The sequence below is a fragment of the Streptomyces sp. NPDC001532 genome (genome assembly GCF_040298625.1).
GTDB lineage: Bacteria > Actinomycetota > Actinomycetes > Streptomycetales > Streptomycetaceae > Streptomyces.
Window position 1 is genome coordinate 1 of record NZ_JBEPAL010000038.1, and the last position, 56,246, is coordinate 56,246.

Genomic DNA, 56,246 nt, shown 5'->3' on the forward strand with positions numbered 1-56,246 from the left:
CCCGCCGTCGGCGGTGCCCGGCCGCTGCGGCGGCGGGTCCGCGGCGCGACGCTGCGGACCACGCTCGGTGCCGACGCCGACCGGCAGGCCGCCCGTGCGCCGCAGCCGGCCGACGCGGAGGCCGTCCGCGACGCGCTGGAGGAGTTCGAGGCGGCCGTGGAACGCGCCCACCGTGACAGCGCCGGCCCCCGAACCGCACCCGAGTCCCCCGAACCGCACCCCCAGCCCTACCCCCCGGAAGGAGCGGAGAGTTGAGCACGCAGACAGGTGGCACTCCCGCCGGAGACACCGCACCGGACGACCTGCGGGCCGCCGCAGCCGACTTCACCTGGCTGCTGAACCGCTTCGCGACCGAGACCGCCGGTGTCGTGGACGCCATCGCGGTGTCCTCCGACGGACTGCTCATCGCGGTGGCCCAGTTGCGCGAGCGGGCCCACTCGGAACGGCTGGCGGCGATCGTCTCCGGCCTGACCAGCCTGGCCGCCGGCGCCTCCGGCAACTACGGACTGGGCGCGCTCAACAAGGTCATCATCGACCTGGAGGGCGGCCATGTCCTGGTCTCCGCGATCGGCAGCGGCGCCGTGCTCGGCGTGGTCGCCGACAAGGAGGCCAAGCTGGGCAACATCGCGTACGAGATGACGTTGTTCGCCAACCGCGCCGGTGCCGCGCTCAGCCCGCAGCTGGTGCTGGAACTGAAGAACAGCGTCGGCGTCGCGTCGACGGGCTGACCGGTCCTCCGGCCGGTCGAGAGAGGAAGAGACCACCCATGGCGGACGGCTTCCCGCCGGTCCCGGGCCCGGACGAGGAGCCGGTCCCGGTCGCGCACGCCCCCGCCGTACGCCCGTTCCTGGTCACCGCGGGCCGGGTCGCGGGCGCGGGCGAGGCCGCGGCGGAGCGGCCGATTCCGGTGGAGACCCAGGTGATCGCCACCGCGCCGGGGCTCGACGCGCTCGGCCGGCTCTCCTTCGAGCGGCACGACATCGTCGCCGTGTGCGCGCGGCCGCAGTCCATCGCGGAGATCGCGGCCCGGCTGCGGCTGCATCTCAACGTGGTCCGGGTGCTCGCCGAGGATCTGCGGGCGGCCGGGCATCTGGCGGTGCACGTGCCGAACGCGGCCGCCACCCATGACGCGTCCGTCCTGCGCAGGGTTATCGATGGCCTGCGGGCCATCCCCGACTCCCGAGGGGTACTCCGTGACACCGACTGAGCCCGCCGTCCCGCACGGCGCCGCCACGCGGACCTCCGTCCGGCCGCCGCTGCCGGTGAAGATGGTGATCGCGGGTGGTTTCGGGGTGGGCAAGACCACCGCGGTGGGCGCGATCTCCGAGATCGAGCCGCTGACGACGGAGGCCGCGATCACCGAGGTGGCGGCGGGCGTGGACGATCTGACGCACACCCCGCGCAAGACCACGACGACGGTGGCGATGGACTTCGGCTGCCTGACCATCGACCCGACGCTGAAGCTGTACCTGTTCGGCACGCCCGGGCAGGACCGGTTCGGGTTCATGTGGGACGACATCGTCGAGGGCGCGGTCGGCGCGCTCGTCATCGTCGACACCCGCCGTCTCGACGACTGCTACGCGGCGGTCGACTACTTCGAGCACAAGCGGATCCCGTTCGCGGTGGCGGTCAACGCCTTCGACGGGCGGGTCGAGCACGCGCTGGACGAGGTCCGCTGGGCGCTGGACGTCACCGACCGCGTCCCGGTCGTCGTCTTCGACGCCCGGGAGCGCGGTTCGGTCCGGGACGCGCTGCTGGTGGTGCTGGAGCTGGCGCTGGCGCGGACCGAGGGCTGAAGCCCGGACCGGACGCTGCAGCCCGGACCGGACCGGAGGCTGAAGCCCGGACCGGACCGGAGGCTGAGGCCCGGACGTCAGGCGCCGCCGCCGCGCACCCCGCGCGACACCGCGAGGCGGCCGACCGCCCAGAACAGCGCGAGCGTGGCGAGAGCCATCGCGGCGACCAGGGTGGCGCCGCCCACCACCTTCTCGTAGTCGCGCTGGTAGAGGCCGTCGACGATGTACCGGCCGAGACCGCCGAAGCTGACGTACGCGGCGATGGTGGCGGTGGAGACGATCTGGATGGCCGCCGAGCGCAGTCCGCTGAGGATCAGCGGCAGCGCGACCGGGAGTTCGACCCGGAACAGCACCTCCGGCTCACGCATGCCCATGCCCCGGGCGGCGTCCACCGGCGCGGGGTCGACGGAGCGGACCGCCTCGTAGGTGGTGACGAGGATCGGCGGGACGGCGAGCACCACCAGCGGGATCATCACGGGCGCGAGTCCCAGTCCGAGGGTGATGAACATCAGCACCATCAGGCCGAAGCTGGGCAGCGCGCGGGCCGCGGTGGCGATGAGGGCGAGGGCGTTGCCGCCGCGCCCGGTGTGGCCGGTGAGCAGGCCGATCGGCAGTCCGACGGCGGCGGCGACACCGAGCGCCATCAGGGTGTACCGCAGGTGTTCGAGGAGGCGGGTCGGGATGCCGTCGTAGCCGTGCCAGTGGGCGCCGTCGCTGAAGAAGGCGTCGACGAAGTTCAGTACGTTCACCGGGCGGCACCCTTCGGGGACATCCAGGGTGTCACCAGCACCCGCAGGAGGATCAGCACGGCGTCGACGAGGATGGCGAGGACGGCCGTGCCGACGACCGACAGCCACACCAGGCGCGGCTGGTTGTAGATCATGCCGCTGTTCAGCAGGTTGCCGAGGGCTCCCTGGTTGCCGATCAGCATGCCGACGCTGACCAGGGAGATGCTGGACACCGACGCCACCCGCAGCCCGGCGATGATCGCGGGCGCCGCGATCGGCAGCTGGACCTGGAGGTAGCGGCGGACGGGCCCGAAGCCCATGGCGGTGGCGGCGTCCAGGGTCTCGCGCGGCACGGAGCGGACGCCGTCCACGATCGCCGGGACGAACACCACGAGGCTGTAGACGGCCAGCGGGATCATCACGGTGATCTCGCTCATGCCGGTGTAGTCGATGAGGACGACGAAGAAGGCGAGCGACGGGATCGCGTAGAGCACGGTCGTCACCCCCAGCACCGGCGGGTACAGCCAGCGCAGCCGCACGCACAGCTGGGCGACGGGCAGCGCCACCAGCAGCCCGGCGAGCACCGGGACCAGCGCGATGCGCAGATGCAGGGCGACCAGGCCGAGATAGCTGTGCTGGAGGTCGCTGGGCATGTCGAACAGGGCGTTCATCGCGCGACCTTCTCGGCCTGGCCCGCCTTCCCGGTCGTACCCGGCTGCCGCGGGGTCTCGCCGTCCCGGCGGCGTCGCGCGTGGGCGCCGCGGACGGCCTCGCCGATGGTCTGCTGCGAGACGACTCCGGCCGCCCGGCCCTCGCCGTCCACGGCGACCGCCCAGCCGGTGGGTGACAGCACCGCGCAGTCCAGGGCGGCGCGCAGCGAGTCCGCGCCGGCGGTGAACGGCCGCCCGCACGGCAGCAGGCGCTCCGGCCGGATGTCGCCGGCGGTCAGCTCGTCCGGCTCGCCCCAGCCCAGGGGCCGGCCGTCGAGGTCCGTGACGAGGAGGTAGGGGGTGTCGGGGCTGCGGCGGGCGGCGAGCTGTTCGGCGGTGGCGTCGACGGCGACGATCGGCGTGGTCAGCAGTTCCAGCCCGGCGGAGGAGAAGAAGGACAGCCGCCGGATGCCGCGGTCGGCGCCGAGGAAGTCCTCGACGAACGGGTCGGCGGGGTCGGTCAGCAGGTCGGCGGGGGGCGCGAACTGGGCGAGCCGGCCGCCGGTGCGCAGGACGGCGACCATCGTGCCGAGCTTGACGGCCTCGTCGATGTCATGGGTGACGAAGACGATCGTCTTGCCCAACTCGTCCTGCAGGCGCAGCAGTTCGTCCTGGAGGCCCTTGCGGACGACGGGGTCGACGGCGGAGAACGGCTCGTCCATGAGGAGGACCGGCGGGTCGGCGGCCAACGCCCGTGCCACGCCGACGCGTTGCTGCTGACCGCCGGAGAGCTGGTACGGGTAGCGCCGGGCGAGGGAGGCGTCGAGACCGACCCGCTCCATCAGTTCCCGGGCGCGGGCGCGGGCCTTCTCCTTGCGCCAGCCGAGCAGCCGGGGGACGGTGGCGATGTTGTCGACGATCGTGCGGTGCTGGAAGAGCCCGGCGTTCTGGATGACGTAACCCATGGAGCGGCGCAGGTCGTTGACGGGCTGCTGCCGGATGTCGGTGCCGTCGAGGTGGATGGTCCCCTCGCTGGGCTCGACCATGCGGTTGATCATCCGCAGGGTGGTCGTCTTGCCGCAGCCCGACGGTCCCACCAGGACCGTGATCGACCGGTCCGGTATCTCCAGGGACAGCCGGTCGACCGCCACCGTGCCGTCCGGGTACCGCTTGGTGACTGAATCTATCCGTATCAAAACGCCGAACACCCTTCGGGTCTGGCAGTCGCTGGTGCGCTCGCGCCGGGCAGCGGGCCGTTGCGGACCGAGTCTAGACCGCTTGTGTGACTACCGGACCAACACACCACGACCGATTCCCGCAGCCCGCGGGGCCGTTGCGGCGGCGCGGGGCCGTCGCAGCGGCACGGCGGCGCGGCGTTACGGCGGCACGGCGTTACGGCGTTACGGCGGGCGGGGCTCACGCCGCCGCCCGTGCCAGCGGCACCCCCGCGGTGCGCCGCACCCGGCGGTCGGCGCCGACGGCGTACACCTCGCAGCCGTCCTGTGCCGCCGCCCAGGCCACGCCGTCGGGGCCCAGGGCGAAGGCGGCGGTGGCGACGACGTCGGCCTCGGTGAGGGTGGGGGCGAGGACGGTGACGCCGAGGAGGCCGGTCGCGGGGCGGCCGGTGCGGGCGTCGAGGATGTGCTCGCCGCGTTCGTAGCGGCCGGAGGTGGCGACCGCGCCGTCGGTGAGCTCCAGCACCGCGCACACCTGGCCGGCGTGCTCGGGATGCCGTACGCCCACCCGCCAGGGGCCGCCCGCGACGACCACGTCTCCTCCGGCGTTGAGGCAGAAGCGCCGGACCCCGGCGGCCGTCAGCCGGTCCGCGGCGCGCTGCACGGCCCAGCCCTTGACCACCGCGCACGGGTCGAGTCGGCGGCCGGGCGGGCGTACGTCGAAGGCGCCGCCGGTGGCGATCCGGTACCGCTCGCCGATGGCCAGCACCTCGGCGAGGTCCGGACCGACCTCGTCCGGCGCGATCTCGTCCCGGTCCAGGCGGGACACCTCGCTGTCGGCCCGGAACGGGCTGAACCGCGCGTCGGCCTCGCGCAGCCAGGCGAAGACGTCGTCCGCCGCTCCCTCGGGGACATGGGTGTCGTCGATCCGGAGCGAGACGGGGAAGCCCATGACGTGCTCGACGCGCCGCACGGTCACACCCCCCTGGCGTCGAGCGCGGCCTGCAACGACTCCTTGTAGCCCTCGCTGGTGACGGTCGCCCCGGACACCGTGTCGACGTCCGCGCTCTGCGCCCGGAGCGTCTCCTCGATCAGCGTCGGCACCGCCGCCGTCGTCTGCGGATGGTTCGGCTGCTTCAGCATCCGCACCGAGGCGATCCGGTCGCCGTCGACCGTCACCTCGACCTGGACGTCGCCCTTCTCGGTGGCGACGGTCGGACCCGCTACGACATCGGAGCCGGCCGCGCCGGAGGACGTGCCGGGGGGCGCGGTGGAGGAGGTGCCGGAGGGGGCGGGACGCGCGGGGCCGGTCGCCGTCTCGCCGGTGGACGCGGGCTCCTGGGAGGGCGCGTACCGCCAGACGGGGATCAGCCCGGCGACGGTCAGGACCAGGACAGGCAGTGCTCGCTTCACGGTGTTTCCCTCGTTCCCTTCGTTCCGGTCGTTCCGGTCGTTCCGGTCGTTCCGGTCGCGCCCGTCGTTCCCGTCATCACCGCCGCTCCCGCCGCTCCCGCCGCTCCCGCCGCTCCCGGCGTTTCCGCCGCTCCCGCCGTGCCGGTCATCCGGCGAGGCTGAAGCGCTCGAAGTGGATCTGCGGCCCCGGCACGCCCAGCTCGCGCAGGCTGCGCCGGACCGCGGCGGTCATGCCGGGCGGCCCGCAGAGGTAGACGTCCCGGTCGGCGATGTCCGGCACCAGCCGGGTTAGTTCGGCCGGGGCCAGCTTGTCGGGGGTGACGGGGCCGGTGACCAGATACAGCTCGGCGCCCTTGGCCCCGGCCAGCTCGCGCAGTTCGTCGTGGAGCACGGCATCCCGCTCGGTGGCCACCCGGTGGATGACGACGGCATGGCCCTCCAGGTCCTCCAGCAGCGCCCGGATCGGTGTGACGCCGACCCCGCCCGCGATCAGCACGGCGTCGGGACGGGTGCGGTGCAGGGTGGTGAACGCGCCGTAGGGGCCCTCCGCGAACACCCGGGTGCCCACGCGCAGATGACGCAGGGCGGCGCTGCCGTCGCCGGCCGCCTTCACGGTCAGCCGCAGGGACCGGCCGTCGGGCGCGGCGGACAGCGAGAACGGGTTGGCCTGCCACCAGCGGTCCCGGGTCAGGAACCGCCAGATGAAGAACTGGCCCGCGCGGACGGGCAGCCGGTCGAGGTCGCGGCCGGTGATGTGGACGGAGACGACGTCGTCGTTCTCGGGGACGACGGCCGAGACCCGCAACCGGTGACGCAGGTTCCGCCACAGCGGCAGCACCACGCGACCCACGAGCACCGAGCCGAGCGCGGCACCCCACAGGGTCCACCAGTAGGCGGTGGCGGCGGCGGAGGCGACGAAGGTCGTTCCCACGGCGACCTGGTGGGAGAAGGCGAGGACCACCGCGACGTAGGTGTACAGGTGGACGAAGTGCCAGGTCTCGTAGGCCAGCCGGCGCCGGGCGAACCGGGCCGAGACGGTGCCGACCACGAGGATCAGGACGAGCGCGACGACCGAGCGCAGCACGCCCTCGACCGTCTCGGCGAGGTCCACCAGCTGGTTCACCGGGTCCATCCCGGAGGCGTCGGCGTAGCCGAAGGTGATGAACACCGCGTGCGCGAGCAGCGTCCACAGCAGCGAGAAGCCGAGCCGGCGGTGCCACAGGGTCAGCCGGTCCATGCCGATCCGGCGGTCCAGCCAGGGCAGCCGGGCCACCAGCAGCAGCTGGAAGGCCATGAGCAGCGCGCCGTACAGGCCGGCCGCCCGGCCCAGCACGATCAGGGCGTTGGAGGCGAACCCGGCCTGCACGAAGAAGCAGGTGACCACGGCCACGTTGGCGGCGAGCACGGCGTACAGGCCGGTGCGCGCCAGCGCCTTGGGACGTATCGCCGTGGGGGGACGGGGAGGCGACGGGACGATCGTCACGGAGGGCAACTCCTAGCTCGGGGCCTTGAGACACCGAGCTTCGCCGCCCGGAGCTGTCATTTTCCTGTCGTACAACTTTCAAGTGTGTATCGATCGCTCCCGGGGCCGTCCGCGGGCCTGGTGCCGAGGGGTGCGTCACGCACTATGAACGGGTGGAAAAAGTACGACTCCTCGTCGTGGACGACGATCCGCCCATCGCCGACCTCGTCGCCACGGTCGCCCGCTACGAGGGCTGGGAGGCGGTCACCGCGAACACCGGCGAGCAGGCGCTGCGCCGGGCCGCCGAGTTCCACCCCGACATCGTGGTGCTCGACCTGATGCTGCCGGACCTGGACGGGTTCGCCGTCCTGGACCGGCTGCGCGGCACGGGCACGATGGTGCCGGTGGTGTTCCTCACCGCCCGCGACGGGGTCGCCGACCGGGTGGCCGGGCTGACCCGGGGCGGCGACGACTACCTGGTCAAGCCGTTCGCGGTGGAGGAACTGATGGCCCGGCTGCGGACCGTGCTGCGGCGCAGCGCCGGGCCCGGGTTCCAGCGGTCGGTGCTGCGGGTCGGCGATCTGACGATGGACGAGGACACCCGGCAGGTGCGGCGCGCCGGGACCCCGCTGACGCTGACCCCGACCGAGTACGAGGTGCTGCGCTATCTGATGCGCAAGTCGCCGACCGTCCTCACCAAGGCGCAGATCCTCGACCATGTGTGGGAGTACGGCTTCGGCGGCCGTTCCAACGTCGTCGAACTGGTCGTCAGCCGGCTGCGCCGCAAACTCGACGGGGCCGGCGAGGCGGCCCCGGACGCGGGCGCCGCCCCGCTCATCCACACCGTGCGCGGCTTCGGCTATGTGATCCGGCAGGCCGACGCGTGAGGCGAGCCCTCGCCAGGCTGCGCGACACCCGCCGCGGCATGCGGCTCGGCACCCGGCTGGCGCTCGGCCTGGGCGCGCTGTCGCTGGTGGCGTTCGCCGTGGTCGGCACCGCCCTGACCGCCTCCATGCGCAGCTACCTGGAGCGGCAGCTCGTCGACCAGATGCGGCTGGTGCAGACCGTGCAGTCCAAGGACGCCGCCGAGCACGGCACCGTACGGCGCAAGCCGTACTACGGCTGGTACACGGCGGTCTACGACGTGTCGGACGGCGACGCGGTGCTCCGCAGGCCCTCCGACGTGCCCGCCGACACCAGCGCCTTCGCCGGCCTCGCCGAGACGATGGTCCGCGACGGCACCGACCCCGCCACCCGAGTGGCGAGGATCGACGGCGAGGGCACCTTCCAGCTGCGCGGCTGCGAGGTCGAGCCCGGAGTGGTGCTGGTGAGCGCCGCGCCCACCGGCGACATCGACGACACCGTGCGGCAGCTGATCACCGTGCAGGTCGTGGCGTTCGCGCTGGCCCTGCTGGCACTGGTGGTGTTCGGCCGGCGGATGCTGCGGCGCGGGCTGAAGCCGCTCAGCGACATGGCGCGCACCGCGCACGGCATCGCCTCGCACGATCTGTCCGAGTCGGCGGCCCGGCTGCCGCTGCGCGCCCCGCGGGCCGGCGGCGGCCCCGAGGTGGAGGAGCTGCGCACGGCGTTCAACACCATGCTGGAGCACATCGACGACTCCCTGGCGGTGCGCGCGGAGGCCGAGCAGCGGCTGCGCCGGTTCGTGGCCGACGCCTCGCACGAGCTGCGCACCCCGCTGATGTCGGTGCGGGGCTACGCGGACCTGTTCCAGTACGCGGCCGCCAACGAGCCCGAGGAGCGCGCGAGGCATCTGGCGCGACTGCGCGCGGAGGCCGCCCGGATGGGATTCCTGCTGGACGACCTGCTGCTGCTCGCCCGGCTCGACGCGGCCGAGGTCGAGACGCCGCTGCGGCCCCGGGAGGCGGATCTGGTGGAGCTGGTGGAGCAGGCCGCCGACGCGTTCCGCGCGGGCCATCCGGAGCGTCCGCTGACCGTGCGGACCCCGGGCGGGCCGGTGCGGCTGCGGCTCGATCCGCAGCGGATCCGGCAGGTGCTGGACAACCTGCTCACCAACGCGGCCGTGCACACCCCGGCCGGGACCGAGGTGTGCGTGGCGGTCTCGGTCACGGCCGGGGCGGCCGTGGTGCGGGTGACCGACGCCGGGCCCGGCATACCCGCCGCCGACCGGGAGCGGGTCTTCGACCGCTTCTACCGCGTGGACAAGGCCCGCAGCCGCGACCGCGGCGGCAGCGGCCTGGGCCTGTCCGTGGCGCGCTCGCTGGTGCGGGCGCACGGCGGCACGATCGAGGCGGACAGCGAACCGGGCCGGACGGAGTTCACCGTCCGGCTGCCGGTTCAGCCGTAGCTGACGTCCGAGGCGGAGTAGCGGCAGTACGTGCCGTCCGGGCCGCTGCCCAGCGAGGTCGGCTCGGCACCGCTGCTGTTGCCCTGGAACCGCTCGCACACGGTGATCTTCTTGGCCGCGCTGCCGGTGAGGGTCACCCCGGAGATCGTCGCCGTGTCGCCGTAGTTGGTGTTGATGCCGACGAGGACCTTGCCCGGGCTGGTCGCCCGCACGTCGCTGATGACGACGGACCGCTTGTACTGCGTCTTGCAGTTGCCGCAGGAGCGGTACAGCTTGCCGAAGTCCTCGACCTGGAAGTCCCGGACGGTCACCGTGCCGGCGCCGTTGTGCTGGAAGACCTTGTCGTCCGCGCCCTTGGCGCCGCCGCCGGTGACGAGGTACGTCGCCGAGGCCGAGGTGCCCTTGAAGCTGGCGGCGTCCTCGCCGACGTCCTCCCACCACACGTTCTGCAGGGTGCAGGAGCCCAGGCAGTGGACGCCGTCGGCGGCCGGGGTACCCAGCACCACGTTCTTCAGCACGGCCCCGTCGGCGAGTTCGAACAGCGGGCCCTGGCTCTCGTCCTGGCCGTCGCTGCCGAGGTCGCCGGAGCCGTAGTAGCGCTTGAGACCGCCGTCGTAGCTGCCGGAGATCTCAAGGGTGGCGGACACCGCCTGCTGACCCGCCGGGGTGGGCCAGGCACCGAGCGCGGAGGTCGCCGTGGCCGAGGGGCCGGCGCCGGCGGTCGCTGTGGCCGACGCCGACGCGGACGCGGACGGACTGACGCTCGCCGACGCCGACGCGGACGCGGACGGACTGACGCTCGCCGACGCCGACGCCGACGCCGACGGGCTGACGCTCGCCGACGCCGTCGCCGTCGGCTGCGGTGAGGCCGCGGTGGTCGCCTCCAGCGTCCAGCTCTTGCTGCTCGCCTTGTCGCAGGAGTTCTGCTGGACCAGCCCGCCCTTGAGGTTCAGGCACTTGTCGCTGCCCGCGTTGACGAGGTGGTACGCCTCCCCGACCGCGGCCGTGCTCCAGACCTGGGCGTCGCCGCCGTCGCAGGCCTGCTGCTGCACCGGCTTCCCGGCGGACGCCGAGTCGTCCTTGACGCCCGCGCAGAGCGTGCCGCCGGTGACGGTGAACCCGCCGTCGGTGCCGGCCAGTCGCCACACCTGCGCGGCACCGCCGTCACAGGCCGCCGACGCGATCTGGGCGCCGGCCGTGCCGGGCGCGGTCAGACAGGTGCCGTCGGCGGCGTTCACCAGCCGGTAGGTTCCCGCGCCCGGCGCGGACGCCGACGCCGACATCAGCACGCCGGTGACGACCGCTCCGCCGGTCAGTGCCATGGCCAGCACACCGACCAGGACGCTCCTGCGGCGCCCGCTCCGCCTGCGCCGGGACCGGCGCGGGACTGCTCTCTCGCTCACGTGTTCACTCTCGTTCGACAACGACCGGAACCCCCGTTCCAGCCCTCAGTCGCCGCCGCGCGTACGGAGGTTGCCGGGATTCCGGAAAAACCGCGGCGCACTCCCGTGGCCGTGCCGACCGGGCGATACTTGCCCCGCCGACCGCGCCGACCGCGCACCCGAGGGGGTCTAGTGACCGCACCCGTTCCCGCCCCGGACGCCGCCCCGGATCCCGCCTGGCTGCCCGCGGAGGCGTTCCGTGCCCTGGGCTCCCGGCGCGTGCTGGTCCGGGCGACCGGCCCGCTGGCCGACACGGTGTACGGGGAGGTGGCGGCGGCCTGCGCGACGTTCGGCGGGCAGGCGGTCCGCGCGGACGACGGGCGCGCGGAGACCTCGTACGACCTGGTGCTGCGCACCGAGCCCGACGGCCGGGACGAGCTGGGCGCCGAGGGGTACGCACTGGAGCGCCAGGACGCCCGCACCACGGTCACCGCCGCCGACCCGCACGGCCTGCTCCACGGCCTGTTCCACGTCGTACGCCTCGGCCCGGACGCCTTCGCCGGGGACCGGACGCGGCGCACGCACCGCCCGGCTCTCGGCCCGCGCATGCTGAACCACTGGGACAACGTGTCCGTCCACCCGGTGACGGGCCAGGTGGAGCGCGGTTACGCGGGCGGCTCGCTGTTCTGGCGGGACGGCGAGCCGCGCCGCGACCTGGACCGCGTCCGGGCGTACGGGCGGCTGCTCGCGGCCTGCGGGATCAACGCGGTGGCCGTGAACAACGTGAACGTGCACGCCGAGGAGGCCCGGCTGCTCACCGACCGGATCGGCGAGGTCGCCGAGATCGCGGACGAGTTCAGGGCGTACGGGATCCGGACGCATCTGTCGGTGACCTTCGCGGCGCCGGTCGTGCTCGGCGGACTGGACACGGCCGATCCGCTGGACGCGCGGGTGCGCGCGTGGTGGGCCAGGGCGACCGCCGGCGTGCACGCGGCGATACCCGACTTCGGCGGGTACGTGGTGAAGGCCGACTCGGAGGGCCGCCCCGGCCCGTTCGCCTACGGCCGCACCCACGCCGACGGCGCGAACATGCTGGCCGAGGCGCTGGCCCCGTACGGCGGCACCGTCCACTGGCGGGCGTTCGTCTACGACCACCACCAGGACTGGCGGGACCGCTCGACGGACCGGGCGCGGGCCGCGTACGACCATTTCACGCCGCTGGACGGGCAGTTCGCCGGCAACGTGACGCTCCAGGTGAAGCACGGCCCGATGGACTTCCAGGTGCGCGAGCCCGTGTCGCCGCTGATCGGGGCGATGCCGCGGACGCGGCTGGCGGTGGAGGTGCAGGCCACGCAGGAGTACACCGGGCAGCAGCGGCACGTGTGCTGGCTGGGACCGATGTGGAGCGAGGTGCTGCGGTTCCGGCCGGACGGGGCGCGCCGGGTAGGCGACCTGGCCGGCGCTCTGGTCGCCGTCTCCAACGTCGGCGACGACCCGTTCTGGACGGGGCATCCGCTGGCGCAGGCGAACCTGTACACCTTCGGCCGGCTGGCCTGGCGGCCGGACGCGGACCCCGCGGAGATCCTCGACGACTGGATCCGGCTCACCTTCCCGGACGCCCCGCGGCGGCTGGCCGACGGGCTGCGCGGCGTGCTGCGCGGCTCCTGGCTCACGTACGAGAAGTACACCGCCCCGCTCGGCGTCGGCTTCATGGTGCAGCCGGGGCACCACTACGGGCCGAGTGTGGACGGCTACGAGTACAGCCCCTGGGGCACCTACCACTTCGCGGACCGCGACGGCGTCGGCGTCGACCGCAGCGGCTCCACCGGCACCGGCTACGCCGCGCAGTACGCCGAGCCCTGGGCGGAGCGGTACGAGTCCCCGGACACCTGCCCCGACGAGCTGCTGCTGTTCTTCCACCACGTGCCCTACGGCCACGTCCTGCACAGCGGCAGGACGGTGATCCAGCACCTCTACGACACCCACTTCGAGGGAGTCGAGGAGGTGGAGGAGGCCCGCCGGGTCTGGGCCTCGCTGGCGGACCTGGTGGAGCCAGCGCGGCACGCGCGCGTGACGGAACGGTACGAGGAGCAGCTGCGCAGCGCCCGCGAGTGGCGGGACCACCTCAACAGCTACTTCTTCCGCAAGTCCGGTGTCCCGGACGCGCACGGCCGCCGGATCCACTGAGGCCCGCGGCACGAGAACGCACCACGGGCCCAGGGTGAGCGCGTCACCGTCGACCGCCGGCGGACGGTCCGGGCCCGCGCCCGGTCAGCCCTCGTCCGTCGCCAGCCGCAGGGCGATGCTGTTGATGCAGTAGCGCTGGTCCGTGGGTGTCGGGTAGCCCTCGCCCTCGAAGACGTGTCCGAGGTGGGAGCCGCAGCGGGCGCAGCGGACCTCGGTGCGCAGCATGCCGTGGGAGCGGTCCTCGATGAGTTCGACGGCGTCGGTGTCCTTGGGGTCGAAGAAGCTCGGCCAGCCGCAGTGGGACTCGAACTTGGTCTCCGAGGTGAACAGTTCCGCGCCGCAGGCCCGGCAGGAGTAGACGCCCTTGGTCTTGGTGTCGGTGTACTCACCGGTGAACGCGGGCTCGGTCGCGGCCTGGCGCAGCACGGCGTACTCGGCCGGCGTCAGCTCCGCGCGCCACTGCTCGTCCGGCTTCTCGACGTCGTACGACATGAGCTTCAGCCCCTCACTTCGACAGGCTCGACAGGTGGTCCAGGATGCGCGGGCCGAGGTCGGTGACATCGCCGGCGCCCATGGTGAGAACGAGATCGCCGGGGCGGGTCATTCCCGCGATCACGTCCGGCACCTCGGCCTTGTCGTGCACGGCCGTCACGTCGGCGCCCGCCGCGCGGGCCGCGTCGATGATCAGCTCGCTGGTGACGCCGGGGATCGGGTCCTCGCGGGCCGGGTAGATGTCGAGGACCACGGAGGCGTCCGCCAGCGCCAGCGCCTGGCCCATCTCCCGGCCCAGCTCCTGGGTGCGGGAGAACAGGTGCGGCTGGAAGACGACGAGGATGCGGGAGTCGCCGGCCGCCGCGCGCATGGCCTCCAGGTCGGCGGTCATCTCGGTGGGGTGGTGGGCGTAGGAGTCGATCACCTGGACGCCGGCCGCCTCGCCCTTCAGCTGGAGGCGCCGCTTGACGCCGGTGTAGGCGGCCAGCGCCGGGGCCAGCTCGGCCGCGGGGACGCCGAGTGCGGCGCCGGCCGCGAGGGCGGCGACCGCGTTGTGGGCGTAGTGGCGGCCGGGGACGGAGACGGTGAAGGTGAGCTGGGTGCCGTCCAGCTCGACGGTCACCTCGCTCTTGAGGCCCTGCGGGACGACGGACAGCACGCGGACGTCGGCGTCCGGCGACTCGCCGTACGTCACGGTCCGCACGGTGCCCGCGAGGCGGCGGGTCAGTTCGCGCGCGCCCTCGTGGTCCGCCGAGATCACCAGGGTGCCGCCGGGCACGATCTTGCCCGCGAAGATCTCGAAGGACTCGTAGATCTCGTCCATCGAGGCGTAGTTCGCGTGGTGGTCGAGCTCGACGTTGAGGACGATGGCGACCTCGGGGGCGTACTTGTGGAAGCTGCGGTCGCTCTCGTCCGCCTCGGCGACGAAGATCTCGCCGTCGCCGTGCAGGGCGTTGGAGCCGGGCGCGTCCAGGTCGCCGCCGATGGCGTAGGACGGGTCGAGGCCCAGCGCGGACAGGGAGACCGCGAGCATCGAGGTCGTGGTGGTCTTGCCGTGCGTGCCGGCCACCGCGATGGGACGCAGGCCGTCCATCAGCGCGGCCAGCGCGTCGGAGCGGTGCACCACCGGGATGCCCAGCTCGGCGGCGCGGGCCAGCTCGGGGTTGTCGGCGCGGATCGCGGACGAGACGACGACACAGCTGGCATCGTCGGCGAGGTGCTCGGCGGCGTGCCCGATGTGCACGGTGGCGCCCAGCGCGCGCAGCGCCTCGGCGGTCGCGGACTCCTTGGCGTCACTGCCGGCCACCTTGGCCCCGCGCTGGGCGAGGATCTTGGCGATGCCCGACATTCCGGCGCCGCCGATGCCGATGAAGTGCGGTCGGTCCATGGCGGTAGGAAGGCCGGGTGCCATGCGTTCTTCTCCCCAAGCTGCGGTACGAGCTGCGTGGTGCAGGTGCCGTACGTGCGGTACGTCGGTGTCGGTACGTCGGTGCGCGCCCCGGCGGCGGCTGCCGCGGGGCGCCGCCCAAGCCTATGCCTTGCTGTGGGAGAAGAGTTTGAGCACGGGCACGCCGACCCGGTGCCGGGCCCGGGAGGCCCAGTCGCGGTGGAAGAACTCCTCGACGTAGTGCGGGTCGGTCAGGACGATCACCTCGTCCGCCCCGGTCTCCTGGACCAGTGCCTTGAGGGCGTCCAGCGGGTGGTCCTCGATGAGCCGCCCGTCGGCCGTGCTGCCGGCCGCGCGCAGCGCTCTCAGGGACACGTCCAGCGCCTGCTCTCCGGCGGTTCTCGCGTCCGCCCCCTCCGGGGTCTCCTTCTCGCGGGCGGCCTCCTCCAGCTCGCCGAGGGCGAGGTCGTCGATGGCGCGCAGCAGGCGGTCCGCCTGTTCGCCGCGCGGCTGGAGCAGTACGTGGAAGCCGACCGGCTCGTCCCCGTGCAAGGTGGTGACGAACTCCACGTCGGCGGACGTCAGGGCTTTCTCGATCATCAATACGCTTGTGAACACCAGGCGCCCCTTTCCCTTCGAGGGCGGTGGGCCCTCTGTCCTGCGTGGGCCGCTGGCTGGCCCTGCCGAAACCATCCTGCCCCGTGATCGCACGGGTATCGCGAGTCCTAGTGTGCCCAGCCGAAGCCAACCGGAGTGGCGGACTCCACTTGATTCCCCTTAAAACGGAATGACGCATTCCACCGCACTCATGACCGACGGTAGCGGGAGAACAGGAACCCGGCCTCTTCCAGCAGCGACGCCAGGGCGAACTGCTGCGGCACGGCCACGCCCGGCCCGCCGGCGATCCGCTGCGCGTCGCCCGCGGTGAGCATCGGCGAGACGGTCAGACACAGCTCGTCGAGCACCCCGGCAGCGATCATCTGCCCCAGCAGCCGCGGGCCACCCTCGGTGAGCAGCCGGGTGTACCCCAGCTCGGTGAGGGCCCGCACGGCGCGGGCGGGCTCCACGCCGACGCCTTCCCCGGCGACCACCACCCGCACGCCGGCCTTCTCGGCCGCGGCGATCCGGTCCGGGGCCGCCGCGGCGCCGGTCAGGACGAGCGTGGGCACCAGCGGCTCGGTGAAGAGCGGGAGCGTGAAGTCCAGGTTCAGGCTCGCGGACACCACCGCGATCGCGGGCGCCGGGTCCTGCCCGGCCGCCTCCCGCAGCTCCGCGAACTCGGCCCGCGCGCGGGCCGGCCGGTACCCCTCCTGGCGGACCGTTTCCGCACCCACGACCACCACATCCGCCAGCGCGCGCAGGGTGCCGAAGATCCGCATGTCGGCGGCGCTGGAGATGGGCTGGGAGCGGCCGTCGTGCTGCGCGGCGCCGTCCAGGGTGGACACCATGTTGGCCCGCAGCCAGGCCACCGGCTCCCCCGGCCGCGGCGCGGGGTAGGCATAGGCCTCCGCCAGCTCGGCGAGGCTCCACTCACGATCGTCGGCCGGACCGGCCACAGGAAACAGGCGTCGCATGCGGTGCAGTGTTCCACGCGGGGCCGAATTCGAACGTTCTGCCCGCATCCACCGGCCCGCCGCGGGCCCGCCGCGAGACCGCCGCGGGCCACCGCCTCCGGCGCCCCGCAGGTGACCCGCAGGCGCTCCGCGGCCACCCCGTAGCATGGATGACCGTGTCCACCTCCCCCTCCCCAGCCGACCGCACCCCGATAGCCGACGCGCCCACGGCCGACGCGGCGGCGACCGACGCGGCGGCGCCTCTCTCGCTGTGCGCCCGTGAGCCGCACGTCCCCGCGGACCGTCTGGTGGCCGAGATGGTGCCCCCGCCCCGGTTCGACTCGGTCCGCTTCGGCACCTACATCCCGGACCCGAACCAGCCCAGCCAGACCGAGGCCGTCCGGGTCCTGGAGTCCTTCGCGGCGGGCCTCGGCGGCGCGCACGCGAGCGGCGCGGGCGCGCCGAAGCGCGGGTTCCTCGGCTTCGGCAGGGCCAAGGCCCCGGCCGGCCCGCGCGGTGTCTACCTCGACGGCGGCTACGGCGTGGGCAAGACCCACCTGCTCGCCTCCCTCTGGCACGCCACGCCGGCCGAGCCGTCGCTCAAGGCGTTCGGCACCTTCGTGGAGCTGACCAACCTGGTCGGCGCGCTGGGCTTCCAGCAGACCGTGAAGACCCTGTCCGGCCACCGCCTGCTGTGCATCGACGAGTTCGAGCTGGACGACCCCGGCGACACCGTCCTGGTGTCGACGCTGCTCGGCAAGCTGGTCGAGGCCGGCGTCGCCCTCGCCGCCACCTCCAACACCCTGCCGGGCAAGCTCGGCGAGGGCCGCTTCGCGGCGGCGGACTTCCTGCGCGAGATCCAGGGTCTGTCGGCCCACTTCCGCGCCCTGCGCATCGACGGCGAGGACTACCGGCACCGCGGCCTGCCGCAGGCCCCGGCGCCGTACTCCGACGAGCAGGTGACGAAGACGGCGTACGCCACCGAGGGCGCCTCCCTCGACGGCTTCCCGGACCTGCTGGACCACCTCGCCCGCGTCCACCCCAGCCGCTACGGAGCCCTGACCGACGGGCTCGGGGCGGTCTGCCTCACCGGTGTGCGGCCGGTGCCCGACCAGTCGACCGCGCTGCGGCTGGTGGTCCTCGCGGACCGGCTCTACGACCGCGAGGTGCCGGTGCTCGCCTCCGGGCTCCCCTTCGACCAGCTGTTCAGCGAGGAGATGCTGAAGGGCGGCTACCGCAAGAAGTACTTCCGGGCGATCTCCCGGCTGACCGCGCTGGCACGCGACGCCGGGCGCCTGGTGGAAGCGGGCTGACACAAGATCAAGGGCTGGTTCCGGCCAGCCGACCCCCGCTTTTTGGGCTCTCTTCCGCTCGAAACGCTCAGTTAACCCTGCAAACAACTTTGCAGGGTTAACGTGTTTCTTGACCAGCCGTTGACCAACCGTTGGTCGGTACTAGAGCCATGGGCGCAGCGGGAGGGAAGTCATGTTCCGAGGCACGACGGCCCGGACCGTTCTGTCGGCCCTCGCCGTCGTCCTGCTCACCCTCTCGCTGCCCGCCGTCACCCCGGCGTTCGCACACGCGTACACACCTCGTCATGTCGAGGCCGAGACTTCGACCGGAATCATCCCCTCCGGTCCCGCCGGGTACGCCGAGGCCGCCGCGCCCCACGCCGGCGCCACCCCCGCCTGCGGGGACCCGACCGGTCCTCCGCCCCACCGCGACCGCCACCGCACCGCCCGCTCCGCGCCCGAGGCGGCCGCCCGTCCGCTGCCGGAGCCCGAGCGAGCACCGGGGGCCGGCCCCGACGCGGGCGTGCCCGCCGGGCACGCCCGCGCGCCGAGACCCTCGGCCGCCCACTCTCCGGCCGCACTCCAGGTCTTCCGCTGCTGAGCGCAGAGCACCTCCCCCCCCCCACCTCTGTCATGCACGCCCGACGCGCCTTCGGCGCGCCAGGAGGAATCACCACACCATGCAGCCCCTCATCGACAACGCCCGCACGTTCGGACAGCGCCCTGAGGAGTTCGCCGGCCTCGCCGCAGGCCAGTCACCCGAGGTCCTCTTCATCACCTGTTCCGACTCCCGGGTCGTCCCGGCCCTGATCACCGGGGCCCGCCCCGGCCAGCTGTTCGAGCTGCGCACCGCGGGCAACATCGTTCCCCCCTACGCCTCCGGCACTCCCACCGGCGAGGCGGCCACCATCGAGTACGCCGTGGAGGTCCTCGGCGTGACGGACATCGTGGTCTGCGGGCACTCCCACTGCGGAGCCGTCGGCGCGCTGGTGCGCGGCGACGACCTCGCCGCCGTGCCCGCCGTCCGCGACTGGCTGGCGCACGCCGCCGACGAGCCGAAGGCCGCCGACCCGGCGGACCCGACGGTCGCCGACGCGGTGCGCCACCATGTGCTGGCGCAGCTGCTGCGGCTGCGCTCCTACCCGTGCGTCGAACGCCGGCTGACGGACGGCCGGCTCCGGCTGCGCGGCTGGTACTACGAGGTGCACACCGGCCGGGTCAGCGAACACCGCGCGGACACCGACGCGTTCGAGGCGCTGTGAGCCCGGCCATGAGCAAATTCCCCCACCTCAGGCAGGACTTCGCCGCCTCCCTCGTCGTCTTCCTGGTCGCGCTGCCGCTCTGCGTCGGCGTGGCCGTCGCCTCCGGGGTCCCGGCCGAGCTGGGCCTGGTCACCGGCATCGTGGGCGGCATCGTCACCGGGATGATGCGCGGCAGCAGTCTCCAGGTGTCCGGCCCCGCGGCCGGCCTCACCGTGCTCGTCTTCGAGGCGGTCCAGGAGTTCGGGCTGCCCGTGCTCGGTGTGATCGTGCTCGCCACCGGGCTGCTCCAGCTCGCCATGGGCGCCCTGCGGCTGGGGCGCTGGTTCCGGGCCATCTCGGTCTCGGTCGTCGAGGGCATGCTGGCCGGTATCGGCCTGGTCATCATCGCCGGACAGCTGTACGCGGCGGCGGGGCTCACGGCGCCCGCCTCCGGCCTCGACAAGATCCTCGGGCTGCCCGGCGCCGCCGTGGACGCGCTCGGCAGCACCGAGGCCCTGGCCTCGCTGGCGGTCGGCGCGGGCACGGTCGCGGTGCTGGTCGGCTGGAAGAAGCTGCCGGGCAAGGCGCAGACCGTGCCGGGCGCGCTCGCCGCGGTGGTCCTGGCGACGCTGGCCGCCCTGGCCTTCAGCCTGCCGGTGGCGACCGTCGACGTGAACGGCCTGCTGGGCTCCGTCCAGCCGCCCGGCGCCGACGCCTTCGCCGAGCTGGCGAGCCCGGCGCTCCTCGGCACGATCCTCGCCTTCACCCTGATCGCCTCGGCCGAGTCGCTGTTCAGCGCGGCGGCGGTGGACCGGCTGCACGACGGTCCGCGCACCGAGTACGACAAGGAGCTGATGGCGCAGGGCGCGGGCAACGCGGTCTGCGGCGCGCTGGGCGCGCTGCCCATGACCGCGGTGATCGTGCGCAGCTCCGCCAATGTGGCGGCGGGCGCCCGCACCAAGGCGTCCCGGGTGCTGCACGGCGTGTGGCTGCTGCTGTTCGCGGCGCTGCTGCCGTCCGCGCTGGCCTTGATACCCCTGCCGGCGCTGGCCGGCATCCTGGTGCACGCGGGCTGGAAGCTGATCCCGTTCCGCCAGCTCGCCGGGTTGTGGCGGGGCCACCGGGGTGAGGCGCTGATCCTCGTCGCCACCGCGGTGTCCATCGTCGCGGTGAACATGTTCGAGGGCGTCCTGATCGGTCTGGCCCTGTCGGTCTGCAAGACCGCCTGGGAGGCCTCGCACGTGAAGCTGGAGGTCGTCGACAAGGGCGCCGGGCCGGTCCAGGCGTATCTGTCGGGCAACGCGACCTTCCTGCGGCTGCCGAAGATCCTCGACAGCCTGGAGGCGCTGCCGCAGGACCGGCCGGTGGAGCTGGACCTGTCGGGTGTGCACCACCTCGACCACGCCTGTCGTACGGCACTGGGCAGCTGGGCCGAACGGCACAGCGAGACCGGTATCGAACCGGTGAAGCTCACCACCGCCGCCTGATCCGGCGGCCCGATCACGCCTGGTGTCCGTCCGGGGGCCCGCCATGGCCCCGGACCGGACACCGGGCATATCTTTACAGCAGCGGACATTCCAGACCTCTGAGGGGGTCGTCATGATGGAGGAGCTGCTGTCGGCGGCCGCGGCGGTCGGCGTGGTGGGCGTGGTCTACGTGGCCGCTGCCGCCCGGGTGGTGAAGCAGTACGAACGCGGGGTGGTCTTCCGGCTGGGCCGGCTGCTGGGCAACGTACGGCAACCCGGGTTCACCCTGGTCGTCCCGTTCGTGGACCGGCTGCACAAGGTCAATCTGCAGATCGTGACGATGCCGGTGCCGGCCCAGGAAGGCATCACCCGGGACAACGTGACGGTGCGGGTCGACGCGGTGGTCTACTTCAAGGTCGTCGACGCGCAGAGCGCGCTGATCAAGGTCGAGGACTACAAGTTCGCGGTCTCGCAGATGGCCCAGACCTCGCTGCGCTCCATCATCGGCAAGAGCGACCTCGACGATCTGCTGTCCAACCGGGAGAAGCTCAACCAGGGCCTGGAGCTGATGATCGACAGCCCGGCCGTCGGCTGGGGCGTCCAGGTCGACCGGGTCGAGATCAAGGACGTGTCGCTGCCCGAGACCATGAAGCGCTCCATGGCCCGGCAGGCGGAGGCGGACCGTGAGCGCCGGGCCCGGATCATCAACGCCGACGCCGAGCTGCAGGCCTCCAAGAAGCTGGCGGAGGCCGCCCGCCAGATGTCCGACACGCCCTCGGCGCTGCAACTTCGGCTGCTCCAGACGGTGATGGCGGTCTCGGCGGAGAAGAACTCCACCCTGGTGCTGCCGATCCCGGTGGAGCTGCTGCGCTTCCTGGAGCGCGGCCGCGAGGCGGAGCCCGAGCAGGGTCCGCCGCCCGCGATCGACACCTGACGGTGCTACGCGCGTTGTTCCCGTGACGCGTGACGGGTGGTAGACACAGCGGATCGACTGTCCTGTCCGCCAGCAGGAAGGTTCATCCATGTCTGTGACCCGCCGTCAGGCCCTCGCCCGCACCGGTGCCCTGGGAGTGGGCATCGCCTTCGCCGGTTCGGTCTCCGAACTGTTCGCGGGTACGGCCGCCGCCCAGGATCTGGGCCACACCGGCTACGGTCCGCTCGTCCCCGACCCCGACGGCCTGCTCGACCTGCCGGAGGGCTTCCGCTACAAGGTGCTGTCCCGCGAGGGTGACCCGCTGCGCTCCGGCGAGGGCCCGGTGCCCTCCAACCACGACGGCATGACCGCCCTGCCCGGCCGCGGCGGCCGGGTCCATCTGGTCCGCAACCACGAGAACCGCGTCACCGCCAGGCTCGGCGTCCCCACGGTCGACGGCCTCACCTACGACCCGGCCGGCAAGGGCGGCTGTACGGCCCTCACCCTGGACGCCCGCAACGACGTCCTGTCGGAGCGGGTCGCGATCGCCGGTACGGCCGTCAACTGCTCCGGCGGCCCCACGCCCTGGGGCACCTGGCTGACCTGCGAGGAAACCGAGGACAGGGCGGGCACCAACGGCTACGCCAAGGACCACGGGTTCATCTTCGAGGTCGATCCGGCCGACCCGCGCCGCACCGGGGCGGTGCCGCTGACCGCGATGGGCCGCTTCCAGCACGAGGCGATCGCCGTCGACCCGAAGAGCGGCATCGTGTACGAGACCGAGGACGCGTTCGTCCAGCCCTTCGGCCTCTTCTACCGCTTCCTTCCGCGCAAGCCGCTCGGCGGCACCAGCGCCCTGCGCGCGGGCGGACGCCTCCAGGCGATGCGGGTGCCGGGCCTGCCGGACCTGTCGGCGGTGCGGGAGCCGGGCGCCTCCTTCGACGGCGTCGAGTGGGTGGACGTACCGGACCCACTGGCCGTCGAGACCTCGGTCCGGCTCCAGGACTACGGCCCGAAGGGCATCACCCGCGCGCAGAAGCTGGAGGGCTGCTACTGGGGCGGGCGCAGCGTCTACTTCGTGTCGTCGTACGCCCGCAGCCGGGAGGGCTCGGCCGCGGACCACTTCGGCCAGATCTGGCGCTACGACCCGGACCGACGCCGGCTCACCCTGGTGATCGTCTTCGGCCCGGACACCGATGTGCGGCTGCCCGGCGAGTCCCCGGACAACATCTGCCTCGCGCCCAGCGGCGGTCTGATGGTCTGCGAGGACGGCAACGGCGCGCAGCACGTCTTCGGCGTCACCCGCAAGGGCGAGGTGTACGCGATGGCCCGCGGCCGGCAGAACATCGGCACGGAGGAGGAGCCGGAGTGGGGCGAGTTCGCGGGCGTCGCCTTCTCCCCGGACGGCCGGACGATGTACGTCAACTGCTACACGCCGGGGACGACGTTCGCGGTGACGGGCCCCTGGCGCCGGTAGCGGCCGGACCCGGCCGTCCGGCCGGGTGACTTCCGCCGGGCGCTGAGCGCACCGACGGCGACGCGGGCCCGATTCACCCCCTTCGCCCACTTACGTTCGTACGATGATCCTTCCTGTACGACGTATCGCCGCCGTCTGTGCGCTCGGCGCCGCGCTGGCCGCGTGCGGCGCGTCGGAGGCCGGCCGCACCGCCTCCCGGACCGTCTCCCCCAGCTCCGCCCCGGCCTCCCCCACCGCCTCCCGGCCGCCCACCCTCGCGCCGGGCCCCGGCGGACTGACACCGGTGTTCCACCACGGCCCGCGCACCGGCGGCGACAAGACCGTCGCGCTCACCTTCGACGCCGACATGACCGCCGACCAGGGGCCGAGGGCCGCCGCGGGCGAACGGTTCGACAACCCGGCGCTGATCGCCACGCTGCGCGCGCTGAAGGTGCCGGCCACCGTGTTCATGACCGGCCGGTGGGCCGAGGAGTACCCCGACCAGGCCCGCTCCCTCGGCCGCGACCCGCTGTTCGAGATCGCCAACCACTCCTACAGCCACTACGCGTTCACCGAGGACTGCTACGGCCTGCCGACCGTCGACGAGGAGCGGATGCGGGCGGACGTACGGCGCGCCTACACCGCCTTCCGCGCGGCGGGCGTGCCGGACGCCAAGCCCTACTTCCGCTTCCCCGGCGGCTGTTACGACCGGCGGGCCCTGCGGGCGCTCAGCGGCACCGGGGTCACCGCGGTGCAGTGGGACGTGGTCGGCGGGGACGCCTTCGCGACGGACGCCGACGCGGTGGCCCGGCAGGTGCTGGACGGGGTGCGGCCCGGCTCGGTGGTCGTGCTGCACTGCACCCGCAGCGCCGCCCCGGCGACCGAGCGGGCGATCCGCGCCATCGTGCCGGAACTGCGCCGCCAGGGCTTCCGCTTCGTGCAGGTGTCCGAACTGATCGGGGCCACACCGCACTGACCGGCCTACCCTGGAGGGTATGAGCGAGGCCGAGGTCAACGACTACTGCCTGATCGACACGACCAGGCCCCCCAAGGCGGACGGGCCGCCGTACGCGGAATGCGTGCTGTGCCGGGAACCGACGGAGTACCCCGAGTCGTACAAGGGGATCACGCTCTGCCCGGTCTGCGAATGGCAGGAGGCCCAGCGCACCGCGTGCTCAGGATGATCTGCGGGACGCGAGCGCGCAGGCCCCCGCGCACGCCACCGCCGCGAGCAGCGCCGCCGCGCCCAGGGACGCCAGCGGCAGCGGGACGGTGCCCGAGCGCGAGCCGGTGACCAGGCCGTGCACGGCCGCCTGCGCCGGGGAGCCCGTCACCACCACGGCGAGCAGCGCGGCCAGCAGCAGGGCCGGCACGGCCCGGCCGGGCGAGCGGAGCACCGGGCGGCTGGTGAGCGCGCCGACGGCGGTGCCGATCAGGGCGCAGGCCAGCGCGGCGGCCAGACCCGCCGCGCCCGCCGCAGGCCGCGGCACCCCGGTCCGCCCGTCCGTGCTCACCGGTTCGCTGATCAGCGTGACGACCAGCGTCGTGACGGCGCCGAGCCCCGCCGCGGCGCCGCCTCCCACCAGCAGGCAGGCGAGGTGCGCCCGCGCGGGCCCGGCCGCGGCGGCCGCACAGGCGCGGGCGGCGGGCGGTTCGCCCTCGGCGCAGATCCGGGTCAGCCAGGCGGCGACGGGCAGCAGGGCGGCGGCCGCGTAGCCGAGCGAGTCCAGCACCGGCTGCCCGCTGCGCACCCCGACGGCCAGGAAGGCGGCGTAGAGGATGAACGGCGGCAGCCAGCGCTGTGCGCGCACGAGCAGGGCGGCCTGGTAGCGGAGCAGCGCGGTCATCGGGGGCCCTCGGGGTCGACGGAGGTGCGGACGGCGACGACGTGCCAGGGCGGGGTCGCGGTCAGCAGGTCGCGGAGCACGGCGTCCGAGTGGCTGTCGGCGACGATGAGCCGGTGCCGGCCGGGGGCGGTCCGCGCGGCCGAGACGGCGATCCGCAGCACTTCGGCGGGCAGCGGCCCGCCCGGCGGCCCCTGCACCTCGACGACCGCCCGGGGGCCGGCCGGCCCGTCCTCCTCCTCGGTACGGCGGCGCAGCGTGCCCTCGCGGACCGTGTACACGGCGTCGGGTGCCCCGGCCAGGCGGCGCGGGTCGTGGTCGACGAAGACGACGGCGCCCCCGGCGGCGGTGCGCTCGGCGACGGCCCGGTCCAGTTCCGCGCGGGCGGCCGTGTCCAGTCCGGTCCACGCCTCGTCGAGCACCAGCAGCTCCGGCTCGGCGAGCAGGGCCTGGGCGACGGCCACCTTCTGGCTGCCGCCCTTGGAGAGCCGCCGCATCGGCGTATCGGCGTGATCGGTGGCGCCGAAGCGTTCCAGCCAGGCGTCGGCGGCGCGGGCGGCGGCGCCGCGGCCGAGGCCGTGCACCGCGCCGAGGTGCCGCAGGTACCCGGCGGAGGTGAACGGCAGGGCCGCCGGGAAGCGTTCGGGAACGTAGGCCGTTCGGGGGCGGCCGGTGACGCGGCCCTCGGAGGGCGTGTCCAGGCCCGCGAGGAGACGCAGGAGGGTGGACTTCCCGCTGCCGTTGGCGCCCTGGACGCGGACGAGGGCCGCGGGCGGGACGGTCAGGTCGACGCCGCGCAGCACCCAGGGTCCGCGCAGCCCGTAGCGGCGGCCGACGCCCTCCAGCCGTAGTGCACGCCGCATGCGGCCCCTCTCCCCGGATCTTCCGCCTGGCAGACTGAAGGACGTGACGCATCCTTCCTCCGTTCCCGGCGACAGTCCCTTCCGTCCCGTCCGCTCGGCCCGTGACGAGGCGCCGCAGTTCGTGCTCCCGCTGGTCGTGCGCATCGAGCGGGCCGAGCCACCGGCGCGCACCGACGCGCTGGAGACGGCGGCCAAGGCCGTGCTCGTGATGCTGTGCGACGAGCGGTCGCTGGGGGACGGCGAGTGGGCGCAGGCCGTACGGGACTGGCAGGACGCCCGGATCCGCAAGGTCGTGCGGCGGGCCCGCGGCGCGGAATGGCGGCGGGCGGAGACCCTGCCCGGGATCACGGTCACCGGGAAGTCTGCGGAGGTGCGGGTGTTCCCGCCGGTGCCGTTGGACGGCTGGCCGAAGGAACTGGCCAAGCTCCAGGTGTCCGGCACCGACCTCGACGATCCGGAGCGGCCGGCCGCGGCCGACCGGGGCACGCCGGTGCTGTGGATGAGTCCGGAGGTGGAGATGTCGGCCGGCAAGGCCATGGCCCAGGCCGGCCACGGCGCCCAACTGGCCTGGTGGGCGCTGCCGGACGAGGAGCGCGCGGCATGGCGTGACGCCGGTTTCCCGCTCGCCGTGCGCACCGCGGACCCGGCCCGCTGGCGCGAGCTGACGGTGAGCGGTCTGCCGGTGGTGCGGGACGCCGGCTTCACGGAGATCGCGCCGGGCTCCTGCACGGTGGTCGCGGAGCATCCGGCGCTGCGCTAGCCCTGTCGCGGGGCAGGCGGAAGGCGACGGGCGGCGCCTGCCGGCCGACGGGTCCACTGGGCTGGGCGGAGTCGCCTAGGGGCCGCGGTGCCTGGTGCGTGGGTGCCTGGTGGGTGCCTGGTGCGTGGGTGCCTGGCGCGGCGGTGCCTGGTGCGTGCGATCACAAGGCGCCGGAGCGCCCCTCCGGGCGCAACCACGTGGGCGGTCGGCCACGCGGCGGACGCGCGTGGCAGGCGTCGCGGGACAGGCGCGAATCGCCAGGCGGCCTCTCTCAGTCGGCGGGTGTCCGCGGGCTCGGCGGGGTCTCCGAGGACGGCCGCGGGCGCGCCGTCGTCCGGTGGGGACGTGGCCGGCGCGCCTGCCGACAGCCTGTCAGGGCCCCTGGGGGCCGCGGATTCCGTGCGGTCAGAAGCGTCCGCCGGTCAGCCGCGTGATCGGCCCGTGCCCGCGGCGCTCGGAGACCCGGCCCGCCGCGAAGGACAGGGTGGCGAGGGCCGTCACGCCCGTCGCGGCACCGGCCGCTATCAGCTTGCGGGCCTTGATGACCGTCCACGCCGTGGTGGCGACGGTGGCCACCTGACCCGCGGTCGACACCACGGTGTCCTTGGTGCTCGCGAGCGCGGTGCCCGCGGCCGCCATCGCCCGCGTGCCGCCGGCGGACGCCGAACGGGCGGCCCGTGCGGCGGTGGTGCCCGTCGACGTGGCCTTGTCACCGGTCTTGGACGCGGCCGCCTTCGCCGTACGGGCGGCCTGCGCGGTCTTGCCTTCTCGCTCTTGTGTGTTCGCCATGGAGAGCGCGTTACCGATTCCGCTCCGGACAAACGCAATACGTCCACGGGCCCTTGGGCCACCGCCGCCGCGTTGCGCGCAGCCTCCGCGCTGCGTTCGACGGCATCGCGCGGGTAGACGCAGCGAAGAGGAGGCAAACCGCTTCTCACCGCACAGCGACCATGGAGGTGTCATGCCCGGCATCATCAACCGGATCAAGCAGTACAGCCGCACCCCTCAGGGCCGGCGGGCCATCGCGTCGGCGCGGCGGGCGGCCTCGGACCCCCGTACCCGGGCGCAGGCCCGCACCCTGCTCGGCCGGCTGCGCCGCCGCTGACCGCCGCCCGTGCCGGCAGGTGTCCGCCGCTCCGGTTCCACGGGGCGGCGGACCGGTGTCCGGCGGACGCATATCCCGTCCGGCGCCGGGCATCCGGGCCTTCCCCGGCGCCGAACACCGCCGGGCGGGTCCACGGCTGAGGGACAGACACGACTGAGGGACAGAAGGGCGGCGGTCATGGCGACCGGGACATCCGTGACGCGAGGCAAGGGGGCCGCGAGGGCACGCCGCGCGGCGAACGGTTCCGTCGTCGGCGCCGGGGCCCGCTGGGGCCTGGTGGCCCGCGGCACGATCTATCTGCTGATAGGGCTGCTGGCGTTGCGTATCGCCCTCGGCGGCGGCGCCCGGGAGGCGGACAGCAGCGGAGCCGTCCAGGAGCTGGCGCGGCAGCCGTTCGGTGAGGCGCTGGTGTGGGCGATCGGGATCGGCCTGATCGGGATGGCCCTGTGGCGGTTGTCCGAAGCCGTGTTCGGAGCGGCGGGCCCGGACGGCCGCAAGACGTCCAAGCGCGCCCTGAACGCCGGGCGCTGTGTCTTCTACGGCTTCGTGGCGTCCTCCGTGCTGTCGTTCGTGACCTCCTCCAAGAACAGCGAGGGAAGCGACGCGACCTCACGGGACCTCACCGCCCGTGCCCTCGAACTCCCGCTGGGCCGCTGGCTGGTGGGCATCGCGGGTCTCGTCGTCCTGGGGGTCGGCGTGGGGATCGGGGTGCGCGCGGCCCGGCGCACCTTCCACAAGCACCTCAAGAAGGCGGACATGTCCCGCCGGGTCCGGCGTGTGGTGGACGTCCTCGGCATCACGGGTGGTGTGGCCCGCGGGCTGGTCTACTCGGCGGCGGGTGTCTTCGTGGTGATCGCCGCGGTGGACTACGACCCGGAACGGGCCAAGGGGCTGGACGGCACGCTGCGTGCTCTCGCCGACGCCCCGGCCGGGCCCTGGCTGCTGTCCCTGGTGGCGCTCGGTCTGGCGGTCTTCGGTCTGTTCTCCGTCGCGCTCGCCCGCTACCGCAGGGTCTGAGCGCACGGCGCCGGGCACCTCGGGTCCTCCGCGTCCTTTGTCTGCCACGTCCTCCGCGCCGGGCGGGGGCGGAACCTCAAATGTTGCTCTGAAGGCGCCGTCCGCAGGGTTCGGGCTCCGGGAGCGGGGCCATACCCCCCTCACGCCGTATGGAGGACGTGGAGGTGGGGGCCATGCAGCGACTGGGAACGGGAATCGGGTGGCGGCCGGAGATCGCGGACGCCGTGGAGGCGATGCCCGGCATCGACTGGGTCGAGGTCGTCGCCGAGAACATCTGCCCCGGCCATCTGCCGGACTCGCTGCTGCGGCTGCGCGAGCGCGGGGTGACCGTGGTGCCGCACGGTGTCGCCCTCGGGCTCGGCGGCGCCGACCGGCCGGACCCGGACCGGCTCCGGATGCTCGCCGAGCGGGCCGAGGCGCTGGGTTCGCCGCTGGTCACCGAGCACATCGCGTTCGTCCGGGCGGGCGGGGCGCTGACCGCGTCGCCGGGGCTGGAGGCGGGGCATCTGCTGCCCGTGCCGCGCACCCGGGACGCGCTGGACGTGCTGTGCGAGAACGTGCGGATCGCGCAGGACGCGCTGCCGGTGCCGCTCGCGGTGGAGAACATCGCCGCGCTGTTCTCCTGGCCGGGCGAGGAGCTGACGGAGGGGCAGTTCCTGTACGAGCTGGCCGACCGCACGGGTGTCCGGCTGCTGATCGACGTGGCCAACCTCCACACCAACCACGTGAACCGCGGCGAGGACCCGGCGAAGGCGCTCGCCGAACTCCCGGTGGAGGCGCTGGCGTACGTCCATGTCGCGGGCGGCTTCGAGCGCGACGGCGTCTGGCACGACAGCCACGCCCACCCCGTGCCGCGGCCGGTCCTCGACATCCTGACCGACCTCGCGGCGCGGGTGGCACCGCCCGGGGTGCTGCTGGAGCGGGACGAGAACTTCCCCGAGCCGGCCGAGCTGGAAGGGGAGCTGGCGGCCATCCGGGAGGCGCTGCGGGAGGGCCGGGGGCAAGCCAGGCTCACGGCGGCGCCCCGGACCGACGCCGCCACCGGCCGGGAGGGGACGCCGGCGGTGGGTGTCGCCGCCCCGGAGACGGTGACCGCGGCCGCCGTCCCGGAGCCCGTCCGCGCCCGTCTCGCCCTCGCCCAGACCGCCCTGCTCTCCGCGCTCGTCGCGGGGACACCGGCGCCGGAGGGGTTCGACCGGGTGCGGCTCGGGGTGCAGGCGCGGGCGCTGGCCGGGAAGCGGGCGGGGATCGTGGCGAAGGTGGCGCCGGAGCTGCCGGAGCTGCTGGGTGACGCGTACCGCAGGGAGTTCCAGGCCTACGCGCACGGGCGTCCGATGGCCGGTGGCTACCGGCGCGACGCCCTGGACTTCGCCGAGCACCTGCTGCGTTCCGACGGCCTGGAGGCCCGGGTGCGGCGGGAGGTGCGGGCCTGGTGGCGGGATCGTTCGGGTCCGGCGCCGCGCGCGGGCCGTCCGGCGGTACGGCTGGCCCGCGCCACCCGCCGGGTGCTGCTGCGCCGCTGACGCCGTACGGGGCGGCCGGCCGCCGGGCGGGACAAGAAGCGGAATGTCACATACCCACAACGCTCCGTCCGGATACTGAACAAGGCATGGTGCTCAGCGGGGCGTTGGCATAGAAACACCGCATGTTCTGGGTCCTCCTCCTGCTGCCGGCCTGGGCGGTCGCCGGCACGGCCTGCGCCCGGCTGTGCCTGGCCGCCGTACGCACGGCGGACGCCGGCCGGAACCCGGCCGGGACGCGCGATCTGACGCTCCACGAAGCCGCGTTCCTGTCCGGCGGCCCCGTCCGGGTCGCCGATCTCACCATGGTCTCGATGGCCCGTCAGCGCCGGCTGCTGCTCGCGCACACCGGCTGGGCCACCGTCGTGGACCCGCGCGGACGCGACGAGATGGAGCGCTCGGTGATAGGGGCCATCGGACCTCGGGGCCAGTCCCCCATCGCGCCCGTCCGGGCCGCCGCGGCCGACGCCGAAGCGGTGCTCGGCCTCGCCGACCGGCTGGTCCGCGCGGGTCTGGCGGTACCGGCCGGAGCCCGTACGACGGTGGCGGCGGGGGTCCAGCGGGTGCGGCTCGCCGCGCTGGCCGTGGCGGTGCTGGGCGCCACGGCGCTGCTGATGCCCGGCGAGCCGGGTCTCCCACGCCACCTGATCGCCTTCTGGTTCGCGCTGCCCCTCGCCCTGAGCCTGAGCTGCCTGGCGCTGGCCCGGATCGAGGCGCACCCGTACTCCCGTTGGGCCTCACCGGCCGGGCAGCGGCTGCTGGGCACGCTGACGCGGCGCTCCGGCGCGGCCGGCGCCAGCGGCGGCGGCAGCGACCAGGACGACGACCACGACGACGACGAGCGGGCCTACCTCATCTCGGTCGCCGTGCGCGGGATACACGCGGTCGGCGAGCCGGACCTGCGGGCGGCGTTCGCCCGGCAGGGATCGTCCTGGCGCGACTGACCACGGCCGACCGGGACGACCTCGGCCGGACCGACCGGCGGTGACCGGCATGTCCGGCGTGTCCGGCGGCGTCCAGCCGTGGGAAACCCTTCGGCGGGCCCTTTCGGGGGGCGCGCGGAAGCGTGGGGGCCGACACCGGGCGGGTGGTGCTTGCCTTCACCGAGAGCCGAACGAAACATCCCTTTTGTCGCTGCCGCGCACCGAAAGGGAGTACGCGATGAGAGCCGCCACCCTCTACACGGCCGCCGGGTCCCTGCTGCTGACCACCCTCGCCGCCGCCCCCGCCGGCGGCGCGCCGGCGGCCCCGGTGGCCCCCGAGGTGCGCGGCACCGCCGTTGCCGTCGCGCGGGCCGCGGCCGAAGGCATCGACTTCGGCCGGTGCGCGGACGACCAGGACCCCTCCGGCGCCATGGAGTGCGGCACCCTGCGCGTCCCGCTCGACTACGCGCGGCCCGACGGCCGGCGGATCGAACTCGCCGTCAGCCGCGTGCGAGCCACCCGGCGCGACCCGCTCAACAGCAAGCACAAGGTGCCCCGGCAGGGCGCGCTGGTCTACAACCCGGGCGGCCCCGGCGCCTCCGGCTTCCACTTCCCGCTGGCCGGCCGGCTCCCCGAGTGGAAGCGGATCGCCGCCGCCTACGACCTCGTCGGCTACGCGCCGCGCGGCGTCGGCCCCTCCGCCCCGCTGTCCTGCCAGGACCCCCAGCGCTTCTTCAAGGGGCCCACCCAGTCACCCACCCACCCCTCCGAGTCCTACAAGCGGGAACGCATCGCGCAGGCGAAGGCGTACGCGCTCGGCTGCGACCGGCGTTCCGGCAGCGCGCTCCGGCACTACCACTCCCTCAACAACGCACGGGACCTGGACGCGCTGCGCGCGGCGCTGGGCGAGGACAGGCTGACGTTCATGGGGTCGTCGTACGGCACCTACTTCGGGGCGCTGTACGCCACGCTGTTCCCCTCGCACGTCCGGCGGATGGTGTTCGACTCGGCGGTGAACCCGGACCCTGCGCAGATCTGGTACCGCAACAACCTGGCCCAGTCGGCCGCGTTCGAGGGACGCTGGGCGGATCTGAAGGAGTGGATCGCCGAGCACCACGAGGTGTACGGGCTGGGCGACAGCCCCGAGGCGGTGCAGCGCAGCTACGACACGGCGCGGGCGCGGCTCGCCGCCGAGCCGGCGGGCGGCGTGGTGGGGCCGGGGCAGTTGCAGAACCTGTTCCTCCAGGCCGGGTACTACGACGACTACTGGCCGCAGCGGGCGGGGGCGCTGTCGGCGTACCTGAAGGGCGAGCCGCGGCCGCTGGTCGACCTGGCCAGGCCGCCCACCGAGGCGGCGGCCGAGGCGGAGAACGCGAGCGCGGTCTACACGGCCGTGGAGTGCAACGACGCGCCCTGGCCGACGGACTGGGCGGTGTGGGACCGGGACAACACCCGGCTCGCACGGGTGGCGCCGTTCGAGACCTGGGACAACGTGTGGATGAACCTGCCCTGCGCGTACTGGCCCGCGCCGCGGCAGCGGCCGGTGGACGTCCGCACCGGGCCCGGTGAGCTGCCGCCGACGCTGATCCTGGCCGCCGAGCGGGACGCCGCGGCGCCCTACGAGGGGGCGCTGGAACTGCGGCGGCGGCTGTCCGGCTCGGTGCTGGTGACGGAGCGGGACGCGGGGACGCACGGCATGGCCGGCGGGGCGAACGCCTGCGTCAACGGGCATGTCGACGCGTATCTGCTGGAGGGCCGGCTGCCGGGGCGGCGGGCGGCGTGCGCGGGGCACGCCGAACCGAAGCCCTCGGCCGCCGGGTGACGGCACGGCCCCGCGCCCGGGACGGGCGGGGCGGGCGGGACGGGCGGGGCCCGCGTCGGCCCCGCCCGTGGGCCCTAGGGGGCGTCTCGCCGATCATGCCGGGCTCCCGCCTGATCGACGAGACACCCCCTAGGCCAGTCCGGCCACCAGGTCGGCCACGTCCTTGCGGCGGCCGGTGAAGAACGGGACCTCCTCGCGGACGTGCAGCCGGGCCTCCGAGGCCCGCAGGTGACGCATGAGGTCGACGATGCGGTACAGCTCGTCGGCCTCGAAGGCGAGCAGCCACTCGTAGTCGCCGAGCGAGAAGGAGGCGACCGTGTTGGCGCGCACGTCCGGGTAGCCGCGGGCCATCTTGCCGTGGTCGGCGAGCATCCGGCGGCGGTCCTCCTCCGGCAGCAGGTACCAGTCGTAGGAGCGCACGAACGGGTAGACGCTGACGTAGTCACGCGGCGTCTCGTCGGCGAGGAACGCCGGGATGTGCGAGCGGTTGAACTCGGCGGGGCGGTGCAGCGCCATGTTCGACCACACCGGCGTCAGGGCGCGGCCCAGCCGGGTGCGGCGGAACAGGTTGTACGCCTCCTGGAGCTGGTCGCTGGTCTCGGCGTGCCACCAGATCATGAGGTCGGCGTCGGCGCGCAGACCCGAGAGGTCGTAGGTGCCACGGATCGTCACGTCCTTGGCGGCGAGCTGGTCGAAGAGCTCCTGGACCTCCTCGGCGTAGCCCGCGCGGTCCTCGGGGAGCACGTCCTTCAGCTTGAACACGGACCACAGGGTGTAGCGGATGACCTCGTTGAGGTCCTTGGCCAGCTTGCCCTTGTTCGGAATCCGGCCGGTGGTGGTGGCGTCGTCACTCATGCCCTCATTCTCCCGCTCCGCCGTGCAGACTCTGCACCGGGTGGGCGGTGAGCTCCTGCACACCGCCGAGGTCTCCGCCCAGCTGGTCCACGGCGGCGTACGCGCTCGCGATGCACGCCGGGACGCCGACCCCGTCGTAGACCGCGCCGCACACGGCCAGTCCGGTGAGCTTGCCGAGGTGGTCGCGGATGCGGGCCACGCGCGCGTGGTGGCCGACCGGGTACTGCGGCAGGCCGCCGTCCCAGCGGGTGACGCGGGTGGCGACCGGGGCGGCTTCGAGGCCGGTGGCCGCCGCGAGGTCCTGGCGGGAGACGGCGACGAGACCGGCGTCGTCGCGCTCCAGGACCGCCGTCTCGCCGTACCGCCCGACGGAGGTGCGCAGCACGACCGTCTCCGGGTCCTCCTCGGCGATCCAGCCCCACTTCTGCGAGGCGAACGTGGAGGCCTTGATGGTCCGCCCGTCGACCGGCGGCACCAGGAAGCCGCTGCCTTCGGGCAGCCGGACGTCGGCGCGCCGGTAGGCGAGGGTGATCAGCGCCATCGACGCGTACTCCACGGCGGTCAGTTCGGCCGCGGCGGCCGGGGCCTCGGCGCGCAGCAGTCCGGCGGCGGCGGGCGCGGGGACGGCGACGACCACGGCGCCGGCGTCCAGCACGCGGTCGCCGGCGGTGATCCGCCAGCCGCCGTCGGCCGTCCGGCGCAGCGCGGTCACCGGCGTCCGGGTCAGGATCTCGCCGCCGCGGGCGCGCACCGCGTCGGCCACCGCGAGCGGCAGGGTGCCGATGCCGCCGTCGAGGCCCATGAACACCGGGCCGGTCTGCGGCCGGGCGGCGGCCCGGGCCTGGATGCCGCGGACCGCCTCGGTGAGCGAGTCGTGGGTGCGGGCGGCCTCGAAGAGCTGGGGGACCGCCGAGCGCAGGGAGATGCGGTAGGCGTCACCCGCGTACACCCCGCCGAGCAGGGGTTCGACGAGGCGGTCGACGACCTCGCGGCCCAGCCGCGCGGCGACGAACTCGCCGACCGCCACGTCGTCCCCGATCTCGGTGCGGGGCAGTTCGGCGTCCCGTTCGATGCGGCGCAGGCCCTCCTCGGAGAGCACGCCGGACAGCGCGTCGGCGGTGCCGGGGACGCCCATGACGTGGCCCTTGGGCATCGGGCGCAGGGCGCCGCGCGTCCACAGCGCGGCCGTGGTGGTGGCGGGCGGCTGGAGGCGGTCGGCGAGGCCCACCTCGCGGGCGAGGCCCACCGCCTCGGGGCGGCGCGCCAGCAGGGACTCGGCGCCGAGGTCGACCCGCACCCCCGCGATCTCGCCGGGCAGCAGCTTGCCGCCGACCCGGTCGGACGCCTCCAGCACGGTCACCCGCGCCCCTCGTTCCAGCAGCCGGTGGGCGGCGGCCAGGCCGGCGATCCCGGCTCCGACGACGACGACCCGCCCGGTGTCCCTGCGTACTCCGCTCATGTCCTCCACCTTCTCAGACGGCACCGACAGCGCCGCCGAGGGCCCGTGGCCCGGCCGAGTCCCGACCGTGACCGCTTCGGAACCGCCGCGGCCAAACGTCCCGCCCCGCGCGGGCGTCGAAGGGACGTCAGTCCCATCGACCCTCGGGGGGGTACGCCCATGCGCGCACGACGGCCCGCACGACGACTCGCACGGCCACTCGCACGACGACCAGCAGGACGACCCGCGGAACGTCCCGCTGAACGAACCGCGGAACGAGCCGTGGGACGGCCCGGCCGGCTGTTCGCCGGCCTGGTGCTGGCCGCCGCGCTGGCGACCGCCGGATGCAGCGGTGCGGGCGACTCCTCCTCGTCCGGCGGGGACGGGGCCCAGGCCGCCGCGCCGGGATACGCGGAGGGCCCCGCCGGCACCGGCTCCCAGTCCGCGCGGGACAAGGCCCCGCCGAAGCCGGCCGCGAGCCACGTCATCCGCACCGCCTCGCTCACCGTGCAGGTGCGGGACGTGCCCAAGGCCCTCGACGAGGCCCGCGCGGTCGCCGAGGACGCGGGCGGCTTCGTCGGCCAGGAGACCACCCGCCGGGACGACGACGGCGACGAGCGCACCCGGCTGGTGCTGCGGGTGCCGGTCGACCGGTACGAGGAGGTGCTGGCCGACCTGGAGGGCGCGGGCAGACTGCTCGACCGCACCGCGAAGGCGCAGGACGTCACCGAGCAGGTCGTCGACGTGGAGAGCCGCATCCGGTCGCAGCGGGCGAGTGTGGAGCGGATCCGGGAGCTGATGGACGAGGCCGCCGAGCTCAGCGACGTGGTGACGCTGGAGGGTGAGCTGAGCCGCCGCCAGGCCGACCTGGAGTCGCTGCTCGCCCAGCAGACCTCCCTGAAGGACCGCACGAGCCTGGCGACCATCACCCTGTCCCTGTCCGAGAAGCCGGCGCCGAAGGCCGCCGAGGACGACGACCCCGGCGTCGTCGACGCGCTCCAGGGCGGCTGGGACGCGTTCACCGCGATGGTGCGCTGGATCGTCGTGGCGCTCGCCGCGGTGCTCCCGTTCGCCGCGCTGGCGGCCCTGCTCCTCCTGGCGTGGCTGCGGCTCATCCGGCCCCGGACGGCGCGGCGGAGCGGGACGCCGCGGGCCGAACCGGGCGGCGAACGCGACTGAAGTGCGGGGCACCCGTAGCGTGTTCGCATGAGCATGAGCCGTACGAGGGGTGGCCGGCAGCGTCTGGTGGTGATCGGGGGCGACGCCGCGGGGATGTCCGCGGCGTCGCAGGCCCGCCGTCTCCGGGGCCCCGACGAGCTGGAGATCGTGGCGTTCGAGCGGGGACACTTCACGTCGTACTCGGCGTGCGGCATCCCCTACTGGGTGGGCGGCGACGTCCCCGAGCGGGACCGGCTGATCGCGCGCACCCCCGAGGAGCACCGCGCCCGCGGCATCGACCTGCGGCTGCGTACCGAGGTCACCGAGATCGACGTGGACGGCCGGCGGGTCCGCGCGCGGGACGTCGATACCGGCGCCGAGTCCTGGACGCCGTACGACGATCTCGTGATCGCCACCGGGGCGCGGCCGATCCGCCCGGAGATGCCCGGCGCGGACGCGCCCGGCGTGCACGGTGTGCAGACCCTCGACGACGGCCAGGCCCTGATCGACACCCTCGACCGCGCCGGCGGCCGGCGCGCGGTCGTCGTCGGAGCGGGTTACATCGGCGTCGAGATGGCCGAGGCGCTGATCAAGCGGGACTACGACGTCACGGTCGTCAACCGGGGCAGCGAACCGATGTCCACGCTCGACCCGGACATGGGCCGGCTGGTGCACGAGGCCATGGCGGGCCTCGGCATCACCATGGTGAACGACACCGAGGTGACCGGGCTGCCCACCGGGGACGACGGCCGGGTCCGCGCGGTGGCCACGAAGGACGCCGAGTACCCGGCGGACGTGGTGGTGCTCGGCATCGGCGTCCGCCCGGAGACCGCCCTCGCCCGCGCCGCGGGCCTCCCGCTCGGCGACCACGGCGGCCTGCTCACCGATCTGGCGATGCGGGTCCGCGGCCACGAGAACATCTGGGCGGGCGGGGACTGCGTGGAGGTGCTGGACCTGGTCTCCGGCCGCGAGCGGCACATCGCGCTGGGCACCCACGCCAACAAGCACGGCCAGGTCATCGGCACCAATGTCGGCGGCGGCTACGCCACGTTCCCGGGTGTCGTCGGCACCGCCGTCAGCAAGGTGTGCGACCTGGAGATCGCCCGCACCGGGCTGCGCGAGAAGGACGCGCGGCGGGCGGGCCTGCGGTACGAGACGGTCACCGTCGAGTCCACCAGCCGCGCGGGCTACTACCCCGGCGCCGCCGCCATGACCGTGAAGATGCTCGCCGAACGCCTCACCGGCCGGCTGCTGGGCGTCCAGATCGTCGGCCGGGAGGGCGCGGGCAAGCGGGTGGACATCGCGGCGGTGGCGCTGACCGCCGGGCTGACCGTGCAGCAGGTGGCCCAGCTCGACCTGGGGTACGCGCCGCCGTTCTCACCGGTGTGGGACCCGGTGCAGGTCGCCGCGCGCAAGGCCGCGCTGGCTGTGCGGGGGATGCCATAGGGGTACCGGTGCGTCGCCGGGTGCGGGTGCGTGGTGACTGATCGCGCGGTTCCCCGCGCCCCTCGAGGCAGGGACACGGGTCCGGCGTAAAGGGGCGCGGGGAACCGCGCGAGCGACCCCCCTACCCGCCCGCACCCCGCAGCGCGCCTACGCCGACCCGGTCAGCCTCGGCACCGCGGAGACCGCCGCCGGCTGCTCCTGCCGCGCGTGCGCCGCGGGCGTCCGCGAGGACCGCAGGCGATGGCTCACCGCCTCGTCCAGCGTCACCGGCCGCTGCATCTGCGCCGCCAGCCGCCCGGCCTCCTGACCGAGGCGGGCCACGTCCTCCCAGGGCAGCCGGACCACGAGGGCGAGTTCCGCCTCGCCGTCGGGCAGGGCGTGCATCGGTGGGGTCACACGGTCGCTCATCGCCTGTTCCTCACGTCGTCGTGGCTCGGACGGTCACCGTCGCCGGGTCATACGCACGCGCGGACGGCGGCGTTCACCGGTTCGCCGCACGGAACGCGGGCAGAAGTCCTGTGTGGTCATCCCCGTCCATGACGTGAACCCCGTGCGCCGCACCCCGTGGGTGACGTACGCGCTGATCGCCGCCAACGTGCTGGCGTTCCTGTTCACACCCGGCCTCGCCGGTTCCACGGCCGGTGAGAGCGGTCTCGCCCAGCTGTGCCATCTCCAGGCGTTCCTCGACCAGTACGCGGCCGTGCCGCAGGAGTTGATCCACCATCAGACGCCGGGGCTGGTGCCCACCGGCGACACCGCGGTGGGCCCGCACGGTCCGGGCTGTGTCCTCGGCCCGCCGGACTACGACAAGTCGGCGGAACTGAGCGTGCTGAGCGCGCTGTTCCTGCACGGCGGCTGGCTGCACCTGCTCGGCAACATGCTGTTCCTGCTGATCTTCGGCAACAACATCGAGGACCGCATGGGCCATGTGCGCTTCGCGCTCTTCTACGCCGTCTGCGGCTACGCGGCGACGTACGGCTTCGCGCTGCTCAACGACGACTCCGCCGAACCCCTGATCGGGGCCTCCGGGGCGATCGCCGGAGTGCTCGGCGCCTATCTGGTGCTGTATCCGAAGGCCAGGGTCTGGGTCCTGGTGCCGTTCCTGGTCTTCCTGCCGCTGCGGCTGCCGGCCTGGCTGGTGCTGGGCGTGTGGTTCGTGCTCCAGGCGGTGTACTCCTCCGGCGAGGGCGTCGTCACCGACGCCGGCACGGTGGCGTACGCGGCGCACATCGTCGGCTTCCTCGCCGGGATGCTGCTCGCCTGGCCCCTGCGGCCGGGCACCCCGCCGCCTCCGGAGCCGCGCGGCCTGCTCTTCGGCAGGCGGGCACGGCCCCGGCACACATGGTGAGCGGCTGACGGGCCTTACCGCGCGGTGCGCGTGTGGACGTAGTCGACCAGGCGGGTCAGCGCGTCCGGGTCGGTGGACGGCATGACGCCGTGGCCGAGGTTGAAGACGTGGCCCTCCAGGGAGGTCGCCGCGTCCAGCACCTCGCGGGTCTTGGCCTCCACCGCGGACTGCGGGGCGAACAGGACCGTCGGGTCGAGGTTGCCCTGGAGCGCCTTGCCGGGGCCGACCCGGCGGGCGGCCTCGTCGAGCGGGACGCGCCAGTCGACGCCGACCACGTCCGCGCCGGCCTCGCCCATCAGACCGAGCAGCTCGCCGGTGCCGACGCCGAAGTGGATGCGCGGGACGCCGTACTCCGCGACGGCCTGGAAGACCTTCGCCGAGGCGGGCAGGACGGAGCGCCGGTAGTCGACGGGGGCGAGGGCGCCGGCCCAGGAGTCGAAGAGCTGGACGGCGCTGGCGCCCGCCTCGATCTGCACCTTGAGGAAGGCGGCGGTGATGTCCGCGAGGCGGTCGAGGAGGTCGGCCCACAGCTCCGGGTCGCCGTACATCATCGCCTTGGCGTTCTCGTACGTGCGCGAGGGGCCGCCCTCGACGAGGTAGCTCGCCAGGGTGAAGGGGGCGCCGGCGAAGCCGATGAGCGGGGTGCCGCCCAGCTCGGCGGTGAGCAGGCCGATGGCCTCGGTGACGTAGGAGACGTCCTCGGGGGTCAGGTCGCGCAGCCGGTCGAGGTCGGCGCGGGTGCGCACGGGCTGCTCGACGACCGGGCCGACGCCGGGCTTGATGTCGAGGTCGATGCCGACGGCCTTGAGCGGGACGACGATGTCGCTGAAGAAGATCGCCGCGTCCACGTTGTGCCGGCGCACCGGCTGGAGCGTGATCTCGGTGACCAGCTCGGGCCGCATGCAGGACTCCAGCATGGGGATGCCCTCACGGACCTTGCGGTACTCGGGCAGCGAGCGGCCGGCCTGCCGCATGAACCACACGGGAGTGTGCGGCACGGGCTCGCGCCTGCACGCCTTCAGGAAGGCGCTGTCGTACGTCGCTGTCGGCTGCTTGCCCGTGGGGCTTCCGTTGGCACTCACAGGGCAAGTTTCGCATGCCGCCGAGCGCCGCCGGCCCGCCCTGCGCTTGAGCACGAGGCGGGGTGTCTACCCTGCGCTCGGCGTCCGTTCCGCTTAATCTGCACCGCATGGCTGCGGCTCAGGGACGACTGTCGGACGGCGCTGGCGGAATGGACGACCCGAAGGAGAAGGATCTGCATACGGGCGAGACGGTTCCGCCGGACTTCCGGGCCGCGGTCGAGGCGCTGCGGTCGGCGCGGCTGCGCCCGCAGATCGAGGTCGAGCCGACCCGCGCCCCGCAGCGGCTCGCGCCGTACGCGTACGCCCTGGAGGCCGCGGTCGTCGACGGCGACCAGGATCTGGCGGACGGCCGGCTGGTGCTGCTGCACGATCCGGCCGGGCACGACGCCTGGCAGGGCACGTTCCGGCTGGTGACGCTGGTGCGCGCGGAGCTGGAGCCGGAGATGGCGGCGGATCCGCTGCTGCCGGAGGTGTGCTGGTCCTGGCTGACCGGCGCGCTCCAGGCGCGCGGGCTGGGGTACGGCGAGCCGAGCGGCACCGTCACCCGCGCCAGTTCCCACTACTTCGGCGGGCTGTCCGCGCGCCCGTCGGCCTCGCAGATCGAGATCCGCGCCTCATGGAGCCCGCGGGAGGGGCTGGGCGGGGTGCCGGACACGGCGGCGCATCTGGCGTCCTGGTGCGATCTGCTGGCCCAGGTGGCGGGGCTGCCGCCGGCCGGTCCGGGGGACGCGTCGGTGGTGACGCTGCCGCAGCGGCGCGGTCCGCAGTCGCGCTGACGGTCCCCCTCGCCTCACCCCCCGCCTCACCGCTCACCTCATCCTTCGCCTCGCCGTCCGCCCGCCTTTCCCCAGCCCTCCCCTTGTCACTCTCCCTGGGTGTCTCTTTGACCGTCCCATGACCGTCACTTTGTCGATACGGCCACTTTCAATCAGGACCAGCTCCTCGAACGAACCGATTCGTTCACCGAACGATCGACCGCGTGTCCGAATTGCACCGATTGCTACTCACTAGATCGTGATCATTCTCTAAAGGACATCGGGTTTGCTGCCGAAGACGTCTGTGACCTTCAAAGCCGTCCCGCACCCAGGAGGCCTGGTGTCCGTTCTCCTTGAGCAGCCCGCAAGCCTGGTCGCCTACCGCCCGAACAAGCCCACTGCCATGGTCGTCGTCGCCGATCCGCGCGTCCGCTCCACCGTCACCCGCCATCTGTGGGCGCTCGGTGTGCGCGACGTGATCGAGGCGTCGTCCATCGCCGAGGCTCGTCCCCGCATCGGCAACCCCCGCGACATCTGTGTCGCCGACGTCCACCTCCCCGACGGCTCCGGCCTGACCCTGCTGTCGGAGACCCGTGCCGCGGGCTGGCCCAACGGGCTCGCCCTGTCCGCCGCCGACGACATCGGCGCCGTCCGCAACGCCCTCGCCGGCGGAGTGAAGGGCTACGTCGTCACCGGTACCCGCACCAACGTCGGGCTCCCCACCCGGCCCGGTGCCGCCCCCATCGGCGCGGCCGCCGCCCGCCTCCACCGCCGCCCCCCGGGTGCCCCGAGCCACCCGGGCGGCTACCGCGAGCTGTCCGGCCGCGAGGTGGAGGTACTGCGACTGGTCGCCGAAGGGCAGTCCAACAAGGCGATCGGCGTCTCGATGGGCCTGTCCGCGCTGACCGTCAAGAGCCACCTGGCCCGCATCGCGCGCAAGCTCGGCACGGGCGACCGCGCCGGCATGGTCGCGGTGGCCCTGCGGACCGGCATCATCCACTGACGCCGGTCCCCTCCCCCGCACCCGAACCCGAGCCGCCGATCCCTGCCCCGACTCCGCCCCTCTCCCCCCACTGATCCCCAGCCCCCTGCCTTCCCCAGGCCTTCCCCCCACGACCTCTCCCTCCCCTTCCTCCCCCTTCCTCCCCCTTCCTTCCGCCTTCCCTCCCCCTCCCTCCCCGGACCGACCTCGCTCGTGAGCCCCGGCTTTTCCCCGGCCTGACTGGTTTACGACCCTCCGGTGCCCGTCGACGGAACGTTCCGTCGACGGGCGCCGTGCATCCACGGATACCCTTGACAGGTGACCGACGCCCACGAAACCGCAGCAGACAGTTCACTGCGAACCACCGGAGGCGCCCCTCCGGACGACGGCGGATCTGCTACGGAGGCGCCGATCCCGTTGCTGGAGCCGCGTGAGGGCATTCCGCCCGTGATCGCGGACGAGGCTGCCCTCGCCGAAGTGATCGCCGCCTTCGCCGCCGGCTCCGGCCCCGTCGCCGTCGACGCCGAGCGCGCCTCCGGCTACCGCTACGGACAGCGCGCCTATCTGGTGCAGCTGCGCCGCGAGGGCGCCGGCAGCGCCCTGATCGACCCCGTCGCCTGCCCCGACCTCTCGGGTCTGGGCGAGGCGCTGTCCGGCGTGGAGTGGGTGCTGCACGCCGCCACCCAGGACCTGCCCTGCCTGCGCGAAATAGGCATGGTGCCCACCCGGCTGTTCGACACCGAGCTGGCCGGCCGGATCGCCGGCTTCCCGCGGGTCGGCCTCGGCGCCATGGTCGAGAACGTCCTCGGCTTCGTCCTGGAGAAGGGCCACTCCGCCGTCGACTGGTCCACCCGCCCGCTGCCCGAGCCCTGGCTGCGGTACGCCGCGCTGGACGTCGAGCTGCTGGTCGACCTGCGCGACGCGCTGGAGAAGGAGCTGGACCGGCAGGGCAAGCTGGAGTGGGCCCGGCAGGAGTTCGACGCGATCGCGTCGGCACCGCCGCCGGAGCCCCGCAAGGACCCCTGGCGGCGTACGTCCGGCATGCACAAGGTGCGCCGCCGGCGGCAGCTCGCCGTGGTGCGGGAGCTGTGGGAGGCCCGCGACCGGATCGCCCAGCGGCGGGACGTGTCGCCGGGCAAGGTGCTCTCCGACGCGGCCATCGTGGAGGCCGCGCTGGCCCTGCCGGGCAATGTGCACGCCCTGTCCGCGCTGAACGGGTTCGGGCACCGGATGGGCCGGCGGCAGCTGGAGCAGTGGCAGGCGGCCGTGGACCGGGCCAAGGCGTTGTCCGAGTCGCAGCTGCCGCAGCCGGGGCAGCCGGTGACCGGGCCCCCGCCGCCCAGGGCGTGGGCCGACAAGGACCCGGCGGCGGCGGCCCGGCTGTCCGCCGCACGGGCGAAGGTCACCGGGCTGGCCGAACAGCTCAATCTCCCGCAGGAGAACCTGATCGCCCCGGACGCCGTGCGGCGGGTGTGCTGGGAGCCGCCCAAGTCCGCCGACGCCGAGGGGGTCGCCCAGGCGTTGGCGGGGCACGGGGCCCGGCCCTGGCAGGTGGAGCTGGTGACGCCGGTCCTGGTGGAGGCGCTGTCGGCCGGGACGCCGTAGGGCGCTACTTCGTCGCCCCCCTCATGAAGCCGTTGTAGATGAACCGCTGGAGCAGCAGGAAGACGATCAGAGTCGGCAGGATCACCAGGACCGCTCCTGCCGAGATCGTCTCCCAGTGCGCGCCGAACGGGCCGCGGAAGCGGAACAGCGACGTCGAGATCACGCCAAGGTCCTCGGACGGCATGTAGAGGAAGGGGATGTAGAAGTCGTTGTAGACGGTGATCCCCTTGACGATGACGACCGTGGCGATCGCCGGCTTCAGCAGCGGGAAGATGATCCTGCGGTAGATCGTGAAGGCGCCGGCTCCGTCGAGGCGGGCGGACTCGTCCAGGGAGACCGGGATGGACCGGACGAACTGCAGGAAGATGTAGATCGAGACGATGTCCGTGCCCATGTAGAGCACGACCGGCGCCCAGCGGGAGTCGAACATCCCGAGGCTGTTGACGATCTGGAAGGTCGCCACCTGGGTGGTGACTCCGGGGACCAGCGCGGCGACCAGGAAGAGCGCCAGCACCAGCTTGCGGAAGCGGAACCGGAAGCGGTCGATCGCGTACGCCGTCATGGAGCCGATGAGCACGGTCCCGCCGATGGCGAAGAGCAGGATGAAGGCCGTGTTGCCGAACGCGGTGAGCATCCGGCCGTCCTGGAACGCCGTCACGTAGTTGGCGAGGTGGAACAGGTCGTCCGGCGGGGTCAGTGCCCCGCTGCCGTCCGCCATCTCCTGCTCGGTCTTGAGGGAGGTCAGCAGGACGACGGCCAGCGGCAGCAGGACCACCAGGGTCGCGAGGACCAGCGACAGGTACACCAGGGCGCGGGCCACCACGCGGCGGGTCATACGAGGTCCACCCTCTCGTCGGGGACGAGGCGGCGCTGCACCCAGGTCACCAGCAGGATGATCAGCAGCAGCACGACGGCCGCCGCGGAGGCGAGCCCCGTCTTGTTGAACTGGAAGGCCAGCTTCACGGTCTGGATCACGAAGGTCTCGGTGCCGGTCGCGCCGCCGGTCATGATGTACGGGATCTCGAAGGCCGACAGCGAGCCGGAGACCGACAGGATCACGGTGAGGGTCAGGACCGGCTTGATGCCGGGCGCGATGATGTGCCGGAACTGCTGCCAGCGGTTCGCCCCGTCCAGTTCGGCCGCCTCGTACAGCTCGCCCGGGATGGACTGGATGGCGCCGAGGAAGAGGACGAAGTTCAGGCCCAGGTAGCGCCAGACGGAGACACCCGCGAGCGAGGTGTTCGCCGAGGCCGGGTCGCCCAGCCAGGCGTGGTCGGGGTCGGCGCCGAACAGGCCGAGCACCGAGTCGAGGGTGCCGCCATCCTGGAAGAAGTAGAGGAAGACGAAGCCGATCGCGACCCCGTTGATCAGGTACGGGAAGAACAGCACGCCCTTGAAGAAGTTCCGGAAGCGCACGTCGAAGCTGAGCACGGTCGCGAACCAGAGCGCGGCGACGATCTGCACCGCGGAGGCGGCGAGGTAGTAGCCGGAGACGAAGAAGACCTGGAAGAGCTCCTCGCGGGTGAAGATCTCCACGTAGTTCCCGGCGCCGGTGTAGCTCAGCTCGGGGCTGACGCCGTCCCAGTCGGTGAAGCTGTACGCGACCATGTTGGCGATCGGCGCGTAGGTGAAGGTGATCAGCAGTGCCAGCGGGGCGATCAGGAACAGCCAGGGGGTGACGCCCCGCCGCATCCGGGTCCGGCGCGGCGCCGGGGCGGGCAGCGGCGGCGCGGGCGCGGCGACGGCCCGGTCCGGCGCCTTCGCGGTGAGGTCGGTCATCAGGACCCCAGGGACTTCTGCGTCTCGGTCCAGCGCTCGCCCAGCTCGTCGAGGAAGGCGTCCAGGCTGCCGTCCCTGGCGCCGCGGGCGAGGTCGATCAGGTCCTGGCGGTAGTCCGGCTTGTAGATGCCGACCTCGGACCGGTTGTCGATCGCCTTGACCTCGGCGCCGGCGGAGTCGTCCAGCTCGATGAGCTTCACACCGGCCTCCTCGTACGGCTTCAGCACCTCGGGCAGGGGCGCGTCCTGGAGCGGGGAGATGGCGAGGTTGTCCTCGACGTAGCCGGACTCGTCGGTGAACCAGTCGATCCAGGCGCGGGCCGCCTCCTTGTGGTCGGAGTGGATGTTGACGGCCTGGTTGTAGTCCGGGGCGAGGACCGCGCAGAACTCGCCGTCCACCTGGGCGGGGAACGGCATGAAGCCGATGTCGTCGGGGCTGACGCCGGCCTTGCGGGCGGCGTCCTGGAACTGGACGAGGGCCCAGGTGCCGAGCCACTGGGTGGCGATCTCGCCCTTGGCCAGCCGGGCCTTGGAGGCCTCCCAGTTGGTGGTGGTGGGGTCCTTCTCGGCGAGGCCGCGGGCCACGATGTCGTGCAGCAGGGTGTCGGCGACGCGCAGGTCGGCGCCCTCGGCCCAGGGGTTGCCCTCGGCCAGCTCGGTGGAGGCCCGGGTGTCGCAGCCGACGGAGCCGTTGACCGAGGTCCAGGAGGTCAGCGGCCACTGGGCGGCGAAGTTGGTGTAGTACGGGACGGCGTCGGTGCGGTCCTTGACGGCCTGGAGGCCGGCCAGGAAGGCGTCGGGCGTGGTGGGCCACTCGGTGACGCCGGCCTCGCGCCAGACGCGCTTGTTGTAGACGAAGCCGGGCATCACGCCGATGGGGCTCTGCCCGTAGACCTTGCCGTCGACGGCCGTGTAGTCGGTGAAACGGTACTTCTCGCCGCGTTCGGCCTCGGTCCCCAGCGAGGCGAAGAACTTCGGGTAGTCGGCCTTCTCGATGACCGTGGGGATCATCAGGACGTCGCCGTAGTTCTCCGTGTTCATCCGGATCTTGACCTCGGCCTCGTAGTTGGTGAGGGACTGGAACTCCACCTTCACCTTCGGGTAGGTCCTGTTGAACTCGGCGGCGTACTTCTTCAGCGTGCCGTTCTGCACCAGGTCGGTGCGCTGGGTGAGGACGGTGATGGTCCCGCTCACCTCGGCCGGGTCGTCGGGGGCCTTGGCCTCCGCGCCCTTCGTACTGCCTCCGGTTCCGGTGCAGGCGGAGAGCAGCAGGGCGGCCGCTGCGGCGGTGAGGGCGGTGCGGCGGTTCATGTGCGGCTCCGTTCTCGGGACGGACGAGCACGTGCGGGTTGGCTGGTTTCGGCACTCTGACAGCGCTTTCTCAACCGGTAAAGTCCCAATTCCGCCAAGGATGTAGGCGCAATACAACACAAAAACCCCACTCCGGTGTGGACCGGTTTAGGAGGAGCGCATGCGGCGGAGGTGGCGTTCACCGTGGCGCGGCGGGCGGTGACGGCGGTGCCCGTGCCGGACGGGCTGGAACCGGCCGGGCCGAAGGAGTTCCTGGTGGCCGACGCGGCCGGGCCGCGCGCCGTGCGCTTCCCGGTGCCGGACCGCGAGATCCCGTACCCGCGCCCGGAGTTCGAGGTGGCGCTGGTGCCGGGCGGGGTGGAGGTGACGGCCCGGACCCTGGTGCGAGATCTGCTGCTCCAGGCCGACCGGCCGGACCCGGCGGCGCGGGCCGATCGCGGGCTGGTGACGCCGCTGCCGGGCGAACGGGTGACCATCGGGGTCACGGGCTGGGAGAATCCTGACGCGGCCGCCGTCCGGTCCGCCCTGTACTGCATGGAGCCCTCTCGATGACAGCCCTTCATGGTCCTCGCGTCACCATCAAGGACGTCGCCGCGCGCGCCGGTGTCTCCAAGGGTGCCGTCTCGCTCGCCTTCAACCACAAGCCGGGGCTGTCGGAGGCGACCCGGGAGCGGATCTTCCAGGCCGCCCGGGAGCTGGGCTGGGCGCCCAGTCTGACCGCGCGGTCGCTGGCCGGGGCGCGGGTGGACGTGGTGGGGCTGGCGATCTGCCGGCCGGCCCGGATGCTGGGCCTGGAGCCGTTCTACATGGAGTTCGTCTCGGGCGTGGAGAGCGTGCTGACCGAGCACTCCTGTTCGCTGCTGCTGCGGCTGGTGAAGAACCTGGAGGAGGAGGCCGGGCTGCTGGAGACCTGGTGGAAGGGCCGGCAGATCGGTGGCTCGATCCTGGTCGACTTCCGCGCGGACGACCCCCGGGTGCCGGTGGCGGAGCGGCTCGGGCTGCCGGTGGTCGCCGTCGGGCATCCGTCGCTGACCGGCTCGCTGACCTCGGTGTGGACCGACGACACCACCGCCGTCGGCGAGGCGGTGCGGTATCTGGCGGCGCTGGGGCACCGGCGGATCGCCCGGGTGGGCGGCGCGGCCTCCCTCGGGCACACGGCGCTGCGCACGGCCGCGTTCGACGAGGCGGCGCGGGAGCTGGGGCTGGCCGGGGCGTGGCAGGTGGCGACCGACTTCTCCGGCGAGGCGGGCGCCAGGGCCACGCGGTCCCTGCTGACGGCGTCCTCGCCGGACCGGCCGACGGCCATCCTCTACGACAACGACATCATGGCGGTCGCGGGCCTGTCGGTGGCGTCGGAGATGGGACTGCGGGTGCCGGAGGACGTGTCGCTGCTGGCGTGGGACGACTCGCAGCTGTGCCGGCTGACGCATCCGACGCTGTCCGCGATGAGCCATGACGTGCACGGGTTCGGCGCGGAGGTGGCGCGGACGCTGTTCGGGGTGATCACCGGGGAGGGTCCCGGGTCACACCCGGTGCCGACGCCCGTGCTGGCGCCCCGGGGGTCGACGGCCCCGCCGAAGGCATGACGGCGGGGTGTGACGTTCGCCGCTTGGGGCGGGGGGACTGGGCAGTCACATTACCCATGAGTAGCATGGGCCTGAGCGCGCGCTCAGCGCATGCGTGCCGCAGCAGTGCCACCCCGCACCCTGGAGGAGAGCCATCGTGCCTCGTACCGTCAGGGACGTCGTCTTCGTAGACGGCGTCCGCACCCCGTTCGGCAAGGCGGGCCCGAAGGGCATCTACCACGAGACCCGCGCCGACGACCTCGTCGTGAAGGCGATCCGGGAGCTGCTGCGCCGCAACCCCGGCCTGGACCCCAAGAAGATCGACGAGGTCGCCATCGCCGCGACCACCCAGATCGGTGACCAGGGCCTGACCATCGGCCGCACGGCCGGCATCCTCGCGGGTCTGCCGCAGTCCGTCCCCGGCTACTCCATCGACCGCATGTGCGCGGGCGCCCTGACCGCCGTCACCACGGTGGCCGGCTCCGTCGCCTTCGGCGCCTACGACATCGCCATCGCCGGCGGTGTCGAGCACATGGGCCGCCACCCGATGGGCGAGGGCGTCGACCCGAACCCGCGGTTCGTCTCCGAGAAGCTGGTCGACGAGTCCGCCCTGTTCATGGGCATGACCGCGGAGAACCTGCACGACCGCTACCCGCAGATCACCAAGCTGCGCGCGGACGAGTACGCGGTCCGCTCCCAGGAGAAGGCCGCCAAGGCGTACGCCAACGGCAAGATCCAGGCCGACCTCGTGCCGGTCTCGGTGCGCCGCACCAACCCCGAGGCCGGTGAGACGGGCTGGGGCCTGGTCACCGCCGACGAGCCGATGCGCCCGGGCACCACCCTGGAGAACCTCTCCGGCCTGAAGACCCCGTTCCGCGTCCACGGCCGGGTCACCGCCGGCAACGCGGCCGGTCTGAACGACGGCGCCACCGCCTCCCTCATCGCCTCCGAGGACTTCGCGCGGGAGCACGGCCTCCCCGTGAAGATGCGCCTGGTCTCCTACTCCTTCGCGGGCGTCGAGCCGGAGGTCATGGGCTACGGCCCGATCCCGGCCACGGAGAAGGCGCTCGCCCAGGCGGGCCTGTCCATCTCCGACATCGGCCTCTTCGAGATCAACGAGGCCTTCGCCGTCCAGGTCCTGGCCTTCCTGGACCACTACGGCATCGCCGACGACGACGAGCGCGTCAACCAGTACGGCGGCGCCATCGCCTTCGGCCACCCGCTCGCCTCCTCCGGCGTCCGTCTGATGACGCAGCTGGCCCGCCAGTTCGAGGAGCAGCCGCACGTCCGCTACGGCCTGACCACCATGTGCGTCGGCTTCGGCATGGGCGCGACGGTCATCTGGGAGAACCCGCACTTCGAGGGGGACAAGTGAGCACCACCACCGAGCTGCTGAAGGGTGCGGCCGAGCTGTTCCCGGACGAGGTCGTCACGTCGGCGCACGTACGCCACTTCGACCTGCCGTTCGGGGCGGGCCGGTTCGCCCTGATCACCCTCGACAACGGGCACGACCACACCAAGCCGACCACCTTCGGCCCCCAGTCGCTGGCGAACCTGGACGCCGCCATCGACCAGGTCCAGAAGGAGGCCTCGGACGGCGAGATCGTCGGCGTCGGCATCACCGGCAAGCCGTTCATCTTCGCCGTCGGCGCCGACCTCAAGGGCGTCGAGCTGCTGAAGGAGTGGGACCACGCCTACGCCATCGGCAAGGGCGGCCACGACGTCTTCAAGCGGCTGTCCGGCCTCGCGGTCCCGACCTTCGCGTACTACAACGGCGCCGCCATGGGCGGTGGCGTCGAGGTCGGCCTGCACTGCACCTACCGCACGGTGTCCGCGGCCCTGCCCGCCTTCTCGCTCCCCGAGGTCTTCCTCGGCCTGGTGCCCGGCTGGGGCGGCTGCACGCTGCTGCCGAACCTGATCGGCGCGGACAAGGCCGTCTCGGTGATCATCGAGAACAGCCTCAACCAGAACAAGCAGCTCAAGGGCAAGCAGGTCTACGAGCTCGGGATCGCCGACGCGCTCTTCGAGGGCGCGGACTTCCTGGAGCAGTCGCTGCTGTGGACGGCGTCCGTCCTCAAGGGCGAGATCGTCATCGACCGCCCGGTGATCGACCGCGGCGAGGCCTGGGACCAGGCCGTCGCCAAGGGCCGCTTCATCGCGGACGGCAAGGTGCACGGCGCGGCCCCGGCCGCCTACCGCGCCCTCGACATCATCGCCGCCGCCAAGAACGGCGACCTCCAGCAGGGCTACGACGCCGAGGACAAGGCGCTCGCCGACCTGATCATGGGCGGTGAACTGCGCTCCGGCATCTACGCCTTCAACCTGGTGCAGAAGCGCGGCAAGCGCCCGGCCGGCGCCCCGGACAAGAGCCTGGCCCGCCCGGTCACCAAGGTGGGCGTCGTGGGCGCGGGCCTGATGGCCTCGCAGCTCGCCCTGCTCTTCCTGCGCCGCCTGGAGGTCCCGGTCGTCCTGACCGACATCGACCAGGAGCGCGTCGACAAGGGTGTGGGCTACGTCCACGCCGAGATCGACAAGCTGCTCGCCAAGGGCCGGGTCAACCAGGACAAGGCCAACCGCCTCAAGGCGCTGGTCAGCGGTGTCCTGGACAAGGCCGAGGGCTTCGCCGACGCGGACTTCATCATCGAGGCCGTGTTCGAGGAGATGGGCGTCAAGCAGCAGGTGTTCGCCGAGGTCGAGGCGGTCGCCCCGGCGCACGCGATCCTCGCCACCAACACCTCCTCGCTGTCCGTCTCCGAGATGGCGTCGAAGCTGAAGCACCCCGAGCGGGTCGTCGGCTTCCACTTCTTCAACCCGGTCGCGATCCTCCCGCTGCTGGAGATCGTCCGCGGCGAGCAGACCGACGACGCCTCTCTGGCCACGGCGTTCGGTGTCGCCAAGAAGCTGAAGAAGACCGCGGTGCTCGTGAAGGACGCCCCGGCGTTCGTCGTGAACCGCATCCTGACGCGCTTCATGGGCGAGATCCAGAACGTCATCGACGAGGGCACCCCCGTCGAGATCGCCGAGAAGGCGGTCGAGCCGCTGGGCCTGCCGATGTCGCCGCTGGTCCTGCTGGAGCTGGTCGGCCCGGCGATCGGGCTGCACGTCTCCGAGACGCTCAACCGGTCCTTCCCGGACCGCTTCACGGTCTCCCCGAACCTCAAGGCGGTCGTCGAGGCGGGCAAGCGCGGCTTCTACGTCTACGACAGCGGCAAGCCCGAGCTGGACCCGGAGGTCGCCGCGCTGCTGAAGCAGGGCGACACCGTCCTGACCGAGGAGCAGGTGCGCGCCCGCGTCCTGGACGCCGTCGCGCAGGAGATCGGCCTGATGCTGGACGAGGGCGTCGTCGCCGAGGCCCAGGACATCGACCTGTGCCTGATCACCGGCGCCGGCTGGCCCTTCCACCTGGGCGGCATCACGCCGTACCTGGACCGCGAGGGCGTCTCCGAGCGGGTGAACGGCAAGCGGTTCCTGGCGCAGGGCGTGGCGAGCGTCCCGGCGTAACCCCGCCATCACGCGCACGAGAGTGCCCCGCACACCGGACGGTGTGCGGGGCACTTCGCGTCGTACGGGTCACACCGTGCGCCAGGCCGCCAGCGCCAGGCCCGGCTCGTCCTTCTGACGGGCCACCCGCAACTCCCCGTCCGGGGTGACCGTCGCGGCCACCACCCGGCCCTCGGCGTCCTCCGCGAGGGCCACCCGGGTCCCCACCGGGAGCTGCGGGCCGGACTCCGTCCACCACAGGCCCGCCGACTCGTCCTCGGTCGGGTACGCGGCGAAGGCGACCCGGCCCGAGGCGGAGCGCTGGGCGAGCAGGGTGCAGTCGTGGCCGTCCAGGACGCAGCGCAGGACGGCGAGGGGACCGGGGCCCGCCGCGGCGAGCAGCGGCACTGGGTCGGCGCCCGGCCGCCAGGCGTACAGCATGCCCTCGGGGTCCGCGAAGAACAGCGTGGTGTGCTCCTTGGACGTGGGCAGGGCGGCCGCCGTGCCCGGCTCGACGCGCACCGGCAGTGGATCGGCGGCCACGGGGCGCGCACCGGGCTCCTCCTGGAGCCAGCGCAGCACGCCCGCCGGACCGACGCCGTACAGCTCCACCCGGCCCGACTCCCCCGTGACGGCGACCAGTTCCTCGTGCACCTTGGAGCCCTTGAGGTCGTGCCAGCCGGTCCAGCCGCCGCGCTCCTTCTGGTTGATGGTGTGCACGCCCTTGCCGCGATTGCCGACGAAGACGTACGCCCGGCCCTGGGCGTCCACGGCCACGGCGGGCCGCCCGGTCCGCGCGCCCTGCTTGTTGGGATGGCCGATCGGCAGCCAGTCGAGCGCGGCGAGATGCGCGCGGAAGTGGGTGGAGTGCACCAGGCCCGCCTCGTCGCCGGTGGTGGGCCGCCAGGAGACCAGATGGGCGTAACCGTCGGCGCCTCGGCCGACGGCGAGTCCGGTGTGCAGGCGCTGCTCCCCGCCCACCGTGCGCCAGGGCGTCCAGTCGCCGCCGGGGTGGCGTTCGGCCCGGCTCAGGACGGCGTCGCCACGGGTGGTGTAGACACCGAGCCGGCCGTCGCGCCCGCGTATGAGCCAGTCGCCGTTCACTGTACTGACCATCGACACGGCCCCACTCTAATCGGGCCCGCGGCGACGCCCGTCCCGCGGCCCCGTGCGACCCTGGGGGCATGACTGCCCCGCTCCTCGTCGTCGTCGACGCCGCCAACGTGGTCGGTTCGGTGCCCGACGGCTGGTGGCGGGACCGGCGCGGCGCGGCCGAACGCCTGCGGGACCGGCTGGCGGTGGACGGCCTGCCGGGACGTCAGGAACCCACCGAGATCGTCCTGGTGGTCGAGGGCGCGGCCCGCGGCGTGGACTCGGTGCCCGGCGTCCGCGTCGAGGCGGCGCCCGGCAGCGGTGACGACCGCATGGTCGAGCTGGTCGCCGCGGCCGGCGACCGCCGCTGCCTGGTGGTCACCGCCGACCGCGAACTGCGCCGCCGGGTGACCGCCCTGGGCGCGGAGGTCGCGGGGCCTCGGACGGTACGCGGCTAGGCGGTGCGGCCGGCGTGCGGGGAACGGCCGATCCTCAGCCCACCCGTCCGTACAGCACCGCCCCGTCCACCCTGCCCACCACCTCGTAGCGGGCGTCGAGCAGCCGGCGCAGGGTCGGCAGGTGTGCGGGGGCGTAGGGCTTGCCGCGGGAGTCGTCGACGATCAGGGGCGGTGCGTGCAGGGCGAGTTCGCGGCGGAAGACCGGCCAGGCGCCGGCCACGGCGTGCTCCTCGCCGACGTGCGCGCCGTCGCGGCCGCCGCTGTAGTTGGTGAGCAGCCCGGCGGTGAGGTAGCGGCTGGCGGGGGTGCGGTCGGCGAGCCAGTACGTCTCCGGGTGCATGCCCCAGATCAGGACGGGTTCGTCGGGCGCGGTGCGGTGCGCGGTGACCGCGGCGAGGCGCTGGGCGTGGGCGAGTTCGCCGCCCGGCGCGGTCAGGCCCCAGGCCAGGAAGACGGCGCAGGCGCCGGCGGAGGTGAGGACGGCGGTCCGCAGCCGTTCGCGCGGGGCGGTCCGCAGCGCCGCGGTCGCCAGCAGGGCGAGCGGCGGCAGGAGTTGCAGGTAGTAGTGGCCGAAGAAGTGGAAGCCGGTCAGCGCCGCGCCCGCCGACGTGGCCAGCCACAGCCACAGGTCGCCGTGGCCGGCGCGGTCGAGGCGCAGTATCCGCACGAGCGGCGGAAGGAGTCCCGCGCAGGCCGCCGCGAGGATCGCCGCGTTGCCCAGGGCGCGGGTGAGGGCGTGCAGCGCGGAGCCGGAGAAGGCGGCGTAGGCCGTGGAGCCGGTGACGGTCCAGAACAGGAAGCCGGACGGGTCGGTGAGCAGGGCCGCCGCCGCGACCGGCAGGACCGCGCCGGCGGCCAGGCGGGGCAGGCCGGTGCGGGCGGCGCCGGAGGTGACGCACAGCCAGACCACCGGCAGCAGCACCGCGCCGCCGGTCTGCTTGGCGAGGACGGCGCAGGCCACGGCGGCGCCCGCCGCGCCCCAGCGGCACCGGTCGGCGCACCACATCGCGGCGGCGGTGCCCGGCAGTATGAACAGTTCGAACCCGGCGGCCTGGGCGTCCTCGGGGTTGAGGCCGATGGAGATCAGCAGGTACAGCACCCCGGCGGTGCGGCCGGCCCGGTCGCCCCAGCGGCGGCGGGCCAGTGCGGCCAGCAGGACGGCGGTGAGCAGCTGGGCGGCGATCGCGAGCACCCGCACGGAGGTCAGCGAGCCGGAGCCGGCCACCGCGAAGGCCGCCTCGTACAGCCAGGGCACCAGCGGCGGTTTGCGGTCCACGACCGTCTCGTACAGCTGTCCGCCGTGTGCCAGTATCCGTGCCTGGACGGCGAGGTAGCCCTCGTCGGGGTTCCACAGCGGCCGGGCGAAGGAGGGCACGCGGGTGACGCAGGCGAGCAGTGCCAGCCCGGGCAGCAGCCGCGCCCAGTAGGCGGGTTCCGCCCGCGGGCCGGTGACGGTACGTGCCGGATGGAGGGGCTCGACGCGCATGCGCCGTACGCTATCCGGCCCCGCACCTCCCGACGAAGCGGGACATACGGGGCCGGTGGCCGAGGATCGTGGTGACCCGCCGTGGTCGGCGGTCGGTCATCGGTCGCGGTGCTCGTGGCCCTCCACGATGTCCTCGGTGGTGGTCTCCTGGTGCCGGCCGAGACGGCTGTGGGAACGGCCGTACAGGAAGTAGACGACGAACCCGGCCGCCATCCAGACCGCGAACCGCACCCAGGTCTCGGCGGGCAGGTTCAGCATCAGCCACAGCGAGGCGCACACCGACAGGATCGGGATGACCGGCACCCACGGCGTGCGGAAGGAGCGGGGCAGGTCGGGGCGGGTCCGGCGGAGGACGATGACGCCGATCGCCACCACCACGAAGGCGAACAGGGTGCCGATGTTCACCAGCGCGGCGAGTTCGTTCAGCGGGGTGAAGCCCGCCAGGATCGCGATGATCACGCCGAGCAGGATGGTCGGACGGTGCGGGGTCCGGAACCGGGGGTGGACGTGCGAGAAGAACCGGGGCAGCAGTCCGTCGCGGCTCATCGCGAAGAACACCCGGGTCTGGCCGAGCAGCAGGATCATGCAGACGGTGGTCAGGCCGACGGCGGCGCCGAAGCTGATGAAGCCCGCGTACCAGGGGTGCCCGGTGGCCTTGAAGGCGTCGGCGAGCGGGGCGCTCTCCGACAGTTCGCTGTAGTGCTGCATACCGGTGACGACGATCGACACCAGGACGTAGAGGGTGGTGCAGATCAGCAGCGAGCCGAGGATGCCGCGCGGCATGTCGCGCTGCGGGTTCCTGGTCTCCTCGGCGGCGGTGGCCACCACGTCGAAGCCGATGAACGCGAAGAAGACGACGGAGGCGGCGGTGAAGATGCCCATCACACCGAAGTTGGAGGGCGCCCAGCCGAACATCAGCTGGATCAGCGGAGCCTGGAGGCTGTCACCGGCCGGCACCGCCTGCGCGTCGGGGACGAACGGGTCGTAGTTGGCGCCGTCGATCAGGAAGGCGCCCGCGATGATCACGACGAGGACGACGGTCACCTTGATGGCGACCACGACCTGGGTGACCCGCGCGGACAGCTTCATGCCGATCACCAGGATCACGGTGAGCAGCAGGACCAGTACGGCGGCGAGGATGTCGAAGCCGAAGCCGTCGGCGCCCTCCCGGCTGCCGAGCGCCGTGGGCAGCTGCCAGCCCGCGTTGTCCATCAGCGACTGGACGTAGCCCGACCAGCCGACGGCCACCACCGCCGTGCCGAGCGCGAACTCGAGGACCAGGTCCCAGCCGATGATCCAGGCGGGCAGCTCGCCCAGGGAGGCGTACGAGAAGGTGTACGCGGAGCCGGCGACCGGGACCGTGGAGGCGAACTCGGCGTAGCAGAGCGCGGCGAGCGCGCAGGCGACGCCTGCCGCGACGAACGCGAGGGCCACCGCGGGGCCCGCGTTGTTCTTGGCGACCGTGCCGGTCAGCACGAAGATGCCGGTGCCGATGATGACACCGACACCGAAGACCGTCAGGTCCAGGGCCGAGAGTGATTTCTTGAGGGCGTGCTCCGGCTCCTCGGTATCGAGGATGGACTGCTCGACCTTCTTCGTCCGGAAGAGGGTGCTGCTCACGGTTACCTCCCACG

At 73.3% G+C, this 56,246-nt stretch carries 54 protein-coding genes and 2 pseudogenes; 32 read left to right on the forward strand and 24 right to left on the reverse strand.

The annotated features are described in order from the left end of the window. The 4 genes from ABT232_RS28705 to ABT232_RS28720 form a co-directional block, all read left to right on the forward strand. Window positions 1-255, forward strand: a 255-nt coding sequence (locus ABT232_RS28705; RefSeq protein ID WP_351845072.1) for a hypothetical protein, incomplete at its 5' end; no start/stop codon positions are given. Then, window positions 252-728, forward strand: coding sequence for a roadblock/LC7 domain-containing protein (locus tag ABT232_RS28710; RefSeq protein WP_351845074.1), 477 nt, complete (start codon window positions 252-254; stop codon window positions 726-728). The genes ABT232_RS28705 and ABT232_RS28710, both read left to right, overlap by 4 nt. A 38-nt stretch (window positions 729-766) precedes the next feature. After that, on the forward strand, window positions 767-1,207 hold the full coding sequence (locus tag ABT232_RS28715) for a DUF742 domain-containing protein (protein WP_351845076.1): 441 nt from the start codon (window positions 767-769) through the stop codon (window positions 1,205-1,207). Then, complete coding sequence (locus ABT232_RS28720; protein ID WP_351845078.1) at window positions 1,194-1,796, forward strand: GTP-binding protein; 603 nt, start codon at window positions 1,194-1,196, stop codon at window positions 1,794-1,796. The genes ABT232_RS28715 and ABT232_RS28720 overlap by 14 nt, the downstream gene beginning before the upstream one ends. Window positions 1,797-1,873: 77 nt before the next feature. Here ABT232_RS28720 and ABT232_RS28725 read toward each other — a convergent pair whose 3' ends face one another. The 6 genes from ABT232_RS28725 to ABT232_RS28750 all read right to left on the reverse strand — a co-directional run bounded on the left by ABT232_RS28725 (window position 1,874) and on the right by ABT232_RS28750 (window position 7,245). Further along, entirely contained in the window at window positions 1,874-2,545 is a 672-nt protein-coding gene (locus ABT232_RS28725) for an ABC transporter permease (protein WP_351845081.1), read from the reverse strand. Beyond that, window positions 2,542-3,195 (reverse strand): ABC transporter permease, encoded by a 654-nt coding sequence (locus ABT232_RS28730; protein WP_351845083.1) that lies wholly within the window; start codon window positions 3,193-3,195, stop codon window positions 2,542-2,544. Before ABT232_RS28730 ends, ABT232_RS28725 begins: the two co-directional genes overlap by 4 nt. Further along, a complete protein-coding gene (locus ABT232_RS28735; RefSeq protein ID WP_351845200.1) occupies window positions 3,192-4,370 on the reverse strand; it encodes an ABC transporter ATP-binding protein in 1,179 nt (392 codons plus the stop codon). The genes ABT232_RS28730 and ABT232_RS28735 overlap by 4 nt, the downstream gene beginning before the upstream one ends. A gap of 220 nt (window positions 4,371-4,590) precedes the next feature. Next, window positions 4,591-5,322, reverse strand: a complete 732-nt coding sequence (locus ABT232_RS28740; protein ID WP_351845202.1) for an FAD:protein FMN transferase — start codon at window positions 5,320-5,322, stop codon at window positions 4,591-4,593. A gap of 2 nt (window positions 5,323-5,324) precedes the next feature. Next, complete coding sequence (locus ABT232_RS28745; protein WP_351845085.1) at window positions 5,325-5,762, reverse strand: FMN-binding protein; 438 nt, start codon at window positions 5,760-5,762, stop codon at window positions 5,325-5,327. Window positions 5,763-5,907: 145 nt separating this feature from the next. After that, a complete protein-coding gene (locus ABT232_RS28750) occupies window positions 5,908-7,245 on the reverse strand; it encodes a ferredoxin reductase family protein (RefSeq protein WP_351845087.1) in 1,338 nt (445 codons plus the stop codon). A 152-nt stretch (window positions 7,246-7,397) separates the two neighbouring features. Here ABT232_RS28750 and ABT232_RS28755 point away from each other — a divergent pair, with 152 nt between their 5' ends. Together ABT232_RS28755 and ABT232_RS28760 are read left to right on the forward strand one after the other, a co-directional pair. Beyond that, the gene (locus ABT232_RS28755) at window positions 7,398-8,111 is read left to right on the forward strand and encodes a response regulator transcription factor (RefSeq protein WP_351845089.1); all 714 of its coding nucleotides are present in this window, start codon (window positions 7,398-7,400) and stop codon (window positions 8,109-8,111) included. Between the two features lie 38 nt (window positions 8,112-8,149). Then, window positions 8,150-9,550, forward strand: coding sequence for a sensor histidine kinase (locus tag ABT232_RS28760; protein ID WP_351845204.1), 1,401 nt, complete (start codon window positions 8,150-8,152; stop codon window positions 9,548-9,550). On the opposite strand, the gene ABT232_RS38495 is transcribed toward ABT232_RS28760, so the two are convergent. Beyond that, complete coding sequence (locus tag ABT232_RS38495) at window positions 9,541-10,953, reverse strand: pectate lyase (RefSeq protein ID WP_450871760.1); 1,413 nt, start codon at window positions 10,951-10,953, stop codon at window positions 9,541-9,543. The two genes, ABT232_RS28760 and ABT232_RS38495, sit on opposite strands and share 10 nt — an antisense overlap. A 171-nt stretch (window positions 10,954-11,124) precedes the next feature. Between ABT232_RS38495 and ABT232_RS28775 the strand changes: the two genes are divergently transcribed. Continuing rightward, window positions 11,125-13,119 carry an alpha-glucuronidase gene (locus ABT232_RS28775; protein WP_351845091.1) on the forward strand — a complete coding sequence of 665 codons (1,995 nt, stop codon included), beginning with the start codon at window positions 11,125-11,127 and terminating at the stop codon, window positions 13,117-13,119. An 84-nt stretch (window positions 13,120-13,203) separates the two neighbouring features. Here the strand turns inward: ABT232_RS28775 and msrB are convergent, their stop codons facing one another. The 4 genes from msrB to ABT232_RS28795 all read right to left on the reverse strand — a co-directional run bounded on the left by msrB (window position 13,204) and on the right by ABT232_RS28795 (window position 16,572). Then, window positions 13,204-13,611 (reverse strand): peptide-methionine (R)-S-oxide reductase MsrB, encoded by a 408-nt coding sequence (gene msrB, locus ABT232_RS28780; protein ID WP_351845093.1) that lies wholly within the window; start codon window positions 13,609-13,611, stop codon window positions 13,204-13,206. A 13-nt stretch (window positions 13,612-13,624) separates the two neighbouring features. Then, entirely contained in the window at window positions 13,625-15,022 is a 1,398-nt protein-coding gene (gene murC, locus ABT232_RS28785) for a UDP-N-acetylmuramate--L-alanine ligase (protein ID WP_351845095.1), read from the reverse strand. Window positions 15,023-15,142: 120 nt separating this feature from the next. After that, window positions 15,143-15,616, reverse strand: coding sequence for an indole-3-glycerol phosphate synthase (locus ABT232_RS28790; protein ID WP_351845097.1), 474 nt, complete (start codon window positions 15,614-15,616; stop codon window positions 15,143-15,145). 188 nt (window positions 15,617-15,804) lie between these two features. Then, window positions 15,805-16,572, reverse strand: coding sequence for a pyrimidine reductase family protein (locus ABT232_RS28795; protein WP_351845099.1), 768 nt, complete (start codon window positions 16,570-16,572; stop codon window positions 15,805-15,807). A 155-nt stretch (window positions 16,573-16,727) separates the two neighbouring features. Here ABT232_RS28795 and zapE point away from each other — a divergent pair, with 155 nt between their 5' ends. The 8 genes from zapE to ABT232_RS28835 all read left to right on the forward strand — a co-directional run bounded on the left by zapE (window position 16,728) and on the right by ABT232_RS28835 (window position 24,103). Next, a complete protein-coding gene (gene zapE / locus ABT232_RS28800; protein ID WP_351845101.1) occupies window positions 16,728-17,864 on the forward strand; it encodes a cell division protein ZapE in 1,137 nt (378 codons plus the stop codon). A 172-nt stretch (window positions 17,865-18,036) separates the two neighbouring features. Beyond that, window positions 18,037-18,444 (forward strand): hypothetical protein, encoded by a 408-nt coding sequence (locus ABT232_RS28805; RefSeq protein ID WP_351845103.1) that lies wholly within the window; start codon window positions 18,037-18,039, stop codon window positions 18,442-18,444. Window positions 18,445-18,523: 79 nt separating this feature from the next. Beyond that, window positions 18,524-19,105 (forward strand): carbonic anhydrase, encoded by a 582-nt coding sequence (locus ABT232_RS28810; protein WP_351845105.1) that lies wholly within the window; start codon window positions 18,524-18,526, stop codon window positions 19,103-19,105. Window positions 19,106-19,113: 8 nt separating this feature from the next. Then, window positions 19,114-20,571, forward strand: a complete 1,458-nt coding sequence (locus ABT232_RS28815) for a SulP family inorganic anion transporter (RefSeq protein ID WP_351845107.1) — start codon at window positions 19,114-19,116, stop codon at window positions 20,569-20,571. A gap of 112 nt (window positions 20,572-20,683) precedes the next feature. After that, a complete protein-coding gene (locus ABT232_RS28820) occupies window positions 20,684-21,484 on the forward strand; it encodes a slipin family protein (protein ID WP_351845109.1) in 801 nt (266 codons plus the stop codon). Window positions 21,485-21,572: 88 nt separating this feature from the next. Continuing rightward, on the forward strand, window positions 21,573-22,940 hold the full coding sequence (locus ABT232_RS28825) for a PhoX family protein (RefSeq protein ID WP_351845111.1): 1,368 nt from the start codon (window positions 21,573-21,575) through the stop codon (window positions 22,938-22,940). Between the two features lie 103 nt (window positions 22,941-23,043). Then, window positions 23,044-23,895: a polysaccharide deacetylase family protein gene (locus tag ABT232_RS28830; RefSeq protein WP_351845113.1), complete on the forward strand. Its 852-nt coding sequence runs from the start codon at window positions 23,044-23,046 to the stop codon at window positions 23,893-23,895. 19 nt (window positions 23,896-23,914) lie between these two features. After that, window positions 23,915-24,103 (forward strand): hypothetical protein, encoded by a 189-nt coding sequence (locus ABT232_RS28835; protein WP_351845115.1) that lies wholly within the window; start codon window positions 23,915-23,917, stop codon window positions 24,101-24,103. Here ABT232_RS28835 and ABT232_RS28840 read toward each other — a convergent pair. Both ABT232_RS28840 and ABT232_RS28845 read right to left on the reverse strand, forming a co-directional pair. After that, window positions 24,095-24,766: an ABC transporter gene (locus tag ABT232_RS28840; RefSeq protein WP_351845117.1), complete on the reverse strand. Its 672-nt coding sequence runs from the start codon at window positions 24,764-24,766 to the stop codon at window positions 24,095-24,097. The two genes, ABT232_RS28835 and ABT232_RS28840, sit on opposite strands and share 9 nt — an antisense overlap. Beyond that, window positions 24,763-25,626 carry an ABC transporter ATP-binding protein gene (locus ABT232_RS28845; RefSeq protein WP_351845119.1) on the reverse strand — a complete coding sequence of 288 codons (864 nt, stop codon included), beginning with the start codon at window positions 25,624-25,626 and terminating at the stop codon, window positions 24,763-24,765. Before ABT232_RS28845 ends, ABT232_RS28840 begins: the two co-directional genes overlap by 4 nt. Between ABT232_RS28845 and ABT232_RS28850 the strand changes: the two genes are divergently transcribed. Then, complete coding sequence (locus ABT232_RS28850) at window positions 25,625-26,386, forward strand: peptidyl-tRNA hydrolase (RefSeq protein ID WP_450871761.1); 762 nt, start codon at window positions 25,625-25,627, stop codon at window positions 26,384-26,386. The two genes, ABT232_RS28845 and ABT232_RS28850, sit on opposite strands and share 2 nt — an antisense overlap. Window positions 26,387-26,791: 405 nt before the next feature. On the opposite strand, the gene ABT232_RS28855 is transcribed toward ABT232_RS28850, so the two are convergent. After that, window positions 26,792-27,175: a hypothetical protein gene (locus ABT232_RS28855; RefSeq protein ID WP_351845123.1), complete on the reverse strand. Its 384-nt coding sequence runs from the start codon at window positions 27,173-27,175 to the stop codon at window positions 26,792-26,794. A gap of 172 nt (window positions 27,176-27,347) precedes the next feature. On the opposite strand from ABT232_RS28855, the gene ABT232_RS28860 reads away from it, so the two are divergent. The 5 genes from ABT232_RS28860 (at window position 27,348) to ABT232_RS28880 (ending at window position 32,773) form a co-directional block, all read left to right on the forward strand. After that, a complete protein-coding gene (locus ABT232_RS28860; protein WP_198948424.1) occupies window positions 27,348-27,491 on the forward strand; it encodes a hypothetical protein in 144 nt (47 codons plus the stop codon). A gap of 177 nt (window positions 27,492-27,668) precedes the next feature. Continuing rightward, window positions 27,669-28,508 carry a DUF1206 domain-containing protein gene (locus tag ABT232_RS28865; protein ID WP_351845125.1) on the forward strand — a complete coding sequence of 280 codons (840 nt, stop codon included), beginning with the start codon at window positions 27,669-27,671 and terminating at the stop codon, window positions 28,506-28,508. 173 nt (window positions 28,509-28,681) lie between these two features. After that, window positions 28,682-30,031 carry an MbnB/TglH/ChrH family RiPP precursor modification enzyme gene (locus ABT232_RS28870; protein WP_351845127.1) on the forward strand — a complete coding sequence of 450 codons (1,350 nt, stop codon included), beginning with the start codon at window positions 28,682-28,684 and terminating at the stop codon, window positions 30,029-30,031. Between the two features lie 122 nt (window positions 30,032-30,153). Then, a complete protein-coding gene (locus ABT232_RS28875; protein ID WP_351845129.1) occupies window positions 30,154-30,972 on the forward strand; it encodes a TIGR04222 domain-containing membrane protein in 819 nt (272 codons plus the stop codon). A gap of 217 nt (window positions 30,973-31,189) precedes the next feature. Further along, window positions 31,190-32,773, forward strand: a complete 1,584-nt coding sequence (locus ABT232_RS28880) for an alpha/beta hydrolase (protein ID WP_351845131.1) — start codon at window positions 31,190-31,192, stop codon at window positions 32,771-32,773. 129 nt (window positions 32,774-32,902) lie between these two features. Here ABT232_RS28880 and hemQ read toward each other — a convergent pair whose 3' ends face one another. Next, window positions 32,903-33,628, reverse strand: a complete 726-nt coding sequence (gene hemQ / locus ABT232_RS28885) for a hydrogen peroxide-dependent heme synthase (protein ID WP_351845132.1) — start codon at window positions 33,626-33,628, stop codon at window positions 32,903-32,905. Between the two features lie 4 nt (window positions 33,629-33,632). After that, window positions 33,633-35,087 (reverse strand): protoporphyrinogen oxidase, encoded by a 1,455-nt coding sequence (gene hemG, locus ABT232_RS28890; RefSeq protein WP_351845134.1) that lies wholly within the window; start codon window positions 35,085-35,087, stop codon window positions 33,633-33,635. 261 nt (window positions 35,088-35,348) lie between these two features. Here hemG and ABT232_RS28895 point away from each other — a divergent pair, with 261 nt between their 5' ends. Then, entirely contained in the window at window positions 35,349-36,245 is an 897-nt protein-coding gene (locus ABT232_RS28895) for a DUF4349 domain-containing protein (RefSeq protein ID WP_351845136.1), read from the forward strand. A gap of 27 nt (window positions 36,246-36,272) precedes the next feature. After that, window positions 36,273-37,670, forward strand: a complete 1,398-nt coding sequence (locus ABT232_RS28900; RefSeq protein WP_351845138.1) for an FAD-dependent oxidoreductase — start codon at window positions 36,273-36,275, stop codon at window positions 37,668-37,670. A 150-nt stretch (window positions 37,671-37,820) separates the two neighbouring features. Here the strand turns inward: ABT232_RS28900 and ABT232_RS28905 are convergent. Beyond that, window positions 37,821-38,078: pseudogene (locus ABT232_RS28905) on the reverse strand (hypothetical protein); the annotation flags it as partial. Window positions 38,079-38,190: 112 nt separating this feature from the next. On the opposite strand from ABT232_RS28905, the gene ABT232_RS28910 reads away from it, so the two are divergent. Then, window positions 38,191-39,018 carry a rhomboid family intramembrane serine protease gene (locus ABT232_RS28910; protein ID WP_351845142.1) on the forward strand — a complete coding sequence of 276 codons (828 nt, stop codon included), beginning with the start codon at window positions 38,191-38,193 and terminating at the stop codon, window positions 39,016-39,018. Between the two features lie 14 nt (window positions 39,019-39,032). On the opposite strand, the gene hemE is transcribed toward ABT232_RS28910, so the two are convergent. Continuing rightward, complete coding sequence (hemE, locus tag ABT232_RS28915) at window positions 39,033-40,100, reverse strand: uroporphyrinogen decarboxylase (protein ID WP_351845144.1); 1,068 nt, start codon at window positions 40,098-40,100, stop codon at window positions 39,033-39,035. A gap of 107 nt (window positions 40,101-40,207) precedes the next feature. Here hemE and ABT232_RS28920 point away from each other — a divergent pair, with 107 nt between their 5' ends. From ABT232_RS28920 to ABT232_RS28930, 3 genes are all read left to right on the forward strand, one after another. Beyond that, on the forward strand, window positions 40,208-40,876 hold the full coding sequence (locus ABT232_RS28920) for a DUF3000 domain-containing protein (protein ID WP_351845146.1): 669 nt from the start codon (window positions 40,208-40,210) through the stop codon (window positions 40,874-40,876). A 319-nt stretch (window positions 40,877-41,195) separates the two neighbouring features. Next, window positions 41,196-41,858, forward strand: coding sequence for a response regulator transcription factor (locus ABT232_RS28925; RefSeq protein WP_003993737.1), 663 nt, complete (start codon window positions 41,196-41,198; stop codon window positions 41,856-41,858). Window positions 41,859-42,155: 297 nt separating this feature from the next. Beyond that, complete coding sequence (locus ABT232_RS28930) at window positions 42,156-43,442, forward strand: ribonuclease D (RefSeq protein WP_351845148.1); 1,287 nt, start codon at window positions 42,156-42,158, stop codon at window positions 43,440-43,442. A 4-nt stretch (window positions 43,443-43,446) separates the two neighbouring features. Here ABT232_RS28930 and ABT232_RS28935 read toward each other — a convergent pair whose 3' ends face one another. The 3 genes from ABT232_RS28935 to ABT232_RS28945 are packed head-to-tail and all read right to left on the reverse strand — an operon-like array spanning window position 43,447 to window position 46,531. Next, complete coding sequence (locus ABT232_RS28935) at window positions 43,447-44,277, reverse strand: carbohydrate ABC transporter permease (RefSeq protein WP_351845150.1); 831 nt, start codon at window positions 44,275-44,277, stop codon at window positions 43,447-43,449. Then, window positions 44,274-45,221, reverse strand: a complete 948-nt coding sequence (locus ABT232_RS28940; protein WP_351845152.1) for a carbohydrate ABC transporter permease — start codon at window positions 45,219-45,221, stop codon at window positions 44,274-44,276. The genes ABT232_RS28935 and ABT232_RS28940 overlap by 4 nt, the downstream gene beginning before the upstream one ends. Further along, the gene (locus ABT232_RS28945) at window positions 45,221-46,531 is read right to left on the reverse strand and encodes an extracellular solute-binding protein (protein ID WP_351845154.1); all 1,311 of its coding nucleotides are present in this window, start codon (window positions 46,529-46,531) and stop codon (window positions 45,221-45,223) included. Before ABT232_RS28945 ends, ABT232_RS28940 begins: the two co-directional genes overlap by 1 nt. A gap of 165 nt (window positions 46,532-46,696) precedes the next feature. Here ABT232_RS28945 and ABT232_RS28950 point away from each other — a divergent pair. The 4 genes and pseudogenes from ABT232_RS28950 to ABT232_RS28965 form a co-directional block, all read left to right on the forward strand. After that, window positions 46,697-47,083 (forward strand): annotated as a pseudogene (locus tag ABT232_RS28950) (glycoside hydrolase family 2 protein); the annotation flags it as partial. Further along, the gene (locus ABT232_RS28955; protein ID WP_351845156.1) at window positions 47,080-48,117 is read left to right on the forward strand and encodes a LacI family DNA-binding transcriptional regulator; all 1,038 of its coding nucleotides are present in this window, start codon (window positions 47,080-47,082) and stop codon (window positions 48,115-48,117) included. The pseudogene ABT232_RS28950 and the gene ABT232_RS28955, both read left to right, overlap by 4 nt. A 136-nt stretch (window positions 48,118-48,253) precedes the next feature. Then, the gene (locus ABT232_RS28960) at window positions 48,254-49,471 is read left to right on the forward strand and encodes a thiolase family protein (protein WP_351845158.1); all 1,218 of its coding nucleotides are present in this window, start codon (window positions 48,254-48,256) and stop codon (window positions 49,469-49,471) included. Continuing rightward, entirely contained in the window at window positions 49,468-51,597 is a 2,130-nt protein-coding gene (locus ABT232_RS28965; protein ID WP_351845160.1) for a 3-hydroxyacyl-CoA dehydrogenase NAD-binding domain-containing protein, read from the forward strand. The genes ABT232_RS28960 and ABT232_RS28965 overlap by 4 nt, the downstream gene beginning before the upstream one ends. Window positions 51,598-51,666: 69 nt before the next feature. Here ABT232_RS28965 and ABT232_RS28970 read toward each other — a convergent pair whose 3' ends face one another. Further along, a complete protein-coding gene (locus tag ABT232_RS28970) occupies window positions 51,667-52,692 on the reverse strand; it encodes a DUF8189 domain-containing protein (protein WP_351845206.1) in 1,026 nt (341 codons plus the stop codon). Between the two features lie 68 nt (window positions 52,693-52,760). On the opposite strand from ABT232_RS28970, the gene ABT232_RS28975 reads away from it, so the two are divergent. After that, window positions 52,761-53,126, forward strand: a complete 366-nt coding sequence (locus ABT232_RS28975; RefSeq protein ID WP_351845162.1) for an NTP pyrophosphohydrolase — start codon at window positions 52,761-52,763, stop codon at window positions 53,124-53,126. 34 nt (window positions 53,127-53,160) lie between these two features. On the opposite strand, the gene ABT232_RS28980 is transcribed toward ABT232_RS28975, so the two are convergent. Then, entirely contained in the window at window positions 53,161-54,612 is a 1,452-nt protein-coding gene (locus ABT232_RS28980; RefSeq protein ID WP_351845164.1) for a glycosyltransferase family 39 protein, read from the reverse strand. A 96-nt stretch (window positions 54,613-54,708) separates the two neighbouring features. Further along, window positions 54,709-56,232, reverse strand: coding sequence for an amino acid permease (locus ABT232_RS28985; protein WP_351845166.1), 1,524 nt, complete (start codon window positions 56,230-56,232; stop codon window positions 54,709-54,711). Window positions 56,233-56,246 lie beyond the last annotated feature (14 nt).

Bases quoted from the DNA above. Each gene is read 5' to 3' on its own strand.
- ABT232_RS28715 (WP_351845076.1), top strand. From the start codon at position 767: ATGGCGGACGGCTTCCCGCCGGTCCCGGGCCCGGACGAGGAGCCGGTC.
- ABT232_RS28730 (WP_351845083.1), bottom strand. From the start codon at position 3,195: ATGAACGCCCTGTTCGACATGCCCAGCGACCTCCAGCACAGCTATCTC.
- ABT232_RS28760 (WP_351845204.1), top strand. From the start codon at position 8,150: ATGCGGCTCGGCACCCGGCTGGCGCTCGGCCTGGGCGCGCTGTCGCTG.
- msrB (WP_351845093.1), bottom strand. From the start codon at position 13,611: ATGTCGTACGACGTCGAGAAGCCGGACGAGCAGTGGCGCGCGGAGCTG.
- murC (WP_351845095.1), bottom strand. From the start codon at position 15,022: ATGGCACCCGGCCTTCCTACCGCCATGGACCGACCGCACTTCATCGGC.
- ABT232_RS28795 (WP_351845099.1), bottom strand. From the start codon at position 16,572: ATGCGACGCCTGTTTCCTGTGGCCGGTCCGGCCGACGATCGTGAGTGG.
- ABT232_RS28805 (WP_351845103.1), top strand. From the start codon at position 18,037: ATGTTCCGAGGCACGACGGCCCGGACCGTTCTGTCGGCCCTCGCCGTC.
- ABT232_RS28810 (WP_351845105.1), top strand. From the start codon at position 18,524: ATGCAGCCCCTCATCGACAACGCCCGCACGTTCGGACAGCGCCCTGAG.
- ABT232_RS28815 (WP_351845107.1), top strand. From the start codon at position 19,114: ATGAGCAAATTCCCCCACCTCAGGCAGGACTTCGCCGCCTCCCTCGTC.
- ABT232_RS28820 (WP_351845109.1), top strand. From the start codon at position 20,684: ATGATGGAGGAGCTGCTGTCGGCGGCCGCGGCGGTCGGCGTGGTGGGC.
- ABT232_RS28825 (WP_351845111.1), top strand. From the start codon at position 21,573: ATGTCTGTGACCCGCCGTCAGGCCCTCGCCCGCACCGGTGCCCTGGGA.
- ABT232_RS28830 (WP_351845113.1), top strand. From the start codon at position 23,044: ATGATCCTTCCTGTACGACGTATCGCCGCCGTCTGTGCGCTCGGCGCC.
- ABT232_RS28835 (WP_351845115.1), top strand. From the start codon at position 23,915: ATGAGCGAGGCCGAGGTCAACGACTACTGCCTGATCGACACGACCAGG.
- ABT232_RS28840 (WP_351845117.1), bottom strand. From the start codon at position 24,766: ATGACCGCGCTGCTCCGCTACCAGGCCGCCCTGCTCGTGCGCGCACAG.
- ABT232_RS28850 (WP_450871761.1), top strand. From the start codon at position 25,625: ATGCGGCCCCTCTCCCCGGATCTTCCGCCTGGCAGACTGAAGGACGTG.
- ABT232_RS28845 (WP_351845119.1), bottom strand. From the start codon at position 25,626: ATGCGGCGTGCACTACGGCTGGAGGGCGTCGGCCGCCGCTACGGGCTG.
- ABT232_RS28855 (WP_351845123.1), bottom strand. From the start codon at position 27,175: ATGGCGAACACACAAGAGCGAGAAGGCAAGACCGCGCAGGCCGCCCGT.
- ABT232_RS28860 (WP_198948424.1), top strand. From the start codon at position 27,348: ATGCCCGGCATCATCAACCGGATCAAGCAGTACAGCCGCACCCCTCAG.
- ABT232_RS28865 (WP_351845125.1), top strand. From the start codon at position 27,669: ATGGCGACCGGGACATCCGTGACGCGAGGCAAGGGGGCCGCGAGGGCA.
- ABT232_RS28870 (WP_351845127.1), top strand. From the start codon at position 28,682: ATGCAGCGACTGGGAACGGGAATCGGGTGGCGGCCGGAGATCGCGGAC.
- ABT232_RS28875 (WP_351845129.1), top strand. From the start codon at position 30,154: ATGTTCTGGGTCCTCCTCCTGCTGCCGGCCTGGGCGGTCGCCGGCACG.
- ABT232_RS28880 (WP_351845131.1), top strand. From the start codon at position 31,190: ATGAGAGCCGCCACCCTCTACACGGCCGCCGGGTCCCTGCTGCTGACC.
- hemQ (WP_351845132.1), bottom strand. From the start codon at position 33,628: ATGAGTGACGACGCCACCACCACCGGCCGGATTCCGAACAAGGGCAAG.
- hemG (WP_351845134.1), bottom strand. From the start codon at position 35,087: ATGAGCGGAGTACGCAGGGACACCGGGCGGGTCGTCGTCGTCGGAGCC.
- ABT232_RS28900 (WP_351845138.1), top strand. From the start codon at position 36,273: ATGAGCATGAGCCGTACGAGGGGTGGCCGGCAGCGTCTGGTGGTGATC.
- ABT232_RS28920 (WP_351845146.1), top strand. From the start codon at position 40,208: ATGGCTGCGGCTCAGGGACGACTGTCGGACGGCGCTGGCGGAATGGAC.
- ABT232_RS28935 (WP_351845150.1), bottom strand. From the start codon at position 44,277: ATGACCCGCCGCGTGGTGGCCCGCGCCCTGGTGTACCTGTCGCTGGTC.
- ABT232_RS28940 (WP_351845152.1), bottom strand. From the start codon at position 45,221: ATGACCGACCTCACCGCGAAGGCGCCGGACCGGGCCGTCGCCGCGCCC.
- ABT232_RS28945 (WP_351845154.1), bottom strand. From the start codon at position 46,531: ATGAACCGCCGCACCGCCCTCACCGCCGCAGCGGCCGCCCTGCTGCTC.
- ABT232_RS28955 (WP_351845156.1), top strand. From the start codon at position 47,080: ATGACAGCCCTTCATGGTCCTCGCGTCACCATCAAGGACGTCGCCGCG.
- ABT232_RS28970 (WP_351845206.1), bottom strand. From the start codon at position 52,692: ATGGTCAGTACAGTGAACGGCGACTGGCTCATACGCGGGCGCGACGGC.
- ABT232_RS28975 (WP_351845162.1), top strand. From the start codon at position 52,761: ATGACTGCCCCGCTCCTCGTCGTCGTCGACGCCGCCAACGTGGTCGGT.
- ABT232_RS28980 (WP_351845164.1), bottom strand. From the start codon at position 54,612: ATGCGCGTCGAGCCCCTCCATCCGGCACGTACCGTCACCGGCCCGCGG.